Here is a 57,671-nt window from a genome sequence, read left to right as displayed (position 1 = left end):
TGATGGTAGTAAATGAAGGCGAACGTGCCATTGTTTCTCGCTTTGGTGAAATTTTAAAAGATGATGTAAATGGCGAAGCTGTTACTCGTGTGCTTGCACCGGGGATTCATTTTAAAATTCCTGCTATCGATAAGGTTAAATACCTTGATGCGCGTATTCAAACTCTAGATGGTGCAGCTGACCGTTTTGTGACTTCTGAAAAGAAAGATTTGATGGTTGATTCATACGTTAAATGGCGTATTAAAGACTTTGAAACCTTCTACCTTTCAACGGGTGGCGGAAACATAGTGACTGCAGAAGACTTACTACAGCGTAAAATCAATAATGATTTACGTACTGAGTTTGGTCGTCGCACCATTAAAGAAATTGTTTCTGGCAAACGTGATGAACTGCAAAATGACGCATTAGAAAATGCAGCTGAAAGTTCACAGGATCTGGGTATTGAAGTGGTTGACGTTCGTGTTAAGCAAATCAATTTACCAGCAAATGTGAGTAGCAGTATTTTCCAACGTATGCGCGCAGAGCGTCAAGCTGTTGCAAAAGAGCATCGTGCACAAGGTAAAGAGCAATCTGAAATCATTCGTGCAACGATTGATGCTGATGTAACGGTAAAAGTTGCTGAAGCTGAACGTAAAGCACTGACCATTCGAGGTGAAGGTGATGCACTATCTGCTAAAATTTATGCAGATGCATTCAACAAAGATCCTGAATTTTATGGTTTTTTACGTAGCTTAGAAGCCTACAAAGAAAGTTTTGCTGGCAACAGTGATGTGATGGTATTGGAACCAGATAGTGATTTCTTCAAGTACATGAAGTCAATTGATGGCAAGTAAATTCTAATTTACTTGAATAAAAACCCGGTTTATACCGGGTTTTTTTATGCCTGGACTTTTTTATTCAAATAAATTGAATTTATAAGGTTTGAGTTGATTAATCAGTCAAGACTAATTTAGATTAATAATATTTCATTAAATGTTATTAATTTACAGTAGTTTATAAAAATCACTTCTGCATATTTTGTTCCTAAAGTGTAAAAATGCTTGCTCGTTTTTTAAGCTTGATAAAAAAAACATACAAATCCCGCAACTTAGTTGTGTGTTTTACTATGATCTGGTTCTAATTTTTCGCTATAATGAGCCCCGCCTCAAAGTATAGATTTAGCGATTAGTGATTCTAATGTTGCTAAGTTATTAAAATATAAGAATTCCAACACCCTCTGGGAGATAAGTGGATGAGCAATGCGCCAGTCGATACCGGACGCCGCAGATTCCTGACAGCCGCAACCGCCGTAGTAGGTGGAGCTGGTGCCGTCGCTGTAGCGGTGCCTTTTATCAAGTCATGGAATCCGAGCGCTAAAGCGAAAGCTGCAGGTGCACCGGTTGAAGTTAATATTAGTAAAGTAGAGCCAGGTCAATTAATTCGTGTTGAATGGCGTGGCAAACCTGTATGGGTTGTACGTCGAACAGATGCAATTCTGAGCGAACTGCCTAAATTGGATGGCCAATTACGCGATCCAGCCTCTGAAGAATTACAACAGCCTGATTATGCAGCTAACCCTGCACGCTCAATCAAGCCTGAATTCTTCATTGCTGTAGGTATTTGTACTCACCTAGGTTGTTCACCAACTTACTTACCAGATTCATTTGGTGAGCAAGTAGAAGGTGTAACTGCTGGTTTCTTCTGCCCATGTCATGGTTCTAAATTTGATATGGCTGGTCGTGTATTCCAGGGTGTACCTGCACCATTAAACCTTGTAGTCCCTCCGCATCAATATGTTGATGATGGCACGGTACTCATCGGTGTAGATACGGGAGCTGCATAATGGTTAAGAATATCGTAGATTGGATTGATGCTCGCATCCCAATGACAGCGACTTATAATCGTCACGTTGGTCAATATCCAACTCCAAAGAACTTCAACTTCTGGTATTTCTTTGGTTCATTAGCACTACTTGTTTTAGTTAACCAATTACTGACCGGTATTTGGTTAACCATGAATTACGTACCAACGGCTGAGGGAGCTTTTGCTTCAGTTGAATACATCATGCGTGATGTTGAATACGGTTGGTTACTCCGTTATATGCATTCCACCGGTGCTTCCGCATTCTTTGTGGTGGTCTATCTTCATATGTTCCGTGGCCTTATCTACGGTTCTTACCAAAAGCCAAGAGAATTACTTTGGTTATTCGGTATGTTGATTTTCCTTGTATTAATGGCTGAAGCCTTTATGGGTTACTTGCTACCTTGGGGACAAATGTCTTACTGGGGCGCACAGGTAATTATCTCATTGTTTGGTGCAATACCTTTTATTGGTGATGACCTAACATTGTGGATCCGTGGTGACTATGTTGTTTCTGGTGCTACGCTAAACCGCTTCTTCGCATTGCATGTTATTGCTCTGCCATTAGTACTTGTTGTACTTGTTTTCCTTCACTTAATTGCATTACACGAAGTGGGTTCAAATAACCCAGATGGTGTTGAAGTTAAGAAGAATAAAGATGAAAACGGATGGCCAGTAGACGCTATTCCTTTCCACCCTTATTACACAGTGAAAGACATCATGGGTGTGGCCGGTTTCTTAATCGTGTTCTGCTATGTGTTGTTCTTTATGCCTGAAGGTGGCGGTTACTTCCTTGAAAAGCCAAACTTTGAAGCGGCTAACCCAATGAAGACACCTGAACATATTGCGCCGGTTTGGTACTTCACACCGTTTTACGCAATCTTACGTGCGATTCCTGACAAGTTATTAGGTGTTGTAGGTATGGGTCTTGCGATTGCTGTGTTGTTCGTACTACCTTGGCTAGATCGCTGTAAAGTGAAGTCTATCCGTTACCGTGGACTGATCCACAAGATTAACATTGCACAATTTACTGTGTCTTTCTTAATCCTTGGTTACTTAGGTGCTGTTCCTGCAACACCAACATTAACTATTGCGGCTCGTATCTTTACACTTACTTATTTTGGCTTCTTCGTTGCGCTGTGGGTTTACAGTAAAAATGAAAAGACAAAACCGGTTCCTACGAGGGTGACACACTAATGAAAAAGTTATTAATTGCATTAGTTACATTGTTACCATCACTTGCTATTGCAGCAGGTGGCAGCAATGTTCATTTAGAAAGTGCCAATGTAGACTTTCACGATAAAGAGTCTTTAGAGCGTGGTTTGAATTTATTCCAACAATATTGCTCTGGCTGTCACAGCACTCAGTACCAACGCTATGGTCGTGTCGCTGAAGATTTAGATATCTCAGTAGATGACATGCGTCAAAAGTACATGTTCACTGACGCTAAAATTGGCGAGCTGATGGAAAACGCAATACCACCTGCAGATGCTGCAAAGTGGTTTGGCGCAGCAGCTCCTGATCTAACGTTAGTTGCTCGTGTACGTGGACAAGATTGGGTGTATTCATACCTAAAAGGCTTTTATAAAGATGAAAGTCGTCCATTTGGTGTGAATAACACTGTATTCCCTTTAGTGGGTATGCCACATGTTCTTGAAGATTTACAGGGTATCCCTGTAAAACAAGAAGATGGTACGTATGTGACAACTGGCGGTTCAATGAACGCCGAAGAGTATGACCAAGCGGTTCGCGATATTACTGGTTTCCTTGCATATTCTGCAGATCCAGTGAAGCTTGAACGTGAAGCTTTGGGTTGGTGGGTACTCGGATTCTTGTTTATTTTCTTCATCGTTGCTTACTTGTTGAAGAAAGAATACTGGAAAGATGTGCACTAGACACGAATAACGGGTAAAATACATTATTCGCATACTTTAAACGAGGGGCTTTGCCCCTCGTTTGTTTTGTTTTTTCCGTTTTACTGGAGGGTAACAATGGCTGTAGCTGCCAACAAACGCTCTATCATGACACTTTTTTCTGGTGCCGATGATTTATATAGCCACCAAGTACGTATCGTCTTGGCTGAAAAAGGTGTAACTGTTGATGTATTGCAGGTAGAACCTAGTGAGAAACCTCAAGAGTTATTGGATGTTAATCCATACAACTCAGTACCGACTCTAGTTGATCGTGAATTAGTTCTGTATGAATCTCGTATTATTATGGAATATTTAGATGAGCGTTTTCCTCATCCTCCATTAATGCCTGTATATCCGGTTGCTCGTGGCCAAAGCCGTCTAATGATGCACCGTATTGATACTGACTGGTATGTACTAGTTGATCGTATTCGTAAAGGTGATAAAGCTGACGCAGCTCGTAAAGAGTTAACTGAAAGCTTAGTTGCTTTAGCACCAGTATTTGCAGAAATGCCATACTTCATGAGTGAAGAATTCGGCTTAGCTGATTGTTACTTAGGTCCGTTATTATGGCGTTTACCTGAGTTAGGTATCAACTTAGATGTTCGTACATCTAAAGATATCCATGCTTACATGACACGCATTTTTGAGCGTGAATCATTTAAAGCATCGTTAACTGAGGTTGAGCGCGAAATGCGCATGGGTATGTAATGAAAGCGATTACACCTAACCGTCCATATTTGTTGCGGGCTTACTACGAGTGGTTGATGGATAATCACTTTACCCCACATGTTGTTGTGGATGCATTTGTAAAAGGCACCCAAGTACCTCAAGAGTTTGTTAAGGACGGTCAAATCGTACTTAACATTGCTGGCGGTGCAGTGGGCAATTTACAAATGACCAATGAATTTGTCGAGTTTAATGCTCGATTTGGTGGTGTACCTCAGCAAGTTGTTTTACCTATGGCTGCAATCGTTGCGATTTATGCGCGCGAAAATGGAGCTGGCACTGTGTTTGATATGGAAGATGCTTATATGCCTGAAGATGAGTCAGAAGACTTATCTCCAGCGCCACGCTCTTTCTCAGCAGTTGAAACAACAGAAAAAACTGAAGTGACAGAAGAAAAGCCTACAAGCAATTCTGAAAAACCAAAAGGACGCGCGCATCTAACAGTCGTTAAGTAACTGTCGTTAAGTAACTGTCGTTAAGTAACTGTGTAGTGCGTGAGTCTGATTCATAAAAAAACCAGTCATTGAAAAGTGACTGGTTTTTTATTACCTAGTAATTACTAATTAGTGATTAAAGCTTGGGTCCGGTTTATCAGTCGAGATAAGTCTTTGCAAGACGGGTAAGTTTAAATGCGATTTTCAGGCAACGGTTTTCTAGGTTGTCACTTTCAGTCTCTAATTGATAACGTGCAATCACAGCAAGGTAAGCTGACAGCTGCCTAGAGTCCTGGGATAGTGCCAATAATGTAATTGGTTCTATCAGAGAGGCATATGGGTGACGACTGTGCATCGTTTGATTAAGCTCTAATGGATCCCAATCAAAACAGACACAATGAATCACTGTTGATGTTAACTGCTCAAATGAAGATTGATCGATTGTAGGCTCAGGTAACAGTTTAACTAGTCCTTCAAATAAGCTTTCGACTCCGTAGGCTATATGCTCATCTGCCGATGGCTGATCAATAAAACAAAACTCCCCTAAGCTTAACTTGGCGTTTTCAGCAGAATCCACTTCAATAGATTTCTTTCGCCCCTGATGCCAAGCAAAACTGACTAAAGGATAATCTTCAGTTCCTGCATTGTAATTTACACAGACTAAATGCTCATTTTGAATATCTGGAAAACTGTCTTGAGGATAATGACCAATTACCACTGGTATCGATAATTTTTGGTGTGGGTGAGTCTCTGTTAGCTCAAAATCTGGATAATTTAAACAGCTTGTCATCAAGGATGATAATGGATGTGTAGCATCAAATGCTGCAGGCCAAAATTGTTGAGATAAGCTATTAGCCGCAATCAAATTTACATTCTGGTGAGAGTGACCTTGTGATGCAGATGCTGCATTTTTATCGCTAACATGTCCCTCATGTTCTTTTATAGACAAGTAAGGATTGAGTTCATTGATTACATTGTTATCCCAGCAAGCGTGAATGGCTCGAATATGATCAAAATCTAAATAAATAGGCAATGCCATAAACCAATCGACCCATTTAAATAGCTGTTCGTCTCCTTGAGCAAACTCTTGTAAAAATAACGGTCTTTGCTGGTTCAGATCGTTTAGATTTTCAGTGACAGTTTCTGGTAAGTATGGCTTATCAGTAATGGGATGGTGTTTACTCCAACCTATTACTTCAAATTCATTACTGCCTAGCAGACAATAAGCAAAGCCTTTATCGACCATGTTTTTTACTAAAGTCAGTAAGGCGATATGTTCTATATTCTCGCCAGTATTAGCAGCGATTAAATTGCCACAAAAAACCAGCTTAACAAATTGAATGCTCGATTCTGGATCATCGATATCAAAATCAATTTCTACTAATAGGTCATTTAATTTGTCTAATCGGCCGTATACATCCCCTATAAAATATAGGCTAGTATTGTCGATTGTTATCTTGTGGCTGTGCATGGTTAAAACCTAGAAGCAGGATAATAATAGGTCGTTATTATAACTCAGCAATTTATCGTTACAGCTGATTAATTCTCCCTGAGTGCTAAAAACTTAATTGAGCTAACAAGCTATGCTATTATCCGCGACTTCTAGCTCGTCATCGATAGCAGTTGCATTACTGCTCGTCTAAATTGAACGATTGAATATAAATATAGCAATATAAGTGTTGGGACGTTTAATGCTGTTAATGATTGATAACTATGATTCATTTACTTTTAACTTAGTGCAATATTTTCAGCACTTAGGTTTTGAGATCCTGGTTAAGCGAAATGATCAGATTACTATTAGTGAAATCGAAGCCCTTAATCCTAGTCATCTCATTATCTCCCCAGGCCCTTGCTCACCAAATGAGTCAGGGATCTCTCTGGAGGCTATCGCCCATTTTGCAGGTAAATTGCCTTTATTAGGTGTGTGCTTAGGCCATCAAGCTATCGCTCAAGTTTTTGGTGCTAAAGTCATCAAAGCCAAACGCGTTATGCATGGTAAAACCAGTTCGATTACCCACAATAGAGATGGCTTGTTTCAACAGTTGAACCAACCGCTTACAGTCACTCGTTATCACTCTTTATTAGTTGAATCTCTGCCTGAAGGCTTCCAATTAGACGCTTGGTTTGACGACCCTGTTCATGGTCGTGAAATCATGGCAATAAGCCATAAAACTCTGCCTATTTTTGGGGTGCAATTTCACCCAGAAGCCATTTTGACTGAACAAGGTCATGAGCTATTAAATAATTTTCTTACCCATAGCTAACTTCTGTTACAACTTAAGCGATAAATCCCCACAAACATTGTCAATATTTGTGATATAAAAGGCCAATAATAAAAGCACTCGCCAAACTTTTTAACGTTTAGGCGAGAAAATATCATTCATCTTTGATGACAAGGGATTTAATATGACCAGGCTACTGCGAAATGCCGCTCTGAGCGCGCTTACTCTCGCAATTATTTCAGGTTGCAGCGCTACTGCAAGCAACAGCGAAACTTCAACGGTAACGAATCAATCAGCCAGCGCAACAGTTCCATTTGCTATGCCGCCTCAAGCAGAGCAACCACTGACTCTCAATCAAATTATGGCAAACCCTGATTGGATGGGACTGCTAGCGAAAAATGCTTATTGGTCAGACGATAGCCAGTCAGTGTATTTTAGTCGCCAAGAGCATCAATCGCCTATTGCTGACATATATCATCAAGATATTAATCAATCTCAAGCGACCATTCTTAAGCTGAATCAGTTGCATTTAGCGGATCAAAAGCATGGTGTTTTTAACGCTGATAAATCTCAAAAAGCCTATATTTATCAAGGTAATATTTTCGTTAAACAGCTTGCTAACGGCGAAATAAAGCAGTTAACTCGTCAAAACAATGCTGTCGATGAGGTTAAATTTTTAACGTCAGGTGATATCGCCTACATGCAAGGTAATAGTGTATTTAAATTGCACTTAGCTACAGGCATGACCGAGCAGTTAGCTGATATACAAATGGCGAAAGCACCAAAAGGTGTTCAAGACCCTGAATCATATATTGCTAAGCAACAGCATCGTTTGATTGCGTATGTGGCTTTGCAACATGACAAGAGTAAAACTCGTGCTGAGTACGCCGATGAGTTAGCTGCTCAAGACCCAACTTTTGCTGCCAAAACCTGGTACTTAGGTGACAGTGAAAAAGTCAGTGAAATGAGTTTATCGGCAGACGGACGTTACTTAGTCGTGTCATTAGCAGACAAAAGCTATAGCTGGCGCGCTGAGCACGACATCATGCCGAACTACCTTGGTAAAGATGGCTATGTTGATGCCGTACCAGCTAGAGCAAGAGTTGCAGAAGACAGCAATCCAGGTGAGCGATTAGTCTTATTAGACTTAGTTGACCATGTTAAAAAAGACATCACCATAGAAGGTTTAACCGGCTTTGATGAAGATGTACTGGCATCGGTTAAAGCGGAAAATGCTAAAGCTCAAGGTGAGAGTTACAAAAGTAAGTCTGAGCCGCGCGCTATTCAGTTAATGCAAGACTGGGGCTGGAATCAAAGTGCAATACGCTGGCATGACACTGATAATCAATTATTAGTGATGATGGAAGCTGTTGATAATAAAGATCGCTGGATCGCCAGTGTCGATCTTAGCAGTGGTAAACTAACCACTGAGCATCGCTTGCATGATGATGCTTGGGTTAATTACACTTTCAATCAATTTGGCTGGGTAACGGGTACTGATAAATTCTATTATCTATCAGAAGAGTCTGGTTTTTCTCAGCTATATCTTAAGTCTGCTGGTAAAACGACAGCATTAACTAATGGTGAGTTTGTCGTTGATCAAGTGACATTATCACCAGATGCTAGCCATCTCTATTATCGTGCTAATAAAGATCATCCAGGCACTTACAATGTATACCGAGTTGAAGTCGCTACAGGCAAAACTGAGCAGCTTACACAATGGACGGGTACCTTAGATTATGAATTAAGCCCAGATGCTCAATCGCTTCTATTAACCGCTTCTACGGCAATAAAACCAAATGAGCTATATGTTCAACCTATTGGTGGCGAACTTAAGCAATTGACTCAATACACCAGCAAAGCATTTAGCAATTATGCTTGGCAGGCTCCACAAGTCGTTAAAGTGCCTTCAAGCCATGGTGCGAAAGATATTTACGCAAGAGTTTACTTACCTCAAGGGTACGATGCGGCGAACGCAGACAAATACCCAGCGGTTATTTTTAACCATGGAGCAGGCTACTTACAAAATGCTCATAATGGTTTTTCAGGATACTTCCGCGAGTTCATGTTCCATAACCTGTTAACGCAACAAGGCTATGTAGTCATGGACATGGATTATCGTGGCTCTAAAGGCTATGGCCGTGATTGGCGCACCGCGGTATACCGCAACATGGGCCATCCTGAAGTTGAAGATTTAAAAGACGGTGTAAGTTGGATGGCGAAGAACACTAATGTTGATGCCGCTAAGGTTGGAACATACGGTGGCTCTTACGGTGGCTTCTTAACGTTTATGGCTTTATTCAATGAACCTGAGCTATTCCAAGCTGGTGCAGCATTAAGACCTGTAACCGACTGGGCTCACTATAACGCGCCATATACCTCAAACATTTTGAATACGCCTGATGTGGATCCTATTGCCTACGAGCGTAGTTCGCCTATCGAACATGCACAAGGCTTACAAAAGCCACTATTGATCATGAGTGGTGTATTAGACGATAACGTGTTCTTCCAAGATAGCGTTCGTTTAGTACAGCGCTTAATTGAACTTGAAAAGCCAATGTTCGAAACGGCAATTTACCCTGTTGAACCACATGGGTTTAGACAGCCATCAAGTTGGTTAGATGAGTATCGTCGTATTTATAAGTTGTTTGAACAAGAACTTAAATAATCACTGCTAATTGATAGCTTCATAAAGAGATGAATCTATTGAGAGGTAAAAAGGCTTCCACTGGAAGCCTTTTTTATTGGCCTGTTTTTATATAATGACTATCAATTGTTACATAAAGCGGCCGATATCATTTATTATCATCAATATATGTATCAGGGTTAAAGGTAAGCAGTAGTGGCAGTGTCGGTAGCGGGTGGAGTCAGACCTGGAAAGGTCATCGAAGTTGAAAATCGGTTATATAAGCAACTTATCGTAGGGAAAGAGAAACTGACCCAACAATTTGATGATCGTGATAAACAACTAGAAGATGTGGCCAACAAGCTAGAAGTCGAACGCCAAGCCATTAAAGCACGTATGGAAGAGCAAGCTAAAGCGCAACATGTGCTGAAGCGGATCTCTGAGCAATTAACCGTAACAGTAATGAATGGCTTAGAGCATCAATTAAGCTCGCCCAAACAAATGCTTGAACAATCAGGCTTAGCTGAATCACAAGTTTTTCTGCTCGACTTATTACTAAATAAAGACCCTGATCTGCGCCGTATCCGTCCTTTAGTCGAAAATATCTCTTGGTTGTATACCGATTTAGTAAACTTAATTAATAGTCCCGCCTCGAGCCATAGAAGACCTCAACGCTCTGAAATTAAGGTTACTGACATCAAACTAGTGTTGAATTATATCGGTATTGAAAATCTACAAGCTGTGGTGCCTTATTTTTGCCTGCGTAATTGGTTACCTGCTGGCAATGCAAATCTTGTGTGGACCACAAGAAAATTATGGCGATACAGCATGATGACGGCTATTGCAGCTAAAGCTTTGGCGGTATTGCACGAAAAAGATGTGGCATTGGTTTATAGCGCTTCATTAATGAAACAGCTGGGTAGTGCGACGATTTTAAATGCCAGTGCGAGACAGTTTGAGAAAACATGGGGCACTTGGCTTCGAGAAACCAGTGCTAAAGGGGATAAGCACCTTTATGACGCAGTGATGGCATCGGAGTTTCCAGCGAGTGAAGTGTTTGCCAAGGTGATGTCTCATGGTGAGCAGCTTAACTGGCAAATGTTGGATTTACTTGAGTTTGAAAACAGTAAACTGACCCAATTACTAAAAGAGCTAGACTTTAATTATCATTTCAGCGAGTTCTCGCCTGAAAGTGCCATCGTCGCTAAAGCAAGTTGCTTTGCTAAAGTGTTATTACTTGAAGAATCCCGCCTCATTGAGCCACAAGAAAAGCGTGTCATGTTTGATTATTATGAATTTACAGAGCAAGAACTTATCAGGCTAAAAGCACAAAACTATCGCAAACTCGACCTGGTTTAATCACGGTTATTGAGGATTCTTGGGCTTAATTTACCTGTGTAGTTATGCATTTTTGATGAATAGCTAGGTGATTTGAGCTCAAATAACTTTTTTTATGACTATTTATGCTTAGATTTAGCAAAATAAGCACTTTGTATGCGCATTTTTATCACTCTTTATTCACTAATCATTTCAGTAATGAATAGTTAACAGCTAAAAACTGGTATTTTGATCACAATTTAGCTAATAATGTCCTTCAAGTTAGACAAGCAACCGCTGCGATACTAAACCAAAATCAATATAGACAGCGGACTAGAGTGATTTAAAAATCACTTATTAACCAAAGGACGAAAAGTAATGAGCGTTGAAATGAACTTAACACGTGCCCAATTTGATGAAGTCATGGTGCCTAATTATGCGCCTGCAGCAGTAATTCCTGTTCGCGGTGAAGGTAGCCGAGTATGGGATCAACAAGGCAACGAGTTTATTGACTTTGCTGGTGGTATTGCAGTGAACTGTTTAGGTCATTGTCACCCAGCTTTAGTTGGCGCGCTTAAAGAGCAAGGTGAGAAACTTTGGCATCTTTCAAATGTGATGACTAACGAGCCTGCTCTAGAGCTAGCAACCAAGTTAGTTAATGCCACGTTTGCTGAGCGTGTTTATTTTGCCAACTCTGGTGCTGAAGCAAACGAAGCTGCGTTAAAACTTGCTCGTCGTTACGCCCTTGAAAACCACGGCCCACAAAAAGATCAAATCATTGCATTTGATAAAGCCTTCCACGGCCGTACTTTCTTCACTGTTACAGTTGGCGGCCAAGCGGCTTACTCTGACGGTTTCGGTCCTAAGCCACAAAGTGTTACTCACGTACCATTCAATGATATTGCAGCTTTAGAAGCGGTAATCTCTGATAACACTTGTGCGATCATGCTTGAGCCTCTACAAGGCGAAGGCGGCATTATCAATGGCGACCCAGAGTTCTTAAAAGCCGTTCGCTCATTAGCTGATAAACATGATGCGTTAGTTATTTTTGATGAAGTACAAACTGGTGTTGGTCGTACTGGTGAGCTATTTGCTTACATGGGTACTGATATTGTGCCTGATATCTTAACCAGTGCTAAAGCATTAGGCGGCGGTTTCCCAATTGCAGCCATGCTAACCACAGCTAAAATTGCTGCACATTTAAAAATTGGTACTCATGGTTCTACGTACGGCGGTAACCCACTAGCTTGTGCTATTGGTAACGCGGTAATGGATGTGGTTAACACGCCAGAAGTACTTAATGGTGTTAAGCATCGTGAACAGTTATTCCGTGATGGTTTAGCGGCTATTAACGCAAAATACAATGTATTTGAAGAAGTGCGTGGTCAAGGTATGTTACTTGGCGCAGTACTTAACGAACAATACGCTGGTCGTAGCCGTGACTTCCTAGTTGCATCAGTTGCAGAAGGTTTAATGAGCCTTATTGCTGGTGCTAACGTTGTGCGTTTTGCTCCTTCTCTTGTGATCCCAGAAGCTGATATTGCTGAAGGTTTAGCGCGTTTTGAACGTGCTGTAGCTAAAGTAGTTGCAGGTTAATCGATAAGATTGCGCAGCCATTATGGTTGCGCTTTTTTGTTTGGGTAACCAATGAAGTGAAGCTTTTACCTTATCAGCTTTACTTTATTTGGTGTTATTTAGGAGAGTTTGATGCTAATCATTCGACCAATTCGCGCCAGTGATTACGATGCTCTATACAAAGTAGCTGTTGAATCAGGACATGGATTTACTTCCTTGCCTGTCAATGAAGAGCTACTGCGATCGAAAATCGCTCGTGCAGAAGCCTCTTTTTCCAAGCAAGTTGAAAAACCTTTTGATGAAGGTTATTTGATGGTGCTTGAAGATCTGAAAACCAATGAAGTTGTCGGTACCTGTGGTATCGAAGCAGCTGTTGGAATGGAAGATGCCTTTTATCATTACCGTTTAGGTACTGAAGTTTATCATTCAAAGCAAATCTCAGTTCGTAATGAAGTTGAAACCCTGACTTTGTGCCATGACTACACTGGCGCAGCGGAATTGTGCACTTTATTTTTGAACAAAGAATACCGCCGCGGTTATAACGGCCGCATGTTGTCACGTTCTCGCTTTTTGTTTTTAGCGCAACATGCACAACGTTTCGGTAGCACTGTTATTGCGGAAATGCGCGGTGTGAGTGATGAAAAGGGCGATTCGCCTTTTTATGAATGGTTACAAGATCATTTCCTCGGTATCGACTTTGTTGAAGCTGATTATTTATCAGGTCTTGGCAAAAAAGCTTTTATGGCTGAAATGATGCCGCGAAGCCCAATTCATGTTTGCCTATTGCCTAAAAAAGCGCAGAAGGTGATTGGTGAAGTTCATCGCAACACCAAACCTGCATTGAAACTGCTTCAAGCAGAAGGCTTTAAATTTAGAAATTACGTCGATATTTTTGACGGTGGTCCAACAGTTGAGTGTGCGCTGAACGATATTCGTTCTGTTCAGCAAAGCAGAGAACTTACTGTGACTATCGGAAAAATGCCACATGCAGATCACCAGTACATTGTTGCCAATACATTGCTCGCGGATTACCGCGCGACAGCAGCAAAAATAAAGGTGTCAGATAAACATGACAAAGTCACGCTAAACCCAGAGTTGGCAGAAGCATTGAAAGTGGCTAATGGCGACCCAATTCGCGTACTAGAACTTTAGGACAGCACAAATGACACAATTTATTAAAGGCCAATGGTCTAATGGCGAAGGTCATGAAGTAACATCAGTTAACCCAGCTAACGGTGAGGTTATCTGGAGTGGTAAAACGGCTACTGCAGCACAGGTTAATACGGCAATTGATGCAGCCCGTGCAGCGCAGTTTGATTGGTTTATGTTGGGTTATGAAGCCCGCCTTGCCATTGTTGAAGCTTACCGCAGTGAGCTTGAAGCTAATAAAGCTGAACTTGCAGAAGTTATCGCCCAAGAAACGGGTAAACCACAATGGGAAACCGCCACAGAAGTTGGCGCGATGATCGGCAAAATTGGTTTGTCAGCAGCGGCGCACGATAAGCGTACAGGAACTGAAACTAACGATATCCCTGCAGGCCGTGCAGTATTGCGTCACAAGCCTCACGGTGTTGTTGCGGTATTTGGTCCTTATAACTTCCCTGGTCATTTACCTAATGGCCATATTGTTCCTGCATTACTTGCGGGTAACACAGTAGTATTTAAGCCATCGGAGTTAACGCCAAAAGTTGCCGAAGAAATGCTTAAGCTTTGGGATAAAGCAGGATTGCCACAAGGGGTGATTAACCTTGTTCAAGGTGAGCTTGAAACGGGTAAAGCATTAGCTTCACACCCACAGATTGATGGTTTGTTCTTTACCGGCAGTTCACGCACTGGTCACTTATTGCATCAACAATATGCCGGCCACCCAGGCAAAATTTTAGCGCTTGAAATGGGCGGTAATAACCCATTAATCATCAAAGATGTTCAAGATACTAAAGCGGCTGTTCATGACATTATTCAGTCGGCATATATCTCTTCTGGTCAACGTTGTACTTGTGCTCGTCGTCTTTATATCGAACAAGGCGGTGCTGGTGATGCGTTAATTGAGCAGTTAATTGCTGCGATTAAGCAAATCAAAGTAGGTAGCTGGAATGCCCAGCCGCAACCGTTTATGGGGTCGATGATTTCTGAAGGTGCTGCGAAAGGCATGATTGCAGCTCAAGCTGAGCTTCAAGCACTAGGCGGACAATCTTTAGTTGAGTTAACTCATGTTGAAGCGGGTACTGGCCTAGTGTCACCTGGTTTAATTGATGTGACTGAAATCGCTGAATTGCCAGATGAAGAATACTTTGGACCATTGCTACAGCTAGTTAGATATCAAGAGTTTGATCAAGCCATTGATATGGCGAATAACACTCGTTATGGCTTATCTGCTGGTATTCTAGCTGACAGCCGTGAAGATTATGATTACTTCTTAGCACGTATTCGCGCCGGTATCGTTAACTGGAATAAGCAAATTACAGGCGCTTCAGGTTCAGCTCCATTTGGTGGTGTTGGCGCTTCAGGTAACCATCGTGCAAGTGCATTCTATGCTGCTGATTACTGTGCTTACCCTGTTGCTTCAGTGGAAGCTGACAGTGTTAGCTTGCCAGCAAACTTAAGCCCAGGGCTTTCAATCTAACATAACCAAACGCTACTAAGGCAATGACAAGGGCCTGTTGAACTTTGTTGGTTGAATTTTGTTCGAGTTAAAAACGTTTTAATTGAGGCGAATGGATTGATGCCTAGTCATCTAAGCAACTCTTTATTTAAAAAGATGCATTCAACAAAGAGTAAAACGTTTTTAGCCGAACCCTTTGGGCAGCGTTTGTTGGCCATTTTTACTGCGTTATCGACTGTTTGTGTAGAATAACTACACGACAAAGTCTCTGCCTTGTAAAAATGGCCAACAATTCGCTGCAAAAACAACCTTGAAAGCTCAGCAGTCCCTCAGTCATTGCCTTTTTTATAAAGAAGGATTTTATTATGCATACCGACGTAAATGCTCTGTTTGCTGCTTTGTGGCAAGACTATATCAACATGACACCATCAGCAGACAGTATTCATAAGTTGCTCAGTAAAGGCTCGCCGATCATTAATGATCATATTGCTTTGAGAACATTTAATATTGCTAAAGTGAATTTGTCAGTATTAGCTCAACATTTTGAGTCGATTGGCTATGTTGCTTGTGGTGATTACAATTTTGAGCAAAAGAAGCTAATTGCAAAGCACTTTGAGCATCCAGATCCTAAACAACCAAAAGTGTTCATTTCTGAGCTGTTAGTTGAAGAGTTTAGTGCAGAAGCTCAAGCTATTATCCATGGCTTAATTGACCAAGTTGATGTGGCCGATACCAAAGCGGATAACTTCTTGTATTCGGGTCGTCACTGGAATGTTAATCTTGCAGACTATAAGACTCTGTTAGCTGAAAGTGAATATGCTGCGTGGGTTGCTGCTATTGGATATCGTGCGAATCACTTTACTGTTTCAATTAATGAGCTAGCTGATTTTAATCAAATTGAATCAGTGAATGACGCGCTAAAAGGTGCAGGTTTTAAATTGAATACTTCAGGCGGTGAAGTTAAAGGTTCTGCAGCAGTATTACTTGAACAATCATCAACAATGGCTGACAGAATGATGGTGAGCTTTGAAGATGGTGAATTAGAAATCCCGACTTGCTTTTACGAGTTTGCTCGTCGTTACCCAATGGCTGATGGTAATTTGTATACAGGTTTTGTTGCTGCTTCTGCCGATAAGATTTTTGAAAGTACTAATGCGGCTGGATAAGCCAGTAATTGTGCTTGAGGGTAAAGATATATTGAGTTTTTAGCTCATAGTTCAATTCTAAAAAGCCCAAGTCGCCTTTAATACCAATTAGTTAAAGATGACTTGGGCTTTTTATTGATTTGAATTAGCTGCTTGTCATGACCTTAGGATTAGTAAACACAATTGTCACGCTAAGGCCTCCTAAGCGCTCTGAGCTGCTAAATGTCAGAGTGTACCCATATTGTTCTATTATCTCTTTAACGATGGATAAGCCAAGTCCATGGCCCATAACAGCCTCATCTAAGCGTTTGCCCCGATTAGTTAACTGGCTTAACTGATCATCATTCACACCAGGACCATCATCTTCTACGGTCAGGCTCAGCGTTTGGCTATTGCCAACCTCGATAGCGGTGATATCGACAACAATATGTGATTCAGCCCACTTATAAGCATTATCTAGCAGGTTGCCAAATAGCTCCATGCCATCTTCTCTGTGGATAGGTAATCGGTTGATATTTTCAATCACCTTCACTGAGCACTCTATATGTTTATGATGATGAACTTTGTCTAGGGTGCTCGTAAGCGCTTCGAAATCTCGTGGGATAACCATTTGCGCTGCTGGTAGCATATCCCCCGTTATTCTCGCTGCTGCTAGTTTTCGCTCAATCATATTACGAATTTGATCAAGCTGTTGCTGCATCGCTTCAGCTGTTTCAGGGTTAGATAATCCCAAAACTTCAACTTGCTGCTGCATCACAGCGAGTGGCGTTTTTAATCCGTGGCTTAAATTCCCCAAATTATTACGGCTACGCTCAATTTGATTCGCTGTGTAATCTAATAGCTCGTTATAGGTTTCTGCTAACGGTTTTATCTCTACCGGGATTTGGTTTATTTCAAGGGAATTTATTTCACCTTGTCTTAATTTAGCAAGGGAGTCTTGAATCGACTTAACGGGCTTAAAGGACTGCCTGATAATAATAAAAATACCGCCAATCATCGCCAGTAACATGGCTATATTAATGGCCAGCTTAGTGCCAAACACTTCACTGAACACACGCCGGCCAATACTTAAATCTTGTGCAACGGTTAAGGTCGCTACCTTTTTACCGCTGGTGGAGCCAATGCCGATAGACAGTAACTGCATATCATTATTTTTTGGCCCTTTGGCTTGCCAGACTCGGGTTTGATTTTGAGCAAGTAATTCAATATCTAGCTGTGCATCCCATAAAGAGCGCGAGCGAATGATTTGGTTTTCGGAGTTAAATTGAAAGTAACGCCCAGAATAAGCAGGTTTGTAAAAGCTAGAAAGCTCATTTTGATCGATAATGATTTCACCAGCATTGATATGGCTGGCCATGATGATGTGTTCTAAATCTTCTTCGAGGCGATTGATAATCGAATCATGAAAGGCTTGGCGAAGCATGGACTCAAATAAAATGAGTCCAATGACTGTCGCAATAATAATGAGCGCACTAAGCCAAAGACTTAGCTTACTGCGGATTGATATCATTCCACGATGCCGTGAAAGATATATCCTTGGCCGCGGCGAGTTTCAATGGCCGTTTTACCGAGCTTTTTACGTAGATGTGTTACGTAAACCTCTACCACGTTCGACTCTTTTTCATCATCAAATTGGTAAAGCTTGTCTGTCAGCTGAGCTTTTGAGAGTAATTTTTTGGGCGACATGAGGAAGATTTTTAATAATCGAAATTCCATCGCAGTCAGTTCATAGTGGTTCTCACCAATGTGCACTCTTTGTTCCGCTTCATCTAACGTAATGCCGCCATAGCTCAATTGTTTTGATGAGGTATTAAGACGGCCGTGGGCACGGTGGATAAGTGCTTGAACGCGAGCAAGTAGCTCTTGAGCATGGAATGGCTTGCCAAGGTAGTCGTCTGCGCCAGCATTAAAGCCTTCGACTTTTTCGTGCCATTGGCTGCGGGCAGTTAGCATGATAACAGGGGTATCAATGCCTTTTTCACGCCAAGACTGAACCAGGGTTAATCCATTACCATCAGGAAGGCCAATGTCTAAAATGACACAGTCATATTGGGTTTCTTTAATTAAATAGTCTGCTTCAACAGCTTTGTCAGTGACATCGGTAACATAACCAGCTTGTTTAAGTTGTTTCTCGAGTTCGGCAACTAAAAGGGTATTATCTTCAACGAGTAGCAGTTTCATTTATTTGGCATTCACTTGGTAGTTGGTCAATAGACTCTGGCATTCCATTTGTCGCATCAATATTTAAATGGATGATATGCCCTTTTTTTAACTTCAATTGTAAATCATAACGCCATTTGTCGTCCTCTTGATAGAGGCTGGCATCAATTAATTCACCATGACAGTATTGTGCAAGTAAAGTAAGGGAATAATCAAGTGAACGAATGCTACCAGATGTGACCAAGCGTTGAACTTCATCATGTTGAAGTTCGTTTGTTAATGCATGTGATGATGGGCTGAGAGTAGATGCAAATAAACAGAGAAAAAGCGCTGGCAGCAGCCTCATTGGAACGACTCCCATAAAAAAAGTGATAACTAGATTGACTAATTATCACTTTAATTAATTACTCTTAAATCAAGCTGAAGCTTAACTTAACGAGTACCATATACGACTATAGTTTTACCGTGTGCTTGAATAAGGCTTTGCTCTTCAAGCATTTTTAAAATACGGCCAACAGTTTCACGCGAACAACCAACAATTTGACCAATCTCTTGACGAGTGATCTTAATTTGCATGCCATCTGGGTGAGTCATTGCATCTGGCTGCTTAGCTAGATGTAATAATGTTTGAGCAATACGTCCGGCAACGTCTAGGAAAGCTAAATCACCGACTTTTTGGCTGGTGCTTTGTAAGCGGTAAGCCATTTGAGCGGTTAACTTCATAAGGATTTCAGGATTAACTTGAATCAGTTGCTTGAATTTCTTGTAAGAAATTTCTGCAATTTCACATGGCTGTTTTGCACGAACCCAAGCTGTACGTTCAGCTTGCTCTTCGAATAAACCAAGTTCACCGATGAAATCACCTTGATTAAGGTAAGAAAGGATCATTTCTTTACCTTCTTCATCTTTAATCAATACAGCGACTGAACCTTTAACGATGTAGTAAAGTGTGTCAGATTCTTCACCTGCGTGTATCAAGGTGCTTTTCGCTGGGTATTTATGGATGTGACAGTGTGAAAGAAACCACTCCAAAGTTGGATCAGGTTTAGGCTTGCCAATCAGAGCCATGTTTATTTCCTCGATTGATAAAATGAAAGTAAGGACTATCTAATAAAGTAATTGTACTTGAGTTGTAGCTGCAAAACCTTGATGAAGATCGAGTTTAACATTACGAAAAATACAACAAAGACACTATTAACTTATTAAATTTAAGATTTATTTTTGCTACTTTAGTTAACTGTGTCAATCTAATTTAGTGGCTGTTAAATTATTTGGCAAGTCATTAAGCCATTAAAAAATACATATTTTGTTTGATTTTTGTGCGCTAGATTGATTTATTTACTCGGATTTTCATATTTTATAAGGTTTTCATTATTGTAAAAGGGCCAATTGATAGTTATTGTTAATCCGATTATCAAAGTGAAGTTGAGTAGTAGGGGTTGATTTGAAATATTCTAAAAAGCTATTAAATATAGGGCTTGCCTGCTCGCTGTTAATGCTTGGCGGGGCAGTGACGCCTGTTCATGCCTTTTCAATACCTGCTTCATTAGAGTCACAAGCTGATTCGAAACTGGTTCATATTCAATTAAGAGCTGCAGAGGGTAACGCCGATGCACAGTTTTTGTTAGGACTAATGAACTTGGCTGGGCGTTTTCTTGACCAAGATACTGAGCAAGGACTTTATTGGGTCGAGCAAGCTGCATTACAAGACCATATCAAAGCTCAGCAAACCATTGCTGACTTATCATTTGAAGGCGAGTTGCTGCCAAGAAATCTTGAAGTGGCTGAACAGTGGTATAAAACACTGGCTGAACAAGGTGATCAACGAGCACATTTTCGTTTAGGCTTCATTTATTCTGCTGGTGGCGATGGTGTTGAACGTAACTGCGGCAAAGCGCTAGAGCAGTTTAATCAAGTGGGCGATACGATAGCACTAGGGAATGTAGCTTGGATTTTAGCGACTTGTCCCGAAGCTCAGTATCGTGATGGTTCTCGTGCAGTAGAGTTAGCGCTACAACTACTAGAAAATAATTCTAATGATCCAACCAATTTAGATAACCTTGCAGCTGGCTATGCTGAGATGGGGCAATTTGAATTGGCTGTGGATACCCAACAAAAAGCGATTGAAGCATTAAAGCAAGATCCTGAAGTTGCCCTCAGTGATGAATTTATTATGCGACTTGAACAATATCGTCAACGCCAAGCTTATCGAGAAATCATTCCTTTAATGAATTAACTCAGCAATAACTTTCCACTCTATAAACGGCCAATTGGCCGTTTTTTAATTTATGCCTAAAACTTATTCAGTGCTTTAAAGTGGAGAAGGTACTTAAATGATAGGTTGCACTCAAATGATAGATTGCACTAAAGATTGAGGCTGGCTGAGGGGGATTAAAGAGAAGAATTAGGTTTGCTGATATGCCCAAGTGCGCTAACAGATAAATATGGGGGAATTAACACCCATGAGCACATCAACTATCGTTCTTTCGCCTGAAGTCCCGATACTGAGAATGATAATCCTCATGGCTTAAAACAAACTTAAACAGTAACAACTAATCAACGGTAATCCTCAGATCACATCTAACGATGAGGTTTAGGCGTTTTCAGCAGCTTTCTTGTGCATCAGCTCTTTAATCAATGGCGTTAAGATCAGTTCCATTGCTAATGACATCTTGCCACCGGGAACCACCAAAGTGTTGACGCGAGACATGAATGAACCATCAATCATGCTGAGGTAATATGGGAAGTCGACATTATTAATATCGCGAAAACGAATAACAACAAAGCTTTCATCTAGGCTAGGAATGTCTTTAGCACTAAATGGGTTTGAAGTATCAACGGTAGGAACGCGCTGAAAGTTAATATGAGTGCGGGAAAACTGTGGCGTCATATGCTTAATATAATCATCCATGCTGCGCACAATCGAGCCCATGACTTTTTCACGGCTATGGCCACGATCTGATGTGTCTCGAATAATTTTTTGAATCCATTCCAAATTGACAATAGGTACCATGCCTATCAATAAATCAACATGTTGAGCGACATTAGCGTCTTCAGTAACAACACCGCCATGCAAACCTTCGTAGTAAAGCATGTCGGTATTTTCAGGTAACGGATGCCATTGAGTGAACGTACCAGGCATTTGGTTAAATGGTACTGCTTCATCAAATGTATGAAGATAACTACGGGTTTGGCCTTGACCCGTTTCTGAATAACTTTGGAAGCATTCTTCGAGTTTGACAAAGTTATTCGCTTCAGGCCCAAAATAGCTAATGTTGCGGTTTTCAGCTTGAGACTTACGGATCAATACTTCCATTTCTGCACGGGTGAAGTTATGAAAACTGTCCCCTTCGATAAAAGCAGCATTGATGCCGAGCTGACGAAAGATATGAGTAAATGCAGTTGTCGTTGTTGTTGTGCCGGCTCCAGAAGAACCAGTAACAGCGATTATGGGATGTTTAGTTGACATTTATCCTACCTAGATCAAACGTGAAATTAGCTAAATAACTGAGACAGTTCAGTGTTTTATCGTTCTGCTCATCGTTAACACTTTCATGATTAAACTTGAAGAAAAACAGACTCTATTTATACGGGCTGAATCGGTTGAGGTCAATCTTACAATGCTAATCCTGCTCCGCAGTAGGGTAAATGATGTGATCTTTATGCCTTATGGCAATGGATTCATCTTCTTCACTAAATTCTACTTTAAGCTCGCCTTGTTTAAGTGACTGTTTACATTTTTCAATAGCGGTGGCTAATTGTTGATCATCTAACATGCCGAAAGAGCCGTCTTCAACTTGGGTTAATAAGTACTCTTTAATCAGATTGTTAAAGGTGTCTTGTGGTAATTGCAGCAGTGCTTCATAGGGAATTAGCATAAATTAACTCTTAATAACTTAACTTTTGATGAATTGGATGATGCGAGACTCTAAATAAAAAGTGGGTCTCCAAGGGACGCCGCCAGAGATAAAGCCAACGTGGCCACCGTTTTGGTGTAATTCATATTCTACATGACTCGACATTTCTTCTGCCGAAGGAATAACTGCATCGGTCATGAATGGGTCATCCTGAGCATGGATCACTAATGTCGATTTTTGCACGTTTTTTAAAAAAGGTTTACCACTGGCTCGTTCGTAATAATCAAATACATCACTAAAGCCATGCAATGGCGCAGTGACTTGGTCGTCAAATAAGTGGAAGGTTTTTAAGTTGGTAATTTCATTAGCAGTTACAGGCATCTTACTGGCTAAATGGGATTCTGCCACTTTGGCTTGCATTTTATCTTGTAACTGCTTAATTAAATGCTGTTGATACACCGTTGAAAACCCATTTTCTAATTTTTTAGCGCAGGCAGCTAAACATAATGGCGCGGAAACGATGATGGTTTTTTCCAGCACACTATTGCTACCTTGTTCACCCTGATATTTGGCTAATACATTACCACCTAGGCTATAACCTACCGCATAAAGAGGTGAGTCAGGGTACTGTTGTTTTAATTGAGACAGAGTGAAGTGGATGTCTTGGGTGTCACCGCTATGATAGCTGCGAGCAAGTCGATTGGGCTCACCAGAACAACTACGATGATGATGCACTACAGCGCATAAGCCATTATCTTTGGCTGTTTGCAGCATTCGACGAACATAGTGCGAGTCGCTGCTTCCTTCAAGTCCATGCAAAATGACCAGTATAGGTTGGCCATTAATCGCTTCTCCAACCCAGTCTAAATCGACAAAATCACCATCAACGAGCTCTTGACGCTGTCGGGTGACTTCTGGTTTGTCCACTTTGAAAAACACAGGTAAAATCGTTTGGACATGGGCACTTACAGCCCACCAAGGTGGAGAGAAAAGCTTCTTCATAAGGGTATTTAATGTGCAATAGTTTGTTAATATTCAAACGTGTGTTTAAATGTTGGTTGAGTTCACTTTATCATAGATGCTTTTACTGCAACAAATGTGGCCTTTCAGGTCAGTAAATATACAGTACTGGTTTCTGGTGTTGATTTAAGATTTAGCTCTAACGGAAGTACTGACTAGAAAAGGGATACCAATGAAAAGAAGAACCTTTTTAACAGGCGCATTTACCGGAACAGCTGCGCTTGCTTTGGGCGTGAGCTTATATACTCCAGAAGTGACCGACAGTCCTGATGATACCCACCGGTTATTATTTAGTGTGCTTATCCCTGTTTTTATGGATGGGGCATTGCCTGATGTGCCGAATTATCGAGAAGCCTTCTTAAATCGCACTATTATTGCTATTAATCAAACGATTAGTGTATTGCCGACAGATCAAAAACAAGAGTTAGAACAGCTATTAACTATGCTTGAGTCTCGTTTCGGGTTATTGATTTTGACAAGCAGCATCACACCTTTAATGCTAAGAACTCCAGCAGAACTCAATGACATGTTAGAGCAATGGCGTCATCACTTTTTAGAGATGATGCAAACAGCCTATATTGGCTTACGTGAGCTAATTGTGGCGAGTTATTACGCCTGCCCTGAACATTGGGGACGTTTACATTACTCAAAACCTACCTTTTTAGATGCATAAGCCATTTGAATACATCAATTATTAACACACATTCTGGAGTATCAAATGGCAGCAACTATTATTGATCCTATCACTACTGGCTTGGCATCAGGCTGGCAGCATATTGACGCTAATCATTTAGCTGAAGACCAACATTTTGAAGCAGATGTTGTGATTGTCGGCACTGGCGCGGGCGGCGGCACTGCAGCAGAAATATTAACTGATGCCGGGTTGAGCGTAATAATGATTGAAGCTGGGCCGCTTAAATCATCCAGTGATTTTGATATGGAAGAGCGCACAGCATACCCCGACTTATACCAACAAGCTGCAGCAATGAAAACCGCAGATAAAGGTATTGGTATCTTTCAAGGTCGCAGTGTCGGCGGCTCAACCACAGTAAACTGGACTACATCGATTCGTACGCCGCAAAATGCGTTGGAATTCTGGGCTAAAGAAAAATCTGTTGCCGGTCTATCAAGTGAAAGTTTATTGCCTTGGTTTGAAAAAATGGAAGCAAGGCTCAACATTAGTGAGTGGCAATTCCAACCTAATCAGAACAATGCAGCGCTAAAAGAAGGCTGTGAAAAGCTGGGTTGGGAATACACAGTTATCAAGCGTAACGTCAAAGGTTGTTGGAACAGTGGTTACTGCGGCATGGGATGCCCAGTCAATGCGAAACAATCTATGCTGGTAACAACAATTCCAAGCGCGTTAGAGCAAGGCGCTAAGTTGATTTCAAATGCTAAAGTATTTGATTTAAAGCATAAAGGCGACAAAGTAGAAGGCCTGTCAGCGAGGGCGCAATCAGGTACTGCAGCCACACTGACATTTAGTGCAAGGCATTACATTTTAAGCGCAGGCGCGATTCATACCCCCACCATTTTAATGCGCGCTAACACTCCTGATCCGCATAAGTTATTAGGTAAGACATTTTTACATCCCACTCTGTTATCAGGCAGTATTTTTGATAAGCAAATTGATGGCCATAGTGGCGCGCCGCAATCAATCTATTCAGATGAATTTGTTTGGCGTGATGGTGCAGCCGGTGAAATGGGTTATAAACTTGAAGTACCACCAATTCATCCGGTATTAATCGCTTCAAAAACGATTGGTTATGGTCAAAGCCATGCGGAGTTAATGACTCACTTTAATAACCTTCAAGTCATGATAGCACTCGTCAGAGATGGCTACTCTGCTCAAAGCCCTGGCGGGCAGGTGAGATTAACAGACTCTGGTTTTGCGTTAGATTATTCTCTTGAAAAACCGTTTTGGGATACAGCAAGACGCGCATTTGCCACTATGGCTGAATTGCAATTTGCGGCAGGCGCTAGCAAAGTGCTGCCTATTAATGATGGTGTTGGTATGCAACTGAATTGGGCCCAAGCGAAAGAGACGATTGCGAACATGGACATTGGCTTGTTAAAAACCATTGTTGCTTCAGCGCATGTTATGGGAGGCTGTGCTATGGGTGAAGATAAAACGATGTCGATGATAAATAGTGAAGGCCAATCCCATTACTTTGAGAACCTATCTGTGATGGACGGTTCAATGTTCCCAACCAGTTTAGGCGCTAATCCACAACTGTCGATTTACGGTATTGTGGCACGAAACGCCACCTTACTAGCTGAACGATTAAAGCCTCAAATTCAGATTTAATAAGTCTTTAATGCCATATTAAAACCGATTATTATCAGTCTAATGGCAAACGGTTAAGGGCACTTGAACGAGCTTGTTTATGATTGAGAATCCCTATTAGTATTTTGGTGGGAGGATGTGTTTGCGCAAAAGCTTGACCCCTTACATGAGTCCTATCCTCTGCTTCAATTTTTTAGCTTTATATCGACACAAATTAGAATGGTTGTTATGGCTATGGGTTTCGCAAAAGGTAAGTGTTAGCGGCTAATCTTTGGTGGAAGTGCTGGTGTAAAACATGCTAGCTTAATCTAGGTGATTAAATATCAATCTAAAATTGAGTGAAGTTGTCTTAGTTAAAAGGGAAGGTTATGCCAAGGAAGTTGAGCCAGAAATTGTTGAGCGAATATTTTAAGAAACAATTGTTTACCCCGCTATATATAACGCAGTTATTTAAAACCTCATTGTTCAACTCCCAGTTCAATTCAAAACTTATTTTGTGTACAGGGATTTTAAGTTGCTCTTTATTGAGTGCTTGTAGTTCAACAACTTCAACATCGCCAGTCTCTCCATTACCTATGCCTGAAACTGGTCACTATTTTGCGAAGTTAAAAGCGCCAGCCTCTGTGCCTTCAATTGAAAGTTTGTCGGCTCTTTTACCTGAGCAAGAGCAGGAACTTAATGAATTTATTACTCGTGACGATATTGCTAGTTTGTCGAAACGTCATCAAGTCGCTCGCTTTATTCAAGACAAAATGGTCAACTTTAATTATGAAGGCCTAAATTACACGACTTCCGAGGCTTGGCAAAAGCGTTCTGGTAATTGTATGGCATTGGCAATGTTGACATTCGGTGTTGCTAAGCACCTAGATGTAAAAGCCGTTTTTCAAGTTGTCCATTCTGCACCGTTACTGACTCATATTTCCAATGATTTAATTGTGTCATCGGATCATGTTCGTACTTTTTTGTATGAATCAGATATAGCAGGTGTGTATTTTAATAATAGTGAGTTTAGTGTCATTGACTATTTCCCTGATAGAAACGATAGAAGTGGTGCGGTGGTTTTTGATGCTGAATTTTTAGCGATGTTTTATCGAAACTTAGCAGCTGATGCAATATTAAAAGATCAGCTGACGTTATCATTCGCATTACTAGAACAAGGCCTCAAACTAGCTCCTGAGTACATACCACTTATTAATATGATGGCAGTGGTGCATAGGCGTGTAAATGATCACGCGACCGCAGAATCTTATTATCAATATGGTTTACAGTTTGAGAATAACTCGCTTACATTACTAAGCAACTATGGCTACTCTTTAACTGAAGAGGGGAGGCTTGATGAAGCAGAAGCAATATTCAAGCAGTTATTATCCCTCGAAAATGACACCCCATATGGGTGGTATTCAATGGGTATTGAAGCATACTCGCTGAAAGACTACTCCACAGCAGAAACTTACTTTCAAAAGTTCATCAACAATAGCCCCTATTACCATCAAGCCTATTTTGAATTAGCGAAAGCTTTGAGTGCACAAGGTAAAACATTAAAAGCGGAAAAAACGTTAAAACAAGCACTTGAGCTAACTTCAATGGATGATAGCCAACAAAAATACCTCGCTAAGCTTAATTGGTTGAAGCAAGGTAGTTAATAACCTTTGCTATGCTTTTCGCTAATTAACATTTAAAAGTTATCTATATCATCTAAAAATTGCTCAATAAGGATGTTTACAATGTTCGGTCAATTATTTGTTTTTATTATCGGGATGTTAAGCTTAGTGTTGGGTCTTCGAGATGGCGATTATATTTGGGCTCTTTGTGGGCTAATCATGACCCTTTCAGGGATTAATCTTATATATAACCTGAAAACAGGTAAGAATATCTGGGATAAATCTAGCGAATAAAAATCCATTAATATGCGGTAAATTCTATACATTAAAAAAGCCACATTGCGTGGCTTTTATTCTTTTTAGGCTAAGGTTTAGACAGAGGTTCAGTCTAAGGTTAGTGCCACCATTTTAAGTGGGTGGTTATCATCGAAAGAGGGGAAGTCTTCATGGCAGTGTAGCCATTCTAATGAGGAAACCTTACGACCTTGTTTTTCCACACAGCGGATCAAACTATTCAACCAAGCTTCGCGTTCTACCTTTGCTACGTTATTACAGCAAACAATAGTGCCGCCGTCTTTGGTGGCTAACATTGCAGGTTTAAACAAACCTTGGTAATCGTTGATTAAGTCAACAGTACCAAAAGGGCTTTTTGCAAAACGAGGTGGGTCTAGAAATACTAAATCAAACTGAGTTGCAGGTAGCTTAGGATACTTAGGTAGCTTTTGACCACGTCGACCGCCGACTTTTAGACCTGCTAGTTGTCTTAATGCAGGAAAAGCATCACTTTGAATGAATTCACATACCTCAGAGACACCATTTAATTCAGCATTTTTCTTACCAGCTGCGAGTGCAAAAGATGAAAAGTCTACATTGACAACTCGACTAGCGCCGCCCATAGCTGCAGCTGTACCGATGCCACAGGTATATGAAAACAAGTTTAATACGGTTTTATCTTGACTATGAGCTCTAACGAACTCACGCCCGATACGCATATCAAGAAACAGCAATGGATCTTGGCCTTCATGACGCAGTTTAGAAGTAAACTTAATACCATTTTCTTGAATGACTTGTTCAGAGCAAGCAAACTCGTGATGTTCGCTGTGGAGGTTATTTTCGATGCGAGAGTTTCGTTTAGCGCGATCGTTATAAATAACCGGTAAGTCATTGAGTTTAGTTAATACAGAGCTGACTTCTTCAAGCTGATCTTCAGTTAAGGTTTGATGAAATGTCTGAATAAGCCAAGCATTGCCATATCTATCAATGTTAAGTCCATTTTCGCCTTCAACTGTACCGTGAAAAATACGAAAACAGTCAGTGCTGTTGAGTTCTGCATGGGTAAGAAACTCGGCCCGCTGACTAATAGCTTGGGTAAGTGAAGACTGCAAAGACATAGATAGGTGCTCAGTGAAGAAGTAGAAACAAGAGGTAATTATATCAAGCTTATTTGCTGCTGTGGGTAAAAGCTGACTTAAAAGCGAGTTAAGACCAAGTTATGTACTGGGTAAGACTTGGTTAAACGCTGAAAAAGCAGAGGTATGTGCCTTATTAGAGGCTCAAGTCGCACTATGGTAAGAACACTTTAAAGGTTTTATCGGCAATAATTTTACCATTAAGCTCAAGTGTCATACGCCAGTTACCGACTTTATTACTCACAGGAGCCCAAATACAGTCGCCTAAATAAAACTTCCAATCGTTTTCTTTTATATAGACTTCACCATCGAAGGGCTCACGGATATTGCCGTCAGAATCTGGTATATCTGGATGATAAATACAGTATTTAAGGACTTGGTTTTTGGCCTTTTTAATACGAGTAACAAAACCAAATTCCATATCTAATATGGCAGGCACATGCACAGTTGCTTCTAAAAAGCGTGGTAATTGATCACTTTCAGAATCCCATTGGCTGAATATACCTGACTGGATAATACTGATATCTGCTTTTAATTTACTCATAACCTTTTGCGATGTAGATTTTGCTGTGTAGATTTTACTTGTAGAGATAACGATGCGCTATAAGTCTGTTTATTTACTCGTTACCTGCTTTATTGCGGTCGTCATTGCAAACTCATAACCTTGGATCCCTAAACCACAAATCACTCCAACTGCTTTGTCAGAAAGGTAAGAATGGTGTCTAAAAGGCTCACGGGCATGAACATTTGAGATATGGACTTCAATAAAAGGAATATTCACGCCAAGTAAAGCATCGCGAAGTGCCACGCTAGTGTGAGTAAACGCCGCAGGATTAATCACAATAAACTGTGCATCGGTTGCATGAATTGCATCGATTAGCTCAAACTCAGCGTTAGATTGTATATGCTCGAAGGCCACATCAGCGGCACTTGCTTGGGCATTAGCATTGTTAACTATGGTGTCTAAGTTGTCACTGCCATATAGCCCAGGTTCACGACGACCTAATAAATTTAAATTAGGGCCATTCACTAATAAAATTTTGGCTTGAGTCGTCATTGAGGTTCCTTGCTAAATAATTGAGTTGCCAATAATACGCTGTATCTAATCTGTGTTTAATAAGCTTATGTCAGTGTAATTTATCACGTTAATGATGACCAAGCGGGGAATTATTTTCATGATTCATAAAATAACTCAATCACTGGTACATTGACTTATCTTGCCTTAATAATCTGATTTACTGCTTCTAAGTGCTTTAGTCGCACCGCGTTTCTTTTTGGAATCAACTCGGCGGCGCTGGCTGCCTTTGGTCGCTTTGGTTGGAATACGTGCCTTTTGCACAATGCCGACTCCTTTTACCAATTCAATAAACTGCTCTAATGCCAATTGACGATTAAAGTCTTGGCTGCGGCTTTGCTGACACTTAATAATGATTTTGCCACTTTTAGTAATTCTATGGTCAGCTTTTGCCAGTAGCTTTTGCTGGTAAAACTCTGGCAACGAAGATTGCCTAATATCAAAAATAATCTGTGCTGCGGTGGAAACTTTATTAATATGTTGGCCGCCCGCACCACTTGAACGGATGAATTGCCATTCAATTTCATTATCTTCAATGCTGACACGGTTGGTAATATTTATCATTTGTAGAGTTAACTTAACTATTTTTAGCGCATAAGTGTGCTGAGTTTAACAAACTTTTCTATAGTACAGCTGATAAGATTTGTTACTATCAGCAAGAATATAGGCTGCAATCTGAACATTTTTTGTCAGTTAGCCGCATTACCTTGGAGTTGCTTTATGTTGTGCCAAATCCCAGATATCGCCGAAGGTGTTATTAGTTTATTTGTTAGTGGCCGTTTATCTACTCAAGATTACCAAACTCATCTACAACCGCTAATTACCCAATATCGTGAAGATAGTGGCAAAGTTCGCTTATACATAGAAGCTGACGTTTTGTTAGAAGGTTGGGATGTCAGCTCATTATCAGGTGGCGATAAAGTACAGCTGCCACATTTTGATGCCTTGGTATTTGTAGGCGGCCCAGACTGGGTAGGTAATTCAGTGAACTTATTAGGGCCATTTATGCAAGGCGAAGTGGCTTGGTATCCGTTAGAGCAAAAACAACAAGCGATCGCTTGGTTGTTAAATTAATTTCAAACCATTTATTTACGTTATTAAATCAAGGAAGTTATTACGACATGTCTATGAAATCATCAGTATCTAAAGTTGTAGCAAAACTCACCGCATTAGTATCTGCAAGTGTGCTTGTTTTAGGGCTCACCGCTTGTGCTCCTGAAGTGGGCAGCGAAGCATGGTGTAAGCAAATGAAGGAAAAGCCAAGTGGTGATTGGACTGCTAATGAAGCCGCTGATTACGCAAAGCACTGTGTGTTTTAAACTTCCCAATCATCTTTAATATAAAAGATTATTTAAAGTGCTGACTTACCTAACCCAGAAGCTAGCATGCTAGCCCAGGTCAGGCCGTTACATTCGTTATTGTTCAAACGGCAAGTACCATAGTCGCAATTGCGATTTCGATTGAAGGTTACTTATTACGATCGCTTTCAACTGTAGAACGAGTAGCAGCAATTTAGACCGAACCTTGGGTGCTATTTAATCCATTTGGGACAGACTTTATAGGCGTGGCGGTTGTGCAGGGATTACTGGCTGTGCAATGGAAAATGGAAGATAAAGCTGCAGTTTAGCAGGGCATGCTAACAAAAAATAGGTTTAGCTTGAACGGCTAAACCTATTTTTATTTAAAAGCACATCGGTGGCTAATAACTTGTGATATAGACCGTTAAGATGTAGGTCGTTGCTGAGCCATTAGTGTCAGTTGGTTCAATATAGCGAACATGAAAATTTATAGTTTCATTATCTAGATTGTAGCCGTAACGTAAGTTTGATGAGCCTACTTCAACGTTAGGTGTACAGCCGCCACTTCTAAAACAGAAGTCTATTTCAGGTCCTAACCCCAGAAATTCTGCTAATCCACCGCCAGCATTTTCGCCAAAAGCTTCAGGGTAACCAAGCTTTATTTCAATCACTTCACCATTGTAAATAATCAGCTTCTATCTGTTCAGGTTTACATGGCATTTACGCACTATTTTCAGCGCTAAGACCAATGCTATTTCCCCAAAAAGTTGTACTCAAAGCTATCTTAGTGAAATTATTGTTAATTTTGTGACAAATAAGCCCCATATGTACCATTACTTAAGTTGCTGTTATTTATGGGTATTAATATTTGGTTCACATTTGTGAAACTTTGTTGTCATTTCTGCGCAGTCTTTCTGTCATTTAAGCGAGTTAATTTGTCGACCAGCCAAATTACTTAACACGCTTAAATCCGTCTTCGGAGATGACAATGGAACTGAAAAACATTTTTAAACTTAACGCTGTATCTGCTGCACTTTCTGCAACTTTATTACTTGCTGGTTGTGGTGGTGATATCAATATCGATACAGGTTCAGATACGGAAACACCAACGACCCCGGATACGCCAACGACTCCTGACGTATCAGATCAGGAAGCGGCTTACGGTGGCTTTGCTGAGAAGAGCGCGACAATCGCAGCGATAGACGGCAAAGAGGTTTGGGTGTTATCTGGCACACTTGCTCCTTCTACTGCAGCTTCAACCGTCAATGTTGGTGGTCAAGATGGCGACAAAATCATTCTTGGTAATGATGTAGTTTGGATGCTTGATGGTGCTGTTATCGCGGGTGCTGATAAAGCAGACTCGGTTGAGCTATCAGTAATGGCTGGCACTAAAATCGTGGGTGGTAGCGAGTCTTACCTAGTCATTAGCCGTGATTCAAAAATTATGGCTGAAGGTACAGCTGAAGCACCTATCGTATTTACCTCTCTTGAATCTGCACTGGGTCAAGAAGGCGAAGCGGGACAGTGGGGCGGCTTAGTTGTTTTAGGTAACGCGCCAGTTAACTCATGTCCTGACTTAACCAGTTGTGATGCCGCTTTTGAAGTCGGTAGCCACAGCTATGGTGGTGATGACACTGAAGATAGCTCAGGTGTTATCCAATATGTCCGCGTTGAGTTTGGTGGTTTTAAAATCAACGATACCCAAGAAATGAACGGTATCAGTTTTGCAGCAGTAGGTGCAGGCACAACTGTTGACCATATCCAAATTCATAAAAATAACGATGACGGCGTTGAATTCTGGGGCGGTAACGTTTCACTTTCACACGTTGTATTAACAGAAAACTTTGATGATTCTTTAGATTGGACTAACGGTTGGCAAGGTAGTGCACAACACGTTTATATCCGCCAAGAAGATAACGGTTCTAACCGTGGTATCGAAGCTGACAGCAACAGCAGCGCTGATGCAGAGCCTCAATCTCGTCCAACTCTCGCTAACTTCACCATTCAAGTGGCTAACGGCACCAACAGTGGCGGTGACGATGCTGAAGGTATTTTATTACGTAAAGGCACAGCAGTAGATGCTTACAACATGCTGGTTAAAGGTGATGTTGCTTCTGGTGAGTGTTTAGAAGTTAATGATGACAATACAGTTTTAGCAGCTGAAGCTGGCAATTTAAACATGCAAAACAGCTTAATCGATTGTATTGAGCCGTTTAAAGATGCAAAACCTGATGCTGAAGAAGGCCGCACATTAGCGCTTGATGTGGAGCAATGGTTCCTTGAGCAAGAAGGCAACTTAGTCGGAGCATCTGACTTAACTGATTACATGCCTAATTCATCTTCAGTTGCCTTAACTGGTGGCGCGGCTGATTTAGCCAATATGGATGACCGTTTAGTTGATGCGCAGTACATCGGTGCATTTGACGGCACGACTGACTGGACTAGCGGTTGGACGACTGCAATTCATGAGGATGCAGCTCCTGCACCCACTGAGTTACCTGTATTAACGTCATGTCCTGTTGGCACAACTTCTGAAGAAGTGGTTGCAGGTCTTTATAAAGATGACAGCGTCACTTTAGTTTGTTCAATCCAAGGCAACATTACTACAAATACAACACTGCTTGCTGGTCAAAACGTGATGTACAAAGTCGATGGCGGCGCAGTGGTTGTAGGTGGTGATAATACTGATTCTGCAACATTGGCCATTCAAGCTGGCACACAAATGTTTGCTACTGATAACAGCTACATTGCAGTAAGCCGTGGCTCAAAAATCATGGCTCAAGGTAGTGCTGAGCACCCAATCGTAATGACATCGCAACAAGATGTGATTGCTGGCGCAGAAGGTGAGCGCGGCCAATGGGGTGGTTTAGTTTTACTGGGTAACGGCGAAACAAACACTTGTCCTGATAAAAATGTTTGTGATGCTTCATTCGAAGTTGGCGATTTCCCATACGGCGGTAACGACAATGCAGATAGCAGCGGTCAAGTTAGCTACGTGGTAGTGAAATACGCTGGTTTCAAAGTTAATGATACTCAAGAAATGAACGGTATCTCGTTTGCTGCAGTGGGTAGCGGAACTCAAGTTGACCATATTCAAGTTCATGCGAATGGCGATGATGGTGTGGAGTTCTGGGGTGGTGCGGTAAACCTTAAATACGTTTACTTAACAGACAACTTCGATGACAGCTTAGATTGGACTAACGGCTGGCAGGGTAAAGCACAATACGTGTATATCACTCACGAAGATGGTCAAGCTAACCGTGGCTTTGAAGGCGACAGCCATAAAGGGACTGACGATACGCCAGTGTCTAACCCAACTATCTCAAACGTAACGATTTTACCAGGTGTTGATATTGAAAATGCCAGTGGCGACAAAGGTGAAGGGATTATCCTTCGCGTTGCAACTGCGGCTTCAATCCACAACTTACTGATTCAAGGTCGTAAAGGTTCAACTGCTGAAACTGAATCTGGTGAGTGTTTAGAGTTAGACGGGACTTATGCTGGTCTTGTAGGCAATGTTAACGATGGGTCATTAATGATTTCTCACTCAGTTATCGATTGTAACGAGCCGTTTAAGTATAGCTCTGACAATGCTGCAACGACTGATGCCGTTGACACAGAAGCATGGTTCTTAGCGCAAACGGGCAACTCAGCTCAAGCAGTGACATTAACAGACGGTATGCCTGCAGGTACTGACACAGTATTGCTAGGTACAGGTCTTGATATGAGCACAACTGATACCTTCTTCGAATCAACTGATTATATCGGTGCATTCGATGGCCAGACTGATTGGCGTGAAGGTTGGGCTTTTATTAAGTAACTGAATGAGTTACTAAGCCTTAAACATCAGAGGGTGTTCCTCTGATGTTTAAAAAAGCGCTCAGACAGTCTCTATCACTGAGCGCTTTTTAAAGTTTGTCCTAATGCTACAACCGAAATAACCAAGTTAATTATCTGCCACTGATGCTCTAGACGCTGCCGTCAAACTGCATCGAGATGGCGCTACCTGAACTGTGTACAGGATTGAAAAACGCTATGAAAACCAAGCCGAGTTTTATCGCTAACAAGCTAAGCCTAGCTGTTGTAACTGCTATTTCAGTAGCCTCACTTTTTACAACACTGCCTGCTTACTCGGAAGAAACACCTGAGATTGATCCGGGTGAAGATTTCCCAATTGAAGTTATTGCTGTTACTGGTCGTTTGCGCACCTCCGCTTCAGCTGCTGTTGAAGAACGTCGTGAGCAGCCTACTGTCGTCGACATTATGGGTGCTGACCAAATTTCTCGAACGGGTGACAGTGACGCCGCTGCAGCACTTCGCCGTGTGACTGGTTTAACCCTAAAAGATGGCAAGTTTATTTATGTGCGTGGTTTAGGTGAACGTTATTCAAGTACTTCTTTAAATGGTGCCGTTGTGCCATCACCCGATCCAACTCGTAACGTGGTTCCGCTGGATATGTTCCCAGCTTCAATTATCGAATCACTCTCAGTACAAAAAGCGAGTACAGCCAGCACACCTGCCGCATTTGGTGGTGGTCACGTTGATATTCGTACTAAATCGATTCCAGCAGATTTCTTTTTTAAAGTTTCATTAGGTGGTCGTTACAACACCAATGATTCTGACGATACCTACACCTATAACGGTGGTGGTGACGACTGGACAGGACAAGATGATGGCACTCGTGAGATGCCAAATAGTATTAATGACGTCACGAACATGTATGGCGGGATCAGCCCAATTGATATCGTTACTGGCTCAAACGGTACCATTGATTTTGCCCAAGCGCAGGAAATTAACCGTGGCTTAGCCAGCGATATGTATCGTGATATGACGGTTTTCACTGAAAGCACTGACCCAGGTATTCGTGGCAATATCGCCATTGGTGACCGCTGGGATCTCAGCGACGATATTATTTTTGGTGCGATGGCAGCAGCCTCTTACAAAGAGCAAGCTGAAAACTACACAAAAACAGAAGTTGAGTTAGCGGGTGATGCTGACAACGTGCAAATCGAAAACTCAAAAGATGTCATGGGTACCGATTCAATCGTGCAAATGTCTGGCATGCTCAATTTAGGTTTAGAAATTGGATACGATCATAAAATCCAGACCTTTTCGACTTACCTACGTGATACTTCTGATGATGTTTCAGTAGCTATAGAAGAAACTATCGATACTATTTCTGAGCCAAATGCGCTGCAAGTGTATGACGTATCTTATGAAGAACGTAATCTAATCAGTAACCAAATTCAGGGTAATCACTTTTTCGAATACCTTTGGGATTTAGAAGCAAATTGGATGTATTCAGACGCAAGTTCAAAGCGTTATGCTCCTAATGAGCTTTCATACACGTATAACGTGTTATTCGATGATGCGAACAACATGACAAGCCGCAACTTGAATACTCAAGATGCGCCAAAGTATGTGTATAGCCGCCTTGACGATAATACCGAAAACTACAAGTTTGACTTAACCCTGCCGTTTGAATTTGGCATGAATGTGTTGAAAATTAGCGGTGGTTATGAATATTTTGAACGTACTCGTGAAAGCTATGCAACCCGCCTAGGTTTTGATGTTGGCTTAAGCCCAACCGATCCAAACGGTGACATTTTATCGGGTGAATTTGACAATATTTTCTCTGATGAAAACATTGCCAATGACAACTTAGATTTAGAACTTAAAGATGCCTCAACAGACACTGAAGATTACATTGCGGCAGAAATGATTGATGCTGGCTTTGTTAATCTTGATATCGACTTTGACGATGTATGGCGCTTTGTTGCTGGGGTGCGTTATGAAGATTTTCGCCGTGTAACTCTGCCGCTGACGCCAGATGGTGAAGTGTCTGACGAAGGTGGTCGTTATGATATGGAAGATTACGCAATCGCTGAAGATGGCTGGTTCCCGTCAATGTCGTTAACCTGGAAATCATCAGACGTAAGCCAATGGCGATTTGGAGCAAGTAAAACTCTAGTACGACCTGACTTACGTGAAGTTGCGCCGGTACGTTTCCAAGATCCTATAACGGGTTTTGATTTCTTCGGTAATCCAGAGCTTGAAAGTTCAGACATATACAACCTAGATTTACGCTGGGAACACTACTCTGAAGATGGTGCGAACTGGAGTGTGGGCGGCTTCTATAAAGATGTCGATGCACCGATTGAAGCGATTCAACGTATTTCGGAAGCGGGTCGCCAGCTTAAGTTCTATAACGCTGAGTCAGGTGTGATTTACGGCCTCGAAACTGAGTTCTTACATGACCTTGGCTTTATTGGTAGTGAAGGTGGCTTTTGGGAAGACTTCTTCATTGCGGGTAACTTAACCTTAAGTGATTCAGAAATTGAAATTACTGGTAACGGTGAGATTGACCCAACAAATAATAAACGCCGTATGACAGGTCATTCAGAATGGGTAGCTAATATGCAATTTAGCTATGACTCAGCAAATGAATCCCATAGCGCTACACTGGTATATAACGTCTTTGGTGAACGTATTGCTTATGGTGGACGTGGTGGTTTAGATGACGTTTATGAGCAACCTTTCCATAGTTTAGATTTCACTTATAGCTTCTTACCAACAGAAAGCTTTGGCGTGAAGTTTAAAGTAAAAAATATCCTTGGTGAAACCACTGAATACGACCAACAAGATGTGGTGGTATACGCAAAAGAGCCAGGTACAGAATTCACTCTGCAGTTTGATTACCAATACTAAAAATAGTAGCAGGGTTATCTGTCACTGCATTGCGGATATATGATAACCCTTTGGTTTTCTTGAGTGTAACAAGGTACTGATTTTTAGCATTATTACTTCATCCTTTTAATGCTGCTAATCCGGTGCACAGTGATGTTTTAATATGGAATCTGGAACATTTCACTTTAGACATCACACGCTTCTTTATTAATGAAACGTTATTTAAGACAGGCGTTTTTAAACAAAGAAGTTAGTCTTAAAAATAGCAAGATCAGTGTTCAATTTAGCGATATTACTTCATCCTTTTATTGCTAAAAAATAACACTAGGCCACTTTCTTCTGGAACAAGAAAGTGGCCGTTTTTGTTTTTGAATATAAGATATTTACTGAGGCGTATATTTTTGTTTTACCTCTTCAATGAGTTGTCGCCACTGAGGGTATTTCGCAAAGCTTTGTTGTAAGTCGCCCCAAGGCGATAATGTATCTTCTAGTACTTCTCCAGATACATCGATACCTTGGGTGGCAAGGTACAAGTAATAAAATGCAGAGGCGCGATAGTTTGCCGCACAATGAACCAATATCGATTTGTCGTTATGACGTTCCATAACAGTAAAAAACTGCTCAACGTCTTCTATTGTGGGCTGCTGCCAATCCACTTCAATATTTTCGTATTTCATGCCTGACTTTTCGACTAAGTCTGCTTCTTGCTGCAAGTAGTTAGGATTATTGGTGGGAATTAAATTGATCACGACCTCAACCCCCGCATCTGCGAGTGTAGTAAATTCACTTTTAGTGGGCAGCCCTGCGGTAATGACTTGGTTGTTATTGATTTTTATTGCTTTGATATTATCTAGATAAGCCGGATTTATCGCAGCGGCAGCCGGATTAATTATTGTCATCAAAAGTGTCCCAATTAAAGCGAGTATTGCCATACCTTTTACCAAGGTAGAGTTAAGATTTTGCTGAAAGCCGGTGTCGTTTTTCATGGTATGAGTCCTAATCCTTTAGGATGGTATTAATAACAGATATTTCATCGGTACTAAATTCAAGATGATTAAGCGCTTTCACTGAATCAGTAATTTGAGCTGGGCGACTGGCACCAATTAAGCAGCTGGTGACAGCAGTATTATGTAAGGTCCATGCGATGGCCATTTGCGCAAGTGATTGCTGACGTTGTTGTGCTAATTCGTTTAATGCGGTCACTTTGTTTAGCTTTGCTGGGGTGATGTCTTTATCAGCTAAATAAATTTGGTGTTGCTGAGCTGCACGTGAGTCTTGCGGGATCCCTTTAAGGTATTTATCAGTTAATACCCCTTGAGCCAGAGGTGAGAAGACAATTGAGCCAACGCCTTCATCTTGTAATACTTGGGTTAAGCCATCTTCAATCCAGCGATCAAACATATTATAGCGTGGCTGATGAATAAGCAGTGGCGTGCCTAATTCACGTAGTATTTTTACCGCTTGCTGAGTTTGTGCTGGTTGATAATTTGAAACCCCGACATACAAAGCACGCCCTGAGCGGACGATGTAATCTAATGCTTGCATGGTTTCTTCTATGGGAGTGTCAGGGTCCATACAGTGATGATAAAAAATATCAAAATACTCAAGCCCAGTTCGTTTAAGGCTTTGATCGCAACTTGCGACTAAATATTTACGTGAGCCACCCATACCATATGGCCCAGGCCACATGTCATAACCTGCTTTACTGGAAATAATTAACTCATCACGATACGGCGTAAAGTCTTGCTGATAAATAGCCCCGAATGTTGACTCTGCAGCGCCGTAATGAGGGCCGTAGTTATTGGCTAAATCAAAATGAGTGATACCAGCATCAAAAGCCGTTTGCAGCATGCTACGGGCATTACTTTGCGAGTCATCGGCGCCAAAGTTTTGCCACAAACCTAAGGATAACTTCGGCAAGCGAATACCACTTCGGCCACAAGGTTCAAAGGCCATGTTTTTATATCTATCAGGGTTGGCAAGATAATGGGGCGTTGGCTCGTGAGTGATCATTTATCATCCTAAAAATGAGTCGTTAGTGGCTATTTAAATTAACTATAACTATCCGAATACGATAGCGGGTAAACGTATATTCGCAATAACTCATTATTGTCATATTTTGTTGTTTTTATAGTCACATATTCTGTTTAGGTTATGCAAGGTTATCCATTTAAAAGGACAATTAAGGCATACAAAGGTAAGCGGATTAGGAGAGGGGGAATTTATGGACACACATAAGCGTTAGCCAATAATGTCACTGATGTGGCAAAGGCTTTAGGTTTATAAAGAAAAACAGTATTTGCGCCCAATTGTTTAGCTTCGTTACGTAACTGGTTAACTGCACCTTGAGTTAAATCTTTGTTTGAAATAAAAATATAGTCGTACCAATGTCCCTGAGAGCCAATCAAAGTGCCTTTTAATTGGCAAACATCCATATCTCCTTGCTCGGACCATAGCACTGCAACCTCTTCTGTTTTAGCGTCAGGCAAGGTAATGCAAGCGCTTAAGCTTGTCAGTTTAGCGAAGGCCACAGCGAGTTTTGGGTATATTGATTGAGTGCTTTTCATCATTTCCTTGTCCATATTTGCCATGTTCATATTTGTCATGTTCAATGGCTGTTCAGCTATGGCTGTCTATACTTATGCTTGAGAGGTTAAAGTGCACTAACAAATAGTGTTTAGAAAGCATTAAGTTCTCGTTATTAATCTAGGTGATAATGGCGGTTAAGTCAGTACATATAAGTTAGTCAGTAATTGTGCCTTTTATTCCACTAAAATCTCTCAGTGTCATTAGAAAGCCTGTTATTGATGTTTCTAAATGGAACTTCGCTTAACAAAGACAAAACTGTAGATTCTTAATATTGTCAGAAGATAATAAGGAATAATGTAATGAGCGCGATAGATTTTGGTCATGAAACAATTATCAAATCCTCATTTGCTACTGCGCAAAATGGTGCTTTTAGTGGTGATGGAAAATTATCGCTAACAGAAAGTCGTTTATGCTTTGAAGCCTCAAATAAAATATTTGAAATGGGACCTTATGAAATTGCCCTTAATAAAATTGAAAAGGTGGAAAAATGCTGGGGCACAGGCGGCGGCATTTTACCTGTGACAGCTGATGCCATAAAAATCGAGCTGAATAACCATAAAAGCTATAAATTTATGGTGGCAGATTCAGAAGCTTGGATTGAGCTTCTTACAGCCTGATAATCCAAATGGGTAAGAGGTGTAATGTATACCCAAACAAGCTGAAGATGCTCGATTTCAGCAAGAATTTACACGCGTTTAGGCAAGGCATTGATTGCGGATAATGGTTATTCCCTTTTCAAAATCAATAACGCAGCATAAACGCGTGTAAAACTTGCCCTCAGGGAGTTTCACCGTGTTCCCACTACGTTGTTGCGCTAATTTATAAGGTACCTACATTACCGCATTAACGCGCCTAGTATTGAAAACACGGTGAAGCTCTGAAACACGTATCTTCAAGTTGTTTGGGTATAAGTAAAAGCTTAAGACTTGAATACAAAAAAGCTGAATCAAATGATTCAGCTTTTTGCTTTACTAGATGTTGATTAAAATTGCTTGAACAGCTTAGGCAAACACATCTTGCAGTGAAGGCACAACTTGTTTCTTGCGGCTTAATACACCATCTAACCACACTCGACCATCAACCGTTGCTTTACCGTATGCTTGTTCAGTTAAGTCAGCATTGTCTGAAACGACGAGCATTTCAGAGCCTTCTTTCATGATATCGGTAAGCAGTAATAATACGCTGTGACGATTACCTTCTGCTTTAAGTGCGGCAATATCAGCTTCTAAATCCGCTTTAATATCATCGAACACAGATAAGTCGATCACTTCTAGTTGACCGATACCAACAAGGTTACCGTTCATGTTGAAGTCTTTAAAGTCACGCATAACAAGGTCACGTGCAGGTGTACCTTCAACAGCTGACTTCACTTTGAACATTTCCATGCCCACTTCTTTAAAGTCTTCAATACCTGCGATTTCAGCTAATGCTTCAACACAGCGGATATCAGCAGTGGTGCAAGTTGGTGACTTGAAGATAACTGTGTCACTTAAAATTGCGCACATCATGATGCCAGCAATGTTTGCTGGGATTTCTACTTGGTAGAAGTCGTACATCATTTTAATGACAGTGTTTGAACAACCAACAGGGCGGATCCAACATTCAAGTGGTGTTGAAGTGGTTAAGTCCCCTAGTTTGTGATGATCAACAATACCTACGATAGTCGCTTCAGCGATATCATCTGGTGCTTGCGTTAATTCAGAATGATCAACGATATACACTTCTTCGCCAGCGTAGCTTTCTTTGAACTCTGGTGCGTCAAAACCGAATCTATCTAAGATATAGGCGGTTTCAGGAGAAAGTTCGCCTAAACGCGCTGCGATTGCAGGCTCATCGATTTGATTTTTTAAATAAGCTAGTGCGATAGCACCGCAGATTGAATCTGAATCTGGGATCTTGTGACCCACTACATACATTGCCATTTGAAACGCTCCTATAAATTTGCAGCGATTTTAACAAGAAATCAGCAAGCGACCAATAACTAAAAAGCGTCATGTATAAACCAACTCGGTTATAGTGAGTTTTTGAGGCTATTTAGGTGGCAGAGAAGTGTTATAACGATAAATCGCGATACATAGTGATTGTTATGTTTATCTTAATGAGCTAATTTTTGACCGCATTGCTAGGGCCTGTTGATCTTTGCTGGTTAAATTTTGTTCGAAATAAAAGCGTTTTAATTGAGGCGGATGGATTGATGCCTAGTCATCTAAGCAAGATGCATCCAACAAAGAGTAAAACGCTTTTAGTCGAACCCTTTGGACAGCGTTTGTTGGCCATTTTTACTGCGTTATCGACTTTTTATGTAGAATAACTACACCACAAAGTCTCTGCCTTGTATAAATGGCCAACAATTCGCTGCAAAAATAGCCTTGAAAGATCAACAGGCCCTAGTACAAGGTGTAAACTACTCATAGATAAAACATTTGGTTGCAGTGGCGAAATTAAATATGCCGCTAAAGATCTCCCAATAATGTGCATATATAGACAAATGAAAGGTTGTTATGGTGAAAAAAAGCTTTAATTTTGAAGATGCCAGCCAAATTTTTGTTGGTGCATTTGCTTTAGCTGTTCCTATTTCTTTTTCTGAAGAGGCTTGGCGATTAGGGGAAACATTGCCCTTTTCAAACCTGATTTTGTTGTTTAGCTTGTCTATGGTTTTTTTAAGCTTGTATACCTATGAAAGTGTTTTTTTACGTAATATTTCAGGCCGGCAGTTTGTTTTTATATTTCGTATCGTTGTGGCTTATGCGATTACAGCTTTAGTGGTGTCATTAGTATTGTTTTGCATTAACAAATTGCCGTTATTATCAGAGCCGTTAATTGCGATTAAACGCATCATTATTATTTCTATGCCTGCGTCGATGGGGGCGATAGTCGTCGATAGTTTCGATAAAGAATGACCTCCTTATTCGATATGTCATTCAGCGCCAATGGAATTTGGCGCTGCAGGTCGAAGTCAGCTCACTTTCAATATCAACTATTCAATGCATAACCACCTTTAAGGTGAGCAACATTATTAAATCCTAAGCGTTGCATGGCTTGAGCTGCCACAAATGAGCGACTGCCACTTCGACACACTAATACCCATTTACGATGTTTTTGCTCTTGCTGTTGTTGAATAAACTGCACTAATCGAGTGAGCGGAACGTTTTCACTGGAATCTTCGGTGTGTTGCAGTGCGTACTCGTGGGGCTCTCTGATATCAATTAAGGTAACGTCATCATTGGCTAAGGCATAGTTCAAACTCTGATGGTTGTATTCAACAATAGCTTGCCCTGCTAACTGGCTGTCTGTTAACGCACCGCACATAATTTCGCTGCCAGTTTGATCGCAAAGATGGCTGTCTAGCTCGGCTTTTAACTTTTTAAATCCGTTTACATCCAGCTGTCCATTAAGGGTGTTTCTTAAAAGCGGGTTACGTTGACATTCTGCACTGAGATGAGTTGTGAACTCATTATTATAATCATGGCTAGCACAAATAAGCGTATTACTACCAATCAAGCTGTGTATCCGCTTAAGGCTTAAGAACATGTCAGTTGCGCTACTTGAATCAAAGTTTGTGCGACCTAAACTGCCCATTAAAACGGTGTCGCCGCAAAAAGCGAACTGACATTGTTGTTCTATGTCGCTTATTTCTTGGAATGGATGACACAGTAATAGTGAAATGCTGTCATCGGTGTGACCCGGAGTTGCAACTTTAACTAACCACTGATGACCAATTTCAATGTACTGAAGTTGCGAATGCTGCGAACAAGTTTGTGGCCAACCTAATGCGTCAGTTTGCTGAGTAGGTAAGTGCTTATCAGCTAAGAAAGTTCGACCTGACTGGTGGTCGGCGTGGCCATGGGTATCGATAATGGCCATTAGCTCTAATTGCTGGCACTGCAATAGGGTATCTAAACGATCGTTAAGCTCTGGCAAAGGATCGATAATGAAAGCTTGCTTGCTTTGCTGGTCGGCGTAAACCCAAGTGCAGTTTGAACCTGAGCGAAGTTGAACCAACCCATTGAGTGGTTGCTTATCATTAATTTCGCCGTTGTCTAATATCATGCAGCTGTGAGTTAACGCTTTAGCGGCTGATTTGATCCGTTGGCATGCTTCATCCACTTGAACTTGTGTCATTGCTGGCCCGAACGACATTCGAATCGCAGCCTCACTTTGCCATGCAGGTAACCCCATTGCGTCTAATACAAAGCTACGAGTCACTTTTGATGAACAAGCGGAGCCTGAACTTACACGGATATTAGCGGCATCAAATAAGTCCATGATTTCTTTGCTGCTAAAACCTTCAATTGCAAAGTTAAGGGTGGTCGGGACACTGTTGTTAAAATCGTGATTAAACACCACTGCTGGAAAAACACTTTTAAGCGTATCAACCAACTGAGTTTGATAACCTCTTAGGGTATCAATGTCAGCGAAGGCACTGTTTGCAAAGTCGCTGTCAGCAAAGCCACTGTTTGCAAAGGCACTATCTGTAAAGGAACTATCTGCAAGGTCACTGTCTGCAAGGTCACTATGCTGAGTATTCAACAACATTTCAAAAATCACATTGATGGCAGCCATACCCGGTAGGTTTTCGGTGCCTGAACGCAAACCGTTTTCTTGACCGCCACCAGCAATGATTGAGGTGAATGGCGCTGACTGGCGAATATAAACAAAACCTATGCCCTTGGGGGCGTAGAGTTTATGGCCACTAAAAGGGGCGTAGTCAATGCTGGTTTGAGAAAGGTTTAACGAAGTTTTGCCTAGCGCTTGGACACAATCGACCATCCAGAAAATGTCGTTGTTAGCGCTGCGAATAACTTGCTCTAATTCTGCTAAGTCTTGATATACGCCAGTTTCATTATTAACTGCCATAGTGCAAATCATTAAAGCGTTAGGCGCTTCAGCAGCGATAAATTGTTTATCGAGATTGCCTAAACGATCAACTGGGATCGCTTTAAGTTCGGCATTAATCCCTAATATTTGATTCCAATGCTTTAATGACTCAGGCACCGCTTTATGTTCGGTTGCGCCATATAACAAGCTATAACTTGTGCTCACTTCATTGAGCTTGTCTGCTTCAATTCGCTTTTTCGCTTCAACCAAGGCAGAGATGATGGCTGTTTGAATACCTTCGGTGGCACCGCTGGTGAAAATCAATTGTCCTGTTTCTGCGCCAATGACTTTTTTAGCATTACGACGAGTAGTTTCCATTAAGTCTTTAGCTCGAAGGCCCGTTATATGACTACTACTTGGGTTACCAAATAGCACTTTCATGCTGTTTAGTGCGGCTTCTGCTGCTTGTGGAAGTACAGGTGTTGTGGCATTGGCGTCGAGATAAATTTGGCTTAAGGGCGATACATTGTTCATGGTTAGCGACTCATGTGTTGATTAGTTGTTATATAGCTTTTAGTTATAACTAATTTCTCGAGGTTATATTAGCAGTTTGGGAATAACGATCAAGATCACATTTTGTGTTTGTGTAGATTTAAGTTGATAAATTGTCTTTATCGCAAAAAGACATCCCCCAACTTTAAATGTTACCTATAACAATTATTTTTGTCTGGTGATGAAAGTTGGGAGGGAGTTTATGGGTTAAAAATATGGGGAGTGATCCATTGAGTCTTGAACAAGAACAACAAGAAAATATCTTATATGCATTCTTTAGCTTCGTTGCTAAGGTTAGTGATTTTTATTTGGATTCGATAGTGGGTAATTAATGGCGCTGTTATGGGTTAAACGCAGCACTTGAATAAGACAGTATGAAAACAGGCTCTTTATGTTTTTAGGGACAGATGATATTTCAACGTTGTTTTTACAGCGAATTGTTGGTTATTTAAACAAGATAAAGACTTTGTATTGCAGCTATTCTTCATAAAAGTCGATTACGCAGTAAAAATGACCAACAAACGCTCTCACAAAGGGGGTCGACTAAAAGCGTTTACTCTTTGTCGAATATACCTTCTAAAACTTGACCGGCAAAGATCAACAGATCTTAGAGTAAGTAACCTGAGCTCAGGATAACAACTTGCTTTCTAGAGGTTATTTTTACTGATAACGGCGTTAAATTTGTTTGCAATAGGCCAGCTATTGACGCACAAATTTGCCTTGTTCTAAGCAAAAATATCTCTCTAGAATAAAATTGAAAGCAAACATATAATAATTCAACAGGTTAACTAACTTATTATCTCGAGTTGAGGTTAAGTAGGTTATACCTTTACTTTAATCACGACTTTTCTCACGGCTGTCGGAGTATCGAGTGTACCAGGCATATGTATGTCTTCTGGGAAGAATAAGGCAAACATGCCGGCTTTTAATGGTATAAAAGCGGCATCTTTTTTGTTCGATTCATAATCAAACTTAGTAAAGTCATGTTCTTGATGATAAGGCGCCAGTGGCGTTTGATCTGCAAGTGGTAAATAACCAAATTCTTCTTCACCACTGACCACATACTGTACATCGATATATTGCTGGTGGACTTCAAAAGGCTCAGTGTGTTTTGGCTTAGTATGATAGTCGTTAACGATGACAAAAATATCTTTTCCCTCAAGTGGGTAAGTTCCAACTTCGGCTTGAGTGAAATCGGTTTCAGCTAAATGATTAAGGGCTTTAGCTAACCTTGGGCTTAGCGAATGGTATAGCTGGTGGTGAGTAAGACTGTCGACAACCATGATGATTTCTCTGAATTTGTGTTAATGGCTATTATCGCCTATTCAGTTTGATGACGCTATTAACTTGTTATTTCTTACAGTTGTGACTTATGGCGACAGGATAAGAATCATTGTTTAGATGGTTTAACCCTATGACAAACTTAGTTAAGATAAAATGGCTTGATTGAGCGCGAATATTAATGGACAAGTTTACTTACAGGAAGCTACGTGACTGCATTAAGATTACTTGCGGGTAAAACTGCCTACCAACAAATAGAGCAGAATGGCTTAACGCCTTCCATGTTCAGCCAGTTATTTGCCGCATCTGGCGGGCCTAAATGGATTGGTGTTGCTGGGCTTGATAAATATTTATTTGGTGAGTTTTTTGCGGATAGACAAACCCCTTTGTATACCATGGGAGCTTCATCAGGAGCTTGGCGTTTAGCCTGTTTGGCGCAACAAGACCCCCTTGCTGCATATGCGCGACTTGAAGATTTGTATATTGGTCAGCGCTATGATCATGTGCCCAATCGTCAAGAAGTGACTGAGCAAGTCGAGCGGATTATCAGTGGCGTGTTAGGTGATAATGGTGGAGTTGATATTGTTCATAATCGAATTATACAAAGCCATTTTGTAGTGTGTAAAGCCAAACACTTAAATGCCAGTCGTTCTAGAGGGAAATTAGCCTTAGGACTAGCAGCTACGGCGTTGACTAATGCGGTCAGTCGTCGCAGTTTGGGTTGGCATTTTGAACGAGTGGTGTTTAGCCACCAGCAAGTGAAATCGCCTTTTTCACAACTAAGTGATTTACCGACAGAGCACGCACAGCTTACTCGAGACAATATCAATCAAGTATTGCTCGCAACGGGGTCCATTCCTTTACTATTAGCGCCAGTTAAACAGATAAATGGTATCAGTGATGGTGCATATTATGATGGCGGCATAACCGATTACCATTTCGATATGCAAACCTCAGCCCCAGAAGGGCTTAGTTTATACCCTCATTTTTATCCTTATATGAGTCCAGGCTGGTTTGATAAATCATTGAAGTGGCGCCGCGCGCATCAGCATTATCATAACGCCTTGATATTAGCCCCAACGGCAGAGTTTATTCAGTCACTGCCGTATCAAAAAATCCCCGATAGAGAAGATTTTAAACAGCTCGATAGTGATAGCCGAATAGCGTATTGGCGTGAGTCATTGAAACGCAGCGAGCAACTAGGCGAGATATTTGCTGATATCGTTGAAAAGCAGTCGATAATGGACCACATAGAGCGACTATAACTTTATTGTAAATTGATAGTCGATAACGGCTCTCATAAGCATATGCTCATTAACATATAGCTGAATAAATTTTTTAAAGAGACTGGCAAGGTCAATCTCTTTAAAAATATCTCTATCTATTAATTTCATTTTGCCATTCTCTTTTGTATAACACCCCAAGTGCTAGCAACTCAAATAGTGATCATTTACTGAAACTATTTCGTATCTTTTCTTGTCTAATAAATAACCGATAGTAATTGCAAGTTTGATAATTGAGAAGATGTATTCTTGTCTAATCATAAAGTTGTATTAGCTTCGCCAAAGCTGGAAAACTCCAACTTGGCTGCTAAACTTATTCTTGTAATTCAAAACACAAGGTGTTGATTTTTATTGACCCTTGGTAGCGTAAGGCTACTATCTCTGCAGCTTTCTTAAGAGGTTTTTACCTCCTCACAAATGGAATTACCGAGAAGCGCTGTGGTCTGGAGGTTGCTATGCAAACGATAGAAATGGCGTTACTTATCCAAGAGGCTGTATTGCTTCCTGGTGGCCGACAAGAGATGAGGATGGTGACACCAAACCAGTTAATTATGGTGGCTAATGTCTTAAAAGGACATTACCGATTGGCGCTGGCTGCCAATAAAAGTCACTGTGTCCCGCCTTGCTATGACACCGCAACAGAGTGTGAAATTATCGACTTTCATCAGTTAGAAGATGATTCGTTAAGTATTGTGGTGGAAGGTCTTCAGCGGGTAAAAATACTCTCGGGCGCTCAACTTAAAGATCAGAGTTGGATAGCCCGCACTTTGCCGTGTCAAAATTGGCAGAATGAACCTATTGGTGAAGAGTTTGAGATCATCAGCGCAGCATTAGAGCAGTTTTACGAGGTCAATCCTGATTTACTGGACTTATATAACCAGGTTCACCTAGAAGACGCCACTTGGGTTAGTCAGCGTTGGCTTGAAGTCTTGCCTATGTATAACAAAGATAAATTGTTATTGGTTGAGCAACCCGATTGTCATAAAACGATGGACTTTGTATTACAACTATTGAAGTCCCATGTAGATGTTTAATGGCGGTTTTGCGCATTAAATTTAGAAACTTTATCTGAATTTGTGTTTAGGTTAACTATTGCGTCAGTTTTGCTTTAGTTGACCTTAAGTTGTTGGTTATACTGTATCAAAATGTAGCCTTTGATTATTTGGAACTATGCCTGTCGACACTTCAGCTCGCGCCGCTCAACCTTCTTATGTTGTTCTTCCACAACAATCGGTTCACCCTGAAACCGTATTGGCATTCTTAATAGGTCATTTTACTCAGATCCCAGCATCGGTTTGGCATGAAAGGGTAGATTTGGGCAAAGTGCATTGGGCTGATGGTGAGTTAGTCACACCTACGACAGCATATCGACCTGCTACACGAGTGTATTATTACCGCGAGGTTGCCGTTGAAACTAAAATCCCGTTTCAGCAAAAAGTACTGCATCAAGACGATCATTGTATTTTAGTCTTTAAACCGCACTTTTTACCTGTGACGCCCAGTGGTAATTTTGTTAATGAGTGCTTAATACATCGATTAAGAATTGCCACTGGCATTGATACTATCTCCCCTGCTCATCGTCTTGATAGGCCAACAGCAGGGGTGATGTTGATGACGGTAAATCCTGAAACAAGACACGCTTATCATGAGTTATTCACAACCGACAGTATTAAAAAACAGTATCAAGCTATTGCTAGATTAACGCCTGATTTACTTTCGAAATTTCAAGCCGGAACGTTAGATTTACCTGTGAACTGGACAGTTAAAAATAGAATGGTGCGTTCCACTCCGAGCTTTTTAATGAAGATTGCAGAAGGTGAGGCGAATACCCATTCTGAAATTAGTTTAATTGCAGTTAAAGGTGACAAAGGCTTATTTGAGTTAAGCCCAATTACAGGAAAAATGCATCAACTAAGAGTACATATGATGTCACTCGGTATGCCGTTAGAAAACGACACTAACTACCCAGTGTTAGCTGAGAAGTCTGCCGATAACTTTGATAAACCATTACGATTGATTGCTAAGTCATTGACCTTTGTTGATCCAATCTGCAAGATACAAAGACAAGCAAGTTGTGAAGGATATGATGCTGAGTTTATCAATAGCAGCATCCTATAGGTAGTAAGCCTCCATTCTACTAGGGTTAAAAGTAAGGTAATCATGGAAAGATTAACGTATTGTGGAATATTGCTCATCGCTTTTGTATTGTTTGGTTTAGGCATTACTTTTGTTGATAATTATGTTGCGAAGCAACTAGTTCAAAGAGATGCAGAGTTACTCTCGAACAAGTTAGCAATGTATATCGATGACTCAGCAAATGAACTGCGAAACCTTCCTGATATCACAGAAGATTACCAGTGTACGGCTGATAATTTTCAATTGCTGAGTGACACAGTATTTAACTCAACTTTCATCCGATGGACTGCAGTGTTAAAAGATTTGACTGTTTTGTGTGCCTCACAGAAAGTTGATCGCCATGTAGAATCAGTTGTACAGCACCAAATAGCCTCTGATCTGACCATGGCTGTGGTCAATCATTCTGAGTCAGCCCCCCATGAGTTATTTCTTGCTCGCCAATCGGGGGAGTATCAATACGTTGCCAGTATTGTCCCCATGAACCCACGTTATTTTGTACCGGTGAAGTGCCAGAATTGCCTTGAGTACACCATTACTATCGACAGTGTTAATGATTTACTGGCTCCTATGCCGTTTATAGAATTTGGTTTTGAGGAGTTTGAGGGCAACCATGCTATCGAGCATGTTGTGACGCTGAGAAGTGAGCGCTATCTCGCTCGGTTTGCTTTAACGGGTAATAATGATTTTCTTGATCAATATCGGTCGCTAACTTATATCATGGTAGTTATTTTAAGTCTGATTTTATCAAGTTTGGTCGCATTGTATTATCGCTATTGGTTAAGCCGCTATAGCTCCACTCGCGCACAAATTAAACACGCAATAAAACACGGTGAGTTTATTCCCTATTATCAGCCTATAGTGAATGTTGCTGACGGCAAAGTCGTAGGTGCCGAAGTATTAATGCGGTGGCTAAAAGGCAATGGTGAGTTAATTCCGCCAAATCAATTTATACCTTATGCTGAATCTCAAGGTCTGATCGTTGATATGACCTATTCGATGCTTGATGTCATGGTCGCTGATTTTGAAAAACTCGCTCAGCAAAAAACGCCACTATTTTTCAGCATTAATATCGTGCCAGAGCATTTAAAAAGCGATCGTCTGTTCGATTATATTAAAGCGCTACAAGACTCTGGAAAGTTAAAGCAGTACCGTATTTCATTAGAAATTACCGAACGACAACCCATTACTGACTTAGTTGAAGCACGTAAAATGCTGGATAAATTCTATGCTATTGGCATTGATTTAAAACTGGATGATGCGGGGATGGGCTATGGCGGGTTTAGCTATGTTCAAAAATTAGGGATCAGTACGTTAAAAATTGATAAAGCCTTTATTGATACCATTGGGGTTAAGGATATTTTTAATGAAAAAACCTTAGATGCGATTATCTCTTTTTCGAAAAAATCTGGATTGTCAGTGATTGCAGAGGGTGTCGAAACAGATGAACAACTTAATTATTTAAAAGAACAAAATGTAGAGTTAGCACAAGGGTACTTATTCTCTAAGCCCATAGCTGCAGCTGCTTTCTTTCAAATAAACCGCTAACAGGTTTATTTGCTGCGATACATAAAGATGCGCCTGTTCGGTTTAATAATTAATTGGGAGTATGTTGGAGTGTGTCTGGTGTTATTGGGTGTATTTTCTGTGATGTAGCTGTGAGTGGTATTGGTTTTAAAACGTTTTCTTAGCGCAATTGTTAGATTGTCATTGAGGATTTAATAAGGGTGTTTACACTAAAGCTTGCTATATAAGGTTGTAGATATAGGGCCTGTTGATCTTTCAAGGTTATTTTTGCAGCGAATTGTTGGCCATTTATACAAGGAAGAGACTTTGTGGTGTAGTTATTCTACATAAAAAGTCGATAACGCAGTAAAAATCGCCAACAGACGCTGCCCAAAGGGTTCGACTAAAAGCGTTTTACTCTTTGTTGGATGAATCTTTGTGAATAAAAGTTGCTTAGGTAACTAGGCATCAATCCATCCGCCTCAATTAAAACGCTTTTATTTCGAACAAAACTTAATCAGCAAAGCTTAACAGGCCCTAATAACTTAAGGGGCTATTTTGATATATGTAAATACTTTCAAGAAATCTACATCTCGTTGTGTTTATCTTATTAGCATGGCGACGCTATCGCTGCTCTGCTCAAGTATTCCTTAAGATGTCAGTGCAGATCAATTGTATTTCAACTTTGATAATGATGTCATTATTGGCGCTGATGGCGACTATTCGAATGGAGTCGTTATCGGATGGTTGGCGTCGCCAGAAACTGACTTTTCAAATGCGTTTATGCCGCAGCAATGGCAGTCTCATGTCATGTTTCCTCAGGCTTCATCCCAAGTTAATTGGGGCGCAAAAATGTACCACAGAATGTGGACACCCACCGAGATTGCTTATGATTACCCGCAAAGCAATGAGCGGCCATACGCCGGTTTATTAGAGTTCGAAAGTTTTACTGGAGTATTTAGCCCGACGCTTGCTCAAAAAAACTGGTTTACATTAGGTGTTATAGGTCCAGCCTCTTTTGCTGATGAATTACAAACGTTTGTGCATAAACTGACAGGCTCAACTTCGCCAAAAGGTTGGGATTATCAGATTGAAAATCAAATGACATATCAGTTTGCTTATGAAGTCGATGCATTGATATCAAGGCAGCAAGCATTCGAAAACAGCCAATGGGATGTGAGCGTATTTAACCATTCAATGGCGGGTAACTTGCGATCGCAAACAAGCCTAGGTGTAACCTTACGCTGGGGTGATGATTTGGCTGAAACCTTTGGCCAGTTATCAAGCCAAGCGGGGCATATGGGCAATTACACTTCGGCCGCTAATCAATATGGAAGTTGGCAAGCTTACCTCAGAATGCAAGCGGGTTATCGCTTTAATGATTTAACCATTGAAGGTGATTTACCTTATGACTCCTTGCTTGAAATTGAACATCAACAAGTTCAAGCTAACTTAGGAGTTATTTGGGCATTCCCAACTTGGTCAGTAAGTTGGAGCTTTAATTTTTACAGCAAAGAATATCAATCAGATGTGGATAACTGGCACGGTTACGGCGTGATTAGTTACACCAAAGTGCTTTGTTTGCAGTAAATAAAATCAGATTTATAAGCCTCTAATCATGTCGAATGATTAGAGGCTTTTTAATGTCGCTTAGTTATATTAAAAACTTGAGTTTAAGGTTCAGCACTTATATCGCTTTTGTTAAACCTGATTGTGCATGTCGTTTAGTGCTTGATGAAGTAGTTCGTCATCGTTTTGTTCATGTACTGTTTGCTCAACTTGAACGTGACTGAATTCATTCAGATTTTCTTTTGAATCAATATGCTGTTCGTCATCAAGCGGGTTTTCAAATGCATCTACGGGCATATCATCAATTAAAGGGTCTGCATCAGGTGAAATATCAGGCTGCATATAAGTTGCAAGGTGATCTGTCGAGTCCGCACTGGTGAGATTGACTTCAGTTGATTGCTTATCAAGACCTAACATCGCTAAATAGTGATCAACCGGATTTGCAATGACGTCTGGCGTGTCGTCGCGAGCCATCAATTGACTGTCATCAAGCGCGTCATGATTAGCCGTCGTGAGTTCGTCACCCGTCATATCAATATTAACGTCAACAACATCACTTTGATAATCAGGTTCATCCGATTGAGTAACCACAGGAGGTGGCGGTGCAGTGTTTGCGAGTGGTGTTAAGTCCATTCCTATTAACGTTGTTTGATCAATATGATGCCCACTATTGCCGTGAACAGATTGAGAGTGCAAGTGCAAATGCACCTCGACCTGAGAGTTTTGATCTCCACTTAATGTTAATAAAAAGGTATCAGTTACATCTCCATTTTGACCTGTTCCTGTTTTGTGGACAGCAGAATCAGTGTGATAGTCATAATCTAATGCGCCTGTAGCTGGGTTTACTGTCAAAGTACCAAATTGACCGTGTAATGAAGCTAGAGAGTGTCCATGGCCATCTAAAATCCCCCAGCCTGTCAATGGAGTTGGGATACTTTGATGAATCATTGGCGGTACGCCAATTGATGTATGCAGATCTTGATGACCTGATCCCCCCGTAATTTTTGGTGGAGTGACGAGAGTAGGTAGAATAGGAACGGAGCTAATAGGAGAAGTAATAGAAGCGAAGTCAGTATCTCCTGTGATGTTCACCACAATAGTATGATCTGCTGTACCATCAGGAGACTTAATAATTATAGTCTCTGTAACATGATCACCTGTATTTAATGCGTTGGTAGCCGGTAAGTTATTATCTAACTGATACGTCCATGAGCCGTCAGCTGCTAATGCTACGTGACCATAAGTACCAGCTATATTTGGGTCTGCGGTAAATAAATTTTCACCGTGATCTGTATCGGCTAAAGCCAATGAGCCAGTTATAGTCGATGTTAAGCTATCTTCTGTAAGGCTTCCACTCGACGTAGAATGTACAACACCGTTAATGGTGGCAGCATCATTCGTGCCTTCAACATGTACCGTAATGGTATCTGTTTTAACTAAAGCGCCGTTGACATAACCAAAGATGTTAAACGTTTCTTGTACAACTTCTCCACCTTTCAACGCGTTAATGGCTGAATTAGAATAATGTGCATCACCATCATGATCAACGTGATAAATCCACGTGCCACCGGTCGACATTTGTAAGAACCCATAAGTTCCTTGCATATGATTAGGGCTAGCATCGGTGCCATTTTGATGTTCGTGCCATACAATCTGTTGATTAACACCGCCACTGACCATGTGGGTTTCTAACTGACCATTAACGCTATAATCTATGCCCGTCGCACGACCATCTTCTTTCACATCACCGGTCATATCCGTTACGGTTAAATGGAAGTCATGAGAAGCATGAACACCGTGTGAATCTGTCGCGGTGACTTTTATGTCCAAGTCGCCATCGGCTGAATGTGGCGCTTTACCAGACAATGTACCTGTGGCTGCATCAAATTTAAGCCATGAAGGTAACGCACTGCCATCACCCAAACTTGCTGATAAGGTGAGGGTGTCTAAATGATCAACATCAGTAAAAGCATTCGGCGGCAGTACTACATGAATAGAAGTACCATCACTACTGTCATGCTGGTTAATATCGTCAATATGATGGGCAACAGGCGCGTCATTCGTGCCTTTTATAGCAATGACAATTTCTGTTGTAGTACCATCACTGGCGGTCACGGTTATTTTGTCTTGAACTGATTCGGAAGGATTAAGGCCTTGAACTTTTGTTTGATCTATAACATAGGTCCATTGGTTATTAACCATGGAAAAGTGGCCGTAAGCATTGACGCCACTAATGTCATGGAAATCGGCTATTGTCGGGGTTTGCCCAGTATCGACATCCACAATATTAAGCGTGCCATGTGCGGCTACCGTATCACCGATATTACCCTCTTTGAGGTTTGCCGAAATATCGCCTTTAAATTCAGCTTTGGTATCGCTACCCGTAAGGTTAACGGTTACCTGATGTGTAACACCATCAGAGGTATTAAAGGTAAATGTTTCTTTGGCTGTTACTCCATCCGCTAGCGCAGTGGCTTTATCTCCAGCTACAAAAGACCAATGGCCATTGTGCATCGAAAATTTTCCGTAACCGTGATCACCCATACTATCAGTTACGTCAATAAAGGTTGCAGGTGTTGTATCGGGGTCAGTAATATGTAAATCACCCTCGACACGGTCACCACCGTTATAGGCAGCAGTGGCATGATCGGTATTACGGGTAAACGTCATATAGCCGTTGTGACCGTAATTAGGATCCCCCATGTTCATGACCCATTGCGTTGTTTCAATGTGCATGCCTTTAGCTGCACCTCCCGCTACACCTGCACCTGTTATTGCATACCAGTGGCCTTTATTAGGGTCATTAGGTACAACATCAGGGAAGTTAAACGTGCCATCTACATTAGCTAGCCATGCACCTTTCGCGACAGTTAAGTCTGCATGTGTACTTGCACTACTGCCTTCAGTAATTGACAAGGTATCAGTACCCCCAACCGTTGATATATCATCGACTGGAGTGACTTCAAAGTTGCCTATTTTAGGAAAAGAATCTGTATGCCCGTCATTAACGGTAAAGCCAAATTGAACACCGCCATTATAATCATGGGCAGGTACAAAGGTTATTTTACTAATATCAGCCGTTGCCACATCTAAAGGAATCGTTATTGGATGACCGTTATACTCAAATTGACCTTTAAAGGCATCTGGTAAAGCGGTTATCGTAATATGGTCAAGTTGATCACCGTGATCTTTATCAATAAAAGCAAAATCTTTAGCGCTAAAGCGCTGTGTTGTATCTTCATCAATTGAGTGAATATGCTGCGCAAGTGAAGACACAACCGTTGGCCGGTCGTTGGTGCCTGTAATAGTAATAATTAAATCTTTTTGATCCGTAGCACCAGCGCCATCAGTTACCGTAACAGCAACGCTCACTTGCTCGCTTTTACCTACGGCTAAATGATCGTAACCCGCAACGGTAGCATCAAATTTATAACTACCATCGGCGTTCAGTGTAAAACCTGCAATATGCTGTGCGGTTGTTGGCGTAATGGCCGTAAATGTGTCTGTATCTCCGGTATCAACATCTGTTACTGTGATTTGTCCTTTATGAGCGGTATGCCCCCCTTCAACTGCCGTTATTGCTGAAGTTGCATCGATAACCGGTTTATCGTTGGTGCCGGTAACAGAAGCAGTAAGCACATGAGCCGTTCCATCAGCACTATGAACCGTAATAGTATCAGTGCCTATTTCACCAGCTTTTAGATGTTGGACATCAGCATTATCACATTTGAATAACCAGCGACCATCTGCATGTAATATAAATTGGCCAACACCATTATCACCTGTTATCCAAGTGCCGGTTGCTGCGCTACCTGTTCCGTGCGATGTACCCGTAGGCTGAAATAGATTATTGGTGCCGTCGACATCAATAGAAGTCAGCTGATGTTCATTGGTTTCAAGTAATTTGCCACTCTGTACATGACGATCTTCTACAAGTGTTGAATCATTATCCGTGCCACTGATAGTTGGGGCATCGTTCGTGCCATTAATCGTGATTACGATATCGTGTGTTGTACCATCTTTAGACGTGACAGTGATCGTGTCGGTTAATTTATCTCCTGCCCCTAATGCTTGGATAGCAGTTTGCGTATTATCTGCGTCGTACCCCCAACTACCGTCTGGATTTATATTCAACCGCCCGTAATTA

At 41.1% G+C, this 57,671-nt stretch carries 49 protein-coding genes and 1 pseudogene (1 of these 50 running past the window's edge); 29 read left to right on the top strand and 21 right to left on the bottom strand.

Annotated features, from left to right (window positions below; all coding sequences use genetic code 11):
• From hflC to L2735_RS08140, 6 genes are all read left to right on the top strand, one after another.
• Window positions 1–833: the 3' portion of a protease modulator HflC gene (hflC, locus tag L2735_RS08165; RefSeq protein ID WP_248984231.1), read on the top strand. The gene continues 58 nt to the left of window position 1, outside the view; only the last 833 of its 891 coding nucleotides appear in the window; its start codon lies off the left edge, out of view; its stop codon occupies window positions 831–833.
• Window positions 834–1,231: 398 nt separating this feature from the next.
• Window positions 1,232–1,822 (top strand): ubiquinol-cytochrome c reductase iron-sulfur subunit, encoded by a 591-nt coding sequence (gene petA, locus L2735_RS08160; protein WP_248984230.1) that lies wholly within the window; start codon window positions 1,232–1,234, stop codon window positions 1,820–1,822.
• Window positions 1,822–3,036, top strand: coding sequence for a cytochrome b (locus tag L2735_RS08155; RefSeq protein WP_055024957.1), 1,215 nt, complete (start codon window positions 1,822–1,824; stop codon window positions 3,034–3,036). Before petA ends, L2735_RS08155 begins: the two co-directional genes overlap by 1 nt.
• Window positions 3,036–3,734: a cytochrome c1 gene (locus L2735_RS08150; protein ID WP_248984229.1), complete on the top strand. Its 699-nt coding sequence runs from the start codon at window positions 3,036–3,038 to the stop codon at window positions 3,732–3,734. The genes L2735_RS08155 and L2735_RS08150 overlap by 1 nt, the downstream gene beginning before the upstream one ends.
• 96 nt (window positions 3,735–3,830) lie before the next feature.
• Window positions 3,831–4,460 carry a stringent starvation protein SspA gene (gene sspA / locus L2735_RS08145; protein WP_248984228.1) on the top strand — a complete coding sequence of 210 codons (630 nt, stop codon included), beginning with the start codon at window positions 3,831–3,833 and terminating at the stop codon, window positions 4,458–4,460.
• Entirely contained in the window at window positions 4,460–4,933 is a 474-nt protein-coding gene (locus tag L2735_RS08140; RefSeq protein WP_248984227.1) for a ClpXP protease specificity-enhancing factor, read from the top strand. Before sspA ends, L2735_RS08140 begins: the two co-directional genes overlap by 1 nt.
• A gap of 136 nt (window positions 4,934–5,069) precedes the next feature.
• Here L2735_RS08140 and L2735_RS08135 read toward each other — a convergent pair whose 3' ends face one another.
• On the bottom strand, window positions 5,070–6,383 hold the full coding sequence (locus L2735_RS08135) for a metallophosphoesterase family protein (RefSeq protein ID WP_248984226.1): 1,314 nt from the start codon (window positions 6,381–6,383) through the stop codon (window positions 5,070–5,072).
• A gap of 220 nt (window positions 6,384–6,603) precedes the next feature.
• On the opposite strand from L2735_RS08135, the gene L2735_RS08130 reads away from it, so the two are divergent.
• The 7 genes from L2735_RS08130 (at window position 6,604) to L2735_RS08100 (ending at window position 16,420) form a co-directional block, all read left to right on the top strand.
• Window positions 6,604–7,176: an anthranilate synthase component II gene (locus tag L2735_RS08130; RefSeq protein WP_248984225.1), complete on the top strand. Its 573-nt coding sequence runs from the start codon at window positions 6,604–6,606 to the stop codon at window positions 7,174–7,176.
• A 142-nt stretch (window positions 7,177–7,318) separates the two neighbouring features.
• The gene (locus tag L2735_RS08125; RefSeq protein WP_248984224.1) at window positions 7,319–9,802 is read left to right on the top strand and encodes a S9 family peptidase; all 2,484 of its coding nucleotides are present in this window, start codon (window positions 7,319–7,321) and stop codon (window positions 9,800–9,802) included.
• A 174-nt stretch (window positions 9,803–9,976) separates the two neighbouring features.
• Window positions 9,977–11,119: an HDOD domain-containing protein gene (locus L2735_RS08120; RefSeq protein ID WP_248984223.1), complete on the top strand. Its 1,143-nt coding sequence runs from the start codon at window positions 9,977–9,979 to the stop codon at window positions 11,117–11,119.
• Between the two features lie 336 nt (window positions 11,120–11,455).
• Entirely contained in the window at window positions 11,456–12,673 is a 1,218-nt protein-coding gene (locus tag L2735_RS08115; RefSeq protein WP_248984222.1) for an aspartate aminotransferase family protein, read from the top strand.
• A 111-nt stretch (window positions 12,674–12,784) separates the two neighbouring features.
• Window positions 12,785–13,804 carry an arginine N-succinyltransferase gene (gene astA, locus L2735_RS08110; RefSeq protein WP_248984221.1) on the top strand — a complete coding sequence of 340 codons (1,020 nt, stop codon included), beginning with the start codon at window positions 12,785–12,787 and terminating at the stop codon, window positions 13,802–13,804.
• 10 nt (window positions 13,805–13,814) lie between these two features.
• A complete protein-coding gene (gene astD, locus L2735_RS08105) occupies window positions 13,815–15,275 on the top strand; it encodes a succinylglutamate-semialdehyde dehydrogenase (RefSeq protein ID WP_248984220.1) in 1,461 nt (486 codons plus the stop codon).
• A 344-nt stretch (window positions 15,276–15,619) separates the two neighbouring features.
• Entirely contained in the window at window positions 15,620–16,420 is an 801-nt protein-coding gene (locus L2735_RS08100; RefSeq protein ID WP_248984219.1) for a DUF1338 domain-containing protein, read from the top strand.
• A 124-nt stretch (window positions 16,421–16,544) separates the two neighbouring features.
• On the opposite strand, the gene L2735_RS08095 is transcribed toward L2735_RS08100, so the two are convergent.
• The 4 genes from L2735_RS08095 to crp all read right to left on the bottom strand — a co-directional run bounded on the left by L2735_RS08095 (window position 16,545) and on the right by crp (window position 19,627).
• A complete protein-coding gene (locus L2735_RS08095; protein ID WP_248984218.1) occupies window positions 16,545–17,909 on the bottom strand; it encodes an ATP-binding protein in 1,365 nt (454 codons plus the stop codon).
• The gene (locus L2735_RS08090; protein ID WP_248984217.1) at window positions 17,906–18,580 is read right to left on the bottom strand and encodes a response regulator transcription factor; all 675 of its coding nucleotides are present in this window, start codon (window positions 18,578–18,580) and stop codon (window positions 17,906–17,908) included. The genes L2735_RS08095 and L2735_RS08090 overlap by 4 nt, the downstream gene beginning before the upstream one ends.
• A complete protein-coding gene (locus L2735_RS08085; protein WP_248984216.1) occupies window positions 18,561–18,905 on the bottom strand; it encodes a PepSY domain-containing protein in 345 nt (114 codons plus the stop codon). The genes L2735_RS08090 and L2735_RS08085 overlap by 20 nt, the downstream gene beginning before the upstream one ends.
• An 86-nt stretch (window positions 18,906–18,991) precedes the next feature.
• Window positions 18,992–19,627 carry a cAMP-activated global transcriptional regulator CRP gene (crp, locus tag L2735_RS08080; RefSeq protein WP_102529220.1) on the bottom strand — a complete coding sequence of 212 codons (636 nt, stop codon included), beginning with the start codon at window positions 19,625–19,627 and terminating at the stop codon, window positions 18,992–18,994.
• Window positions 19,628–20,003: 376 nt separating this feature from the next.
• Here crp and L2735_RS08075 point away from each other — a divergent pair, with 376 nt between their 5' ends.
• Window positions 20,004–20,795: a tetratricopeptide repeat protein gene (locus tag L2735_RS08075; protein ID WP_428848301.1), complete on the top strand. Its 792-nt coding sequence runs from the start codon at window positions 20,004–20,006 to the stop codon at window positions 20,793–20,795.
• A 357-nt stretch (window positions 20,796–21,152) separates the two neighbouring features.
• Here L2735_RS08075 and L2735_RS08070 read toward each other — a convergent pair whose 3' ends face one another.
• The 3 genes from L2735_RS08070 to L2735_RS08060 all read right to left on the bottom strand — a co-directional run bounded on the left by L2735_RS08070 (window position 21,153) and on the right by L2735_RS08060 (window position 23,418).
• A complete protein-coding gene (locus L2735_RS08070; RefSeq protein WP_248984215.1) occupies window positions 21,153–22,028 on the bottom strand; it encodes a phosphoribulokinase in 876 nt (291 codons plus the stop codon).
• A gap of 154 nt (window positions 22,029–22,182) precedes the next feature.
• Window positions 22,183–22,437, bottom strand: coding sequence for a YheU family protein (locus tag L2735_RS08065; protein WP_248984214.1), 255 nt, complete (start codon window positions 22,435–22,437; stop codon window positions 22,183–22,185).
• 18 nt (window positions 22,438–22,455) lie between these two features.
• Window positions 22,456–23,418: a hydrolase gene (locus L2735_RS08060; RefSeq protein ID WP_248984213.1), complete on the bottom strand. Its 963-nt coding sequence runs from the start codon at window positions 23,416–23,418 to the stop codon at window positions 22,456–22,458.
• Window positions 23,419–23,608: 190 nt separating this feature from the next.
• Between L2735_RS08060 and L2735_RS08055 the strand changes: the two genes are divergently transcribed.
• The 4 genes from L2735_RS08055 (at window position 23,609) to L2735_RS08040 (ending at window position 27,618) form a co-directional block, all read left to right on the top strand.
• Window positions 23,609–24,109 (top strand): TAT leader-containing periplasmic protein, encoded by a 501-nt coding sequence (locus tag L2735_RS08055; RefSeq protein ID WP_248984212.1) that lies wholly within the window; start codon window positions 23,609–23,611, stop codon window positions 24,107–24,109.
• 45 nt (window positions 24,110–24,154) lie between these two features.
• Window positions 24,155–25,744 (top strand): GMC family oxidoreductase, encoded by a 1,590-nt coding sequence (locus tag L2735_RS08050; RefSeq protein WP_248984211.1) that lies wholly within the window; start codon window positions 24,155–24,157, stop codon window positions 25,742–25,744.
• Window positions 25,745–26,091: 347 nt separating this feature from the next.
• Window positions 26,092–27,366: a tetratricopeptide repeat protein gene (locus L2735_RS08045; protein WP_248984210.1), complete on the top strand. Its 1,275-nt coding sequence runs from the start codon at window positions 26,092–26,094 to the stop codon at window positions 27,364–27,366.
• Window positions 27,367–27,447: 81 nt separating this feature from the next.
• Window positions 27,448–27,618, top strand: coding sequence for a hypothetical protein (locus L2735_RS08040; RefSeq protein WP_248984209.1), 171 nt, complete (start codon window positions 27,448–27,450; stop codon window positions 27,616–27,618).
• A gap of 89 nt (window positions 27,619–27,707) precedes the next feature.
• Here the strand turns inward: L2735_RS08040 and L2735_RS08035 are convergent, their stop codons facing one another.
• The 4 genes from L2735_RS08035 to arfB all read right to left on the bottom strand — a co-directional run bounded on the left by L2735_RS08035 (window position 27,708) and on the right by arfB (window position 30,372).
• A complete protein-coding gene (locus L2735_RS08035) occupies window positions 27,708–28,715 on the bottom strand; it encodes a class I SAM-dependent rRNA methyltransferase (protein WP_248984208.1) in 1,008 nt (335 codons plus the stop codon).
• Between the two features lie 172 nt (window positions 28,716–28,887).
• A complete protein-coding gene (locus tag L2735_RS08030) occupies window positions 28,888–29,277 on the bottom strand; it encodes a DUF3859 domain-containing protein (RefSeq protein WP_248984207.1) in 390 nt (129 codons plus the stop codon).
• Window positions 29,278–29,346: 69 nt separating this feature from the next.
• Window positions 29,347–29,790 carry a type II 3-dehydroquinate dehydratase gene (aroQ, locus tag L2735_RS08025; protein WP_248984206.1) on the bottom strand — a complete coding sequence of 148 codons (444 nt, stop codon included), beginning with the start codon at window positions 29,788–29,790 and terminating at the stop codon, window positions 29,347–29,349.
• Window positions 29,791–29,955: 165 nt separating this feature from the next.
• Window positions 29,956–30,372: an alternative ribosome rescue aminoacyl-tRNA hydrolase ArfB gene (arfB, locus tag L2735_RS08020; protein WP_248984205.1), complete on the bottom strand. Its 417-nt coding sequence runs from the start codon at window positions 30,370–30,372 to the stop codon at window positions 29,956–29,958.
• 156 nt (window positions 30,373–30,528) lie between these two features.
• Here arfB and L2735_RS08015 point away from each other — a divergent pair, with 156 nt between their 5' ends.
• Entirely contained in the window at window positions 30,529–30,882 is a 354-nt protein-coding gene (locus L2735_RS08015) for a SpoIIAA family protein (RefSeq protein WP_248984204.1), read from the top strand.
• A 53-nt stretch (window positions 30,883–30,935) separates the two neighbouring features.
• Window positions 30,936–31,127, top strand: a complete 192-nt coding sequence (locus L2735_RS08010; protein WP_428848303.1) for a DUF3012 domain-containing protein — start codon at window positions 30,936–30,938, stop codon at window positions 31,125–31,127.
• Window positions 31,128–31,507: 380 nt separating this feature from the next.
• Here L2735_RS08010 and L2735_RS08005 read toward each other — a convergent pair whose 3' ends face one another.
• Entirely contained in the window at window positions 31,508–31,777 is a 270-nt protein-coding gene (locus tag L2735_RS08005) for a hypothetical protein (protein ID WP_248984202.1), read from the bottom strand.
• A 317-nt stretch (window positions 31,778–32,094) separates the two neighbouring features.
• Between L2735_RS08005 and L2735_RS08000 the strand changes: the two genes are divergently transcribed.
• Together L2735_RS08000 and L2735_RS07995 are read left to right on the top strand one after the other, a co-directional pair.
• Window positions 32,095–34,926 (top strand): hypothetical protein, encoded by a 2,832-nt coding sequence (locus tag L2735_RS08000; RefSeq protein ID WP_248984201.1) that lies wholly within the window; start codon window positions 32,095–32,097, stop codon window positions 34,924–34,926.
• Between the two features lie 215 nt (window positions 34,927–35,141).
• Window positions 35,142–37,814, top strand: a complete 2,673-nt coding sequence (locus tag L2735_RS07995; RefSeq protein ID WP_248984200.1) for a TonB-dependent receptor domain-containing protein — start codon at window positions 35,142–35,144, stop codon at window positions 37,812–37,814.
• A 362-nt stretch (window positions 37,815–38,176) separates the two neighbouring features.
• On the opposite strand, the gene L2735_RS07990 is transcribed toward L2735_RS07995, so the two are convergent.
• The 3 genes from L2735_RS07990 to L2735_RS07980 all read right to left on the bottom strand — a co-directional run bounded on the left by L2735_RS07990 (window position 38,177) and on the right by L2735_RS07980 (window position 40,363).
• On the bottom strand, window positions 38,177–38,779 hold the full coding sequence (locus tag L2735_RS07990) for a protein tyrosine phosphatase family protein (RefSeq protein ID WP_248984199.1): 603 nt from the start codon (window positions 38,777–38,779) through the stop codon (window positions 38,177–38,179).
• 10 nt (window positions 38,780–38,789) lie between these two features.
• Complete coding sequence (gene mgrA, locus L2735_RS07985) at window positions 38,790–39,806, bottom strand: L-glyceraldehyde 3-phosphate reductase (RefSeq protein WP_248984198.1); 1,017 nt, start codon at window positions 39,804–39,806, stop codon at window positions 38,790–38,792.
• A gap of 209 nt (window positions 39,807–40,015) precedes the next feature.
• Window positions 40,016–40,363, bottom strand: coding sequence for a DUF4156 domain-containing protein (locus tag L2735_RS07980; protein ID WP_248984197.1), 348 nt, complete (start codon window positions 40,361–40,363; stop codon window positions 40,016–40,018).
• Window positions 40,364–40,681: 318 nt separating this feature from the next.
• On the opposite strand from L2735_RS07980, the gene L2735_RS07975 reads away from it, so the two are divergent.
• A complete protein-coding gene (locus L2735_RS07975) occupies window positions 40,682–40,999 on the top strand; it encodes a PH domain-containing protein (RefSeq protein ID WP_248984196.1) in 318 nt (105 codons plus the stop codon).
• A 384-nt stretch (window positions 41,000–41,383) separates the two neighbouring features.
• On the opposite strand, the gene L2735_RS07970 is transcribed toward L2735_RS07975, so the two are convergent.
• On the bottom strand, window positions 41,384–42,304 hold the full coding sequence (locus tag L2735_RS07970; protein WP_248984195.1) for a manganese-dependent inorganic pyrophosphatase: 921 nt from the start codon (window positions 42,302–42,304) through the stop codon (window positions 41,384–41,386).
• Between the two features lie 582 nt (window positions 42,305–42,886).
• Here L2735_RS07970 and L2735_RS07960 point away from each other — a divergent pair.
• Complete coding sequence (locus tag L2735_RS07960) at window positions 42,887–43,282, top strand: DUF2391 family protein (protein ID WP_248984194.1); 396 nt, start codon at window positions 42,887–42,889, stop codon at window positions 43,280–43,282.
• A 73-nt stretch (window positions 43,283–43,355) separates the two neighbouring features.
• Here L2735_RS07960 and L2735_RS07955 read toward each other — a convergent pair whose 3' ends face one another.
• Together L2735_RS07955 and L2735_RS07950 are read right to left on the bottom strand one after the other, a co-directional pair.
• Entirely contained in the window at window positions 43,356–45,734 is a 2,379-nt protein-coding gene (locus L2735_RS07955; protein ID WP_248984193.1) for an aminotransferase class V-fold PLP-dependent enzyme, read from the bottom strand.
• Window positions 45,735–46,573: 839 nt separating this feature from the next.
• A complete protein-coding gene (locus tag L2735_RS07950) occupies window positions 46,574–47,035 on the bottom strand; it encodes a NanQ anomerase/TabA/YiaL family protein (RefSeq protein ID WP_248984192.1) in 462 nt (153 codons plus the stop codon).
• 207 nt (window positions 47,036–47,242) lie between these two features.
• Between L2735_RS07950 and L2735_RS07945 the strand changes: the two genes are divergently transcribed.
• The 4 genes from L2735_RS07945 to L2735_RS07930 all read left to right on the top strand — a co-directional run bounded on the left by L2735_RS07945 (window position 47,243) and on the right by L2735_RS07930 (window position 51,997).
• Window positions 47,243–48,298, top strand: coding sequence for an alpha/beta hydrolase (locus tag L2735_RS07945; protein WP_248984191.1), 1,056 nt, complete (start codon window positions 47,243–47,245; stop codon window positions 48,296–48,298).
• A gap of 473 nt (window positions 48,299–48,771) precedes the next feature.
• Window positions 48,772–49,350 carry an LON peptidase substrate-binding domain-containing protein gene (locus L2735_RS07940; protein WP_248984190.1) on the top strand — a complete coding sequence of 193 codons (579 nt, stop codon included), beginning with the start codon at window positions 48,772–48,774 and terminating at the stop codon, window positions 49,348–49,350.
• Window positions 49,351–49,486: 136 nt separating this feature from the next.
• Window positions 49,487–50,434 carry a pseudouridine synthase gene (locus tag L2735_RS07935; RefSeq protein WP_248984189.1) on the top strand — a complete coding sequence of 316 codons (948 nt, stop codon included), beginning with the start codon at window positions 49,487–49,489 and terminating at the stop codon, window positions 50,432–50,434.
• Between the two features lie 42 nt (window positions 50,435–50,476).
• Window positions 50,477–51,997 (top strand): EAL domain-containing protein, encoded by a 1,521-nt coding sequence (locus L2735_RS07930; protein WP_248984188.1) that lies wholly within the window; start codon window positions 50,477–50,479, stop codon window positions 51,995–51,997.
• Window positions 51,998–52,185: 188 nt separating this feature from the next.
• On the opposite strand, the pseudogene L2735_RS20175 reads toward L2735_RS07930, so the two are convergent.
• A pseudogene (locus L2735_RS20175) lies at window positions 52,186–52,389 on the bottom strand (hypothetical protein).
• A gap of 238 nt (window positions 52,390–52,627) precedes the next feature.
• Here L2735_RS20175 and L2735_RS07920 point away from each other — a divergent pair.
• The gene (locus tag L2735_RS07920) at window positions 52,628–53,545 is read left to right on the top strand and encodes a lipid A deacylase LpxR family protein (protein WP_248984187.1); all 918 of its coding nucleotides are present in this window, start codon (window positions 52,628–52,630) and stop codon (window positions 53,543–53,545) included.
• Window positions 53,546–53,656: 111 nt separating this feature from the next.
• On the opposite strand, the gene L2735_RS07915 is transcribed toward L2735_RS07920, so the two are convergent.
• A complete protein-coding gene (locus tag L2735_RS07915) occupies window positions 53,657–57,658 on the bottom strand; it encodes a VCBS domain-containing protein (protein WP_248984186.1) in 4,002 nt (1,333 codons plus the stop codon).
• Window positions 57,659–57,671 lie beyond the last annotated feature (13 nt).

Source organism: Shewanella olleyana, assembly GCF_023283825.1.
Lineage (GTDB): Bacteria > Pseudomonadota > Gammaproteobacteria > Enterobacterales > Shewanellaceae > Shewanella > Shewanella olleyana.
Note: the sequence above shows the minus strand (reverse complement) of the source record. Positions and strands in the feature narration are given on the sequence as shown.

What these genes read in the sequence shown, in the direction of transcription:
- L2735_RS07950 (WP_248984192.1), bottom strand. Translation starts at nt 47,035, where the DNA reads ATGGTTGTCGACAGTCTTACTCACCACCAGCTATACCATTCGCTAAGC.
- L2735_RS08090 (WP_248984217.1), bottom strand. Translation starts at nt 18,580, where the DNA reads ATGAAACTGCTACTCGTTGAAGATAATACCCTTTTAGTTGCCGAACTC.
- L2735_RS08125 (WP_248984224.1), top strand. Translation starts at nt 7,319, where the DNA reads ATGACCAGGCTACTGCGAAATGCCGCTCTGAGCGCGCTTACTCTCGCA.
- L2735_RS08155 (WP_055024957.1), top strand. Translation starts at nt 1,822, where the DNA reads ATGGTTAAGAATATCGTAGATTGGATTGATGCTCGCATCCCAATGACA.
- L2735_RS07995 (WP_248984200.1), top strand. Translation starts at nt 35,142, where the DNA reads ATGAAAACCAAGCCGAGTTTTATCGCTAACAAGCTAAGCCTAGCTGTT.
- L2735_RS07930 (WP_248984188.1), top strand. Translation starts at nt 50,477, where the DNA reads ATGGAAAGATTAACGTATTGTGGAATATTGCTCATCGCTTTTGTATTG.
- sspA (WP_248984228.1), top strand. Translation starts at nt 3,831, where the DNA reads ATGGCTGTAGCTGCCAACAAACGCTCTATCATGACACTTTTTTCTGGT.
- L2735_RS08035 (WP_248984208.1), bottom strand. Translation starts at nt 28,715, where the DNA reads ATGTCTTTGCAGTCTTCACTTACCCAAGCTATTAGTCAGCGGGCCGAG.
- L2735_RS08070 (WP_248984215.1), bottom strand. Translation starts at nt 22,028, where the DNA reads ATGTCAACTAAACATCCCATAATCGCTGTTACTGGTTCTTCTGGAGCC.
- L2735_RS08000 (WP_248984201.1), top strand. Translation starts at nt 32,095, where the DNA reads ATGGAACTGAAAAACATTTTTAAACTTAACGCTGTATCTGCTGCACTT.
- L2735_RS08030 (WP_248984207.1), bottom strand. Translation starts at nt 29,277, where the DNA reads ATGAGTAAATTAAAAGCAGATATCAGTATTATCCAGTCAGGTATATTC.
- L2735_RS07980 (WP_248984197.1), bottom strand. Translation starts at nt 40,363, where the DNA reads ATGATGAAAAGCACTCAATCAATATACCCAAAACTCGCTGTGGCCTTC.
- L2735_RS08055 (WP_248984212.1), top strand. Translation starts at nt 23,609, where the DNA reads ATGAAAAGAAGAACCTTTTTAACAGGCGCATTTACCGGAACAGCTGCG.
- L2735_RS07955 (WP_248984193.1), bottom strand. Translation starts at nt 45,734, where the DNA reads ATGAACAATGTATCGCCCTTAAGCCAAATTTATCTCGACGCCAATGCC.
- petA (WP_248984230.1), top strand. Translation starts at nt 1,232, where the DNA reads ATGAGCAATGCGCCAGTCGATACCGGACGCCGCAGATTCCTGACAGCC.
- L2735_RS08135 (WP_248984226.1), bottom strand. Translation starts at nt 6,383, where the DNA reads ATGCACAGCCACAAGATAACAATCGACAATACTAGCCTATATTTTATA.
- astA (WP_248984221.1), top strand. Translation starts at nt 12,785, where the DNA reads ATGCTAATCATTCGACCAATTCGCGCCAGTGATTACGATGCTCTATAC.
- L2735_RS07970 (WP_248984195.1), bottom strand. Translation starts at nt 42,304, where the DNA reads ATGGCAATGTATGTAGTGGGTCACAAGATCCCAGATTCAGATTCAATC.
- arfB (WP_248984205.1), bottom strand. Translation starts at nt 30,372, where the DNA reads ATGATAAATATTACCAACCGTGTCAGCATTGAAGATAATGAAATTGAA.
- L2735_RS08095 (WP_248984218.1), bottom strand. Translation starts at nt 17,909, where the DNA reads ATGATATCAATCCGCAGTAAGCTAAGTCTTTGGCTTAGTGCGCTCATT.
- L2735_RS07990 (WP_248984199.1), bottom strand. Translation starts at nt 38,779, where the DNA reads ATGAAAAACGACACCGGCTTTCAGCAAAATCTTAACTCTACCTTGGTA.
- L2735_RS08060 (WP_248984213.1), bottom strand. Translation starts at nt 23,418, where the DNA reads ATGAAGAAGCTTTTCTCTCCACCTTGGTGGGCTGTAAGTGCCCATGTC.
- L2735_RS07940 (WP_248984190.1), top strand. Translation starts at nt 48,772, where the DNA reads ATGCAAACGATAGAAATGGCGTTACTTATCCAAGAGGCTGTATTGCTT.
- aroQ (WP_248984206.1), bottom strand. Translation starts at nt 29,790, where the DNA reads ATGACGACTCAAGCCAAAATTTTATTAGTGAATGGCCCTAATTTAAAT.
- L2735_RS08150 (WP_248984229.1), top strand. Translation starts at nt 3,036, where the DNA reads ATGAAAAAGTTATTAATTGCATTAGTTACATTGTTACCATCACTTGCT.
- L2735_RS08140 (WP_248984227.1), top strand. Translation starts at nt 4,460, where the DNA reads ATGAAAGCGATTACACCTAACCGTCCATATTTGTTGCGGGCTTACTAC.
- astD (WP_248984220.1), top strand. Translation starts at nt 13,815, where the DNA reads ATGACACAATTTATTAAAGGCCAATGGTCTAATGGCGAAGGTCATGAA.
- L2735_RS08015 (WP_248984204.1), top strand. Translation starts at nt 30,529, where the DNA reads ATGTTGTGCCAAATCCCAGATATCGCCGAAGGTGTTATTAGTTTATTT.
- L2735_RS08085 (WP_248984216.1), bottom strand. Translation starts at nt 18,905, where the DNA reads ATGAGGCTGCTGCCAGCGCTTTTTCTCTGTTTATTTGCATCTACTCTC.
- mgrA (WP_248984198.1), bottom strand. Translation starts at nt 39,806, where the DNA reads ATGATCACTCACGAGCCAACGCCCCATTATCTTGCCAACCCTGATAGA.
- crp (WP_102529220.1), bottom strand. Translation starts at nt 19,627, where the DNA reads ATGGCTCTGATTGGCAAGCCTAAACCTGATCCAACTTTGGAGTGGTTT.
- L2735_RS08115 (WP_248984222.1), top strand. Translation starts at nt 11,456, where the DNA reads ATGAGCGTTGAAATGAACTTAACACGTGCCCAATTTGATGAAGTCATG.
- L2735_RS08010 (WP_428848303.1), top strand. Translation starts at nt 30,936, where the DNA reads ATGAAATCATCAGTATCTAAAGTTGTAGCAAAACTCACCGCATTAGTA.
- L2735_RS08040 (WP_248984209.1), top strand. Translation starts at nt 27,448, where the DNA reads ATGTTCGGTCAATTATTTGTTTTTATTATCGGGATGTTAAGCTTAGTG.
- L2735_RS07975 (WP_248984196.1), top strand. Translation starts at nt 40,682, where the DNA reads ATGAGCGCGATAGATTTTGGTCATGAAACAATTATCAAATCCTCATTT.
- L2735_RS08065 (WP_248984214.1), bottom strand. Translation starts at nt 22,437, where the DNA reads ATGCTAATTCCCTATGAAGCACTGCTGCAATTACCACAAGACACCTTT.
- L2735_RS08045 (WP_248984210.1), top strand. Translation starts at nt 26,092, where the DNA reads ATGCCAAGGAAGTTGAGCCAGAAATTGTTGAGCGAATATTTTAAGAAA.
- L2735_RS08050 (WP_248984211.1), top strand. Translation starts at nt 24,155, where the DNA reads ATGGCAGCAACTATTATTGATCCTATCACTACTGGCTTGGCATCAGGC.
- L2735_RS07935 (WP_248984189.1), top strand. Translation starts at nt 49,487, where the DNA reads ATGCCTGTCGACACTTCAGCTCGCGCCGCTCAACCTTCTTATGTTGTT.
- L2735_RS08130 (WP_248984225.1), top strand. Translation starts at nt 6,604, where the DNA reads ATGCTGTTAATGATTGATAACTATGATTCATTTACTTTTAACTTAGTG.
- L2735_RS08100 (WP_248984219.1), top strand. Translation starts at nt 15,620, where the DNA reads ATGCATACCGACGTAAATGCTCTGTTTGCTGCTTTGTGGCAAGACTAT.